This is a genomic window from Streptomyces sp. CNX435, from assembly GCF_059570575.1.
The window spans coordinates 57,672-107,291 of the sequence record NZ_JCANTA010000026.1; the positions used below are offsets into that span (position 1 = coordinate 57,672).

Here is a 49,620-nt window from a genome sequence, read left to right on the forward strand (position 1 = left end):
CGTTGTCCGCCAGCGTCTCGATCTGCAGCCGGTGCAGGCCGCGTACGACGAAGCCGTAGTGGCAGAGCGCGGCCACAACGTCGGTACCGTAGCCCTTGCCGCGGGCGGACGGCATCAGGCCGAGCCCGATGTGCGCGGACCGGGCGTGATTGTCGATGCCCCACAGCGTCGCGGTACCGACGAGCGCACCGCCGTCCAGCTCCACGATGGAGAACGGGACGAGCGACTCCTTCTTGTCGTCCACCAGCAGCGGGTTGTCCTTCGAGTCGGCCGCGATCGGCCGCCAGGGCTTGACCTGGGCCCGCGAGCCGGCGACGACGTCGTCGTACATCTCGGCCTGCAGGACGGGGATGTCGTCTGCGTGCCGGGCTCTGAGCCCGATCTTTGTGCCTCGTAGCATGCCTGCTTCCTAACCGGCCGGGCCTGCTTGCCGCAAACGGATTGACCGGAGACGCCGTGCACGTTCGGGGATACATCGGCGAAATCCGCCCGGCCGGAGGCCGGCTTCGCGACCCTCGGAACATGTCCATCGGATAGCCGGCGAGAGGGCCCGGACCGCCCGGCCCTCGGCCCCCGGCCCTCCGGCGCCGGCTCACGCGATGAGGAGGCGCAGGCCCAGTTCCGCCGCGTCGAGGGCGACCAGGTCGCGGTTGCGCTCCGCCCAGCGGCCCGAGGCGAGGTCGTCGCGGAGGCCGGCCACCGCCCGCCGCTCGGCCTCGGGCCCCACCCTGGTCCACACCGACACCGCGCGGCGCACCCGCTCCTCCAGGTACGCCTCGGGCCGGCGCCAGTAGGCTTCGAAGAAGCCGTCGGCGCAGTCCCACGGGACGAGCACCGGCTCCGCGCGGCCCCCGATCGCGCGGGTCAGGTCGGCCAGCGAGGGCCAGTCGACGAGGAGGTCGGCGAACTCCGGCAGGTAGTCGCGGGTGAGCCAGAACCGCTCCCGCCGGCCGGGGTCGCCGGCGTCGTACGTGAACACCACCACGCGGCGCGCCACGCGCCGCATCTCGCGCAGCCCGGCGACCGGGTCCGGCCAGTGGTGCACGGTGCTCACCGCCATCGCGGCGTCGAAGGACCCGTCCGCGAACGGCAGGCTCTCCGCGCCGGCCGCCACGCAGCGCGCCGCGCCCGCGGGGCGCTGCGCCCGCATGACCGCCGACGGCTCCACCGCCGTGACGTCGCGGTCGGGGGGTTCGTACGAGCCGGTGCCGGCGCCGACGTTCAGCACCGTACGGGCGTCCCCGAGCGCGTCCCACATCCGCGCGGCGATCCGCGGCTCGGTGCGCCGCGTCGCCGGGTAGGCGGAGCCGATGGCCTCGTACAACTGCGGTCCGAACACCTTGAGTTGCTCCTCCGACGTCGTGCTGATCCCCATCGCCCGCGCCTGCAGTTCCCTGTCGATGGCCGTCACCATGGCGGCGGTGCGGTCGCGCTGCTCCCGCAGCAGCCCGCGCAGCCGCCGCAGGTGCGCGACGGCGTCGGTGGCCGGGTCGTCGACCAGGTCCGCGATCTCGCGCAGCCCGAAGCCCAGCCGCCGGTAGCCGAGCACCTCCCGCAGCCGTTCCACGTCGGCCGGCGCGTACGCCCGGTAGCCGGCCGCGGTCCGCGCGGACGGCCGGACGAGGCCGATCTCGTCGTAGTGGTGCAGCGTGCGGACGCTCACCCCGGCCAGCTCGGCCACGCGCCCCACGGTCAGACGTTCCGCCACACCCACGACCATGCGGCATCACGCCACGTGAGGGTCAAGCGCCCGGCTCCCGGTGCCGCGCGCGGAAGGTGCGGCGGTACGCCGCCGGGGGCACGCCCACGGTGCGCTGGAAGTGGCGGCGCAGCGTCGTGGCGGTGCCCATGCCGGTGGCCGCCGCGATGGCGTCGACGCTCCGGTCGGTGGTCTCCAGCAGCTCCTGGGCGCGGCGGATCCGCTGGGTGAGCAGCCACTGCAGCGGGGTGGCGCCGGTCGCCGTGCGGAAGTGGCGGGTCAGGTTGCGTGAGCTCATGCGCGCCCGGCGGGCCAGGTCCTCGACCGTCAGCGGCCGGTCGATGCGCTCCAGCACCCAGGGGAACAGCGCGGCGAGCGGCCGGTCGTCGGTGGCGGGCACCGGCGCGGCGACGAACTGGGCCTGGCCGCCGTCCCGGTGCGGCGGCACGACGAGGCGGCGGGCGACGGCGTTGGCGACCGCCGAGCCGTGGTCGCGGCGTACGAGATGCAGGCACAGGTCGAGCGCGGCGGCCTTCCCGGCGGAGGTAAGCACGCTGCCGTTGTCCACGTAGAGCACGTCCGGGTCGACCGCCACCTGCGGGTGGCGGGCGGCGAGGACCCCGGTGTGCGCCCAGTGCGTCGTCGCGCGCCGGCCGTCCAGCAGGCCGGCGGCGGCCAGCACGAACGCGCCGGTGCAGAGGGAGGCCACCCGGGCGCCGGCCTCGTGGGCCGCGCGCACCGCGGCGACCAGGTCGGCCGGCGGCGCCGCGTCGACGTCCGCCCAGCCCGGGACGATCACGGTGCCGGCGCGCCGGAGCCGGTCAAGACCGTGGTCGGGCTCCAGCCGGAACCGGCCGAACCGCACGGCCCGCGATCCGCAGACGGAGACGTCGTACCAGGGGCCGGTCACCTCGTCGGGCGGGGAGCCGAGGGCCTCGTACGCCACGGACAGCTCGAAGTGCAGCATCCCGTCGGTGACGGCGAGCGCGACGGTGTGGTTCATGTCCGAAATTGTACGGGCGTTGTCGTTCCAGACGCTCGCGGCGGGGTGCCCGGCCCGCCAGGATGTCCCCATGGAAAAGGAATCGGGCCAGGTCGTGGCGGTGTTCGGAGCGTACGGGCACACCGGGCGCTTCGTCGTGGAAGAACTGCGGGACCGCGGGTACGTCCCGCTGCTCACCGGCCGGGACGCCGGCAGGCTGGCGGCGCTGGCGTCGGCGACCGGCCTTCAGGCCCGCCCGGCGACCGTCTACGACCCGGCCGCGCTCGACGCCGCCCTCGCCGGTGTCGCGGCGGTGATCAACACCGCCGGGCCCTTCGCCACGACCGCCGCGCCGGTGATCGAGGCGGCGCTGCGCGCCGGGATCCCGTACGTGGACGTGGCGGCCGAGATCGAGGCGAACGCCGACACGTTCGCCCACTTCGCCGACCGCGCCCGCGCCGCCGACGCGCTGGTCGTCCCCGCGATGGCCTTCTTCGGCGGCCTCGGCGACCTGCTGACCACCGCGGCGATGGGCGACGACTGGACGGCGGCCGACGAGGTGCACGTCGCGTACGGGCTGAGCAACTGGCACCCCACCGCGGGCACGCGCGCCGCGGGCGAGGTCTCCGGGGCCCGGCGGGGCGGCCGGCGCGTCCGCTACGCGCGCGGGCGGCTGGAGTACCACGACGCGGAACTCCCCGTCCTCGACTGGCCGTTCCCCGCCCCGCTGGGTACGCGGCCGGTCGTCGGCGAGTTCACGACGGCCGACGTCGTGACCGTCCCCAGCCACCTGGCCGTCCCGGAGATGCGTACCTACATGGCCGCCGAGGCGGCCCGGGACCTGTCGTCGCCGGACACCCCGGCGCCGACCGCGGCCGACGAGCGCGGGCGCTCCGCGCAGACGTTCCTCGTCGACGTCGTCGTACGTTCCCAAGGCGCGGAACGCCGCGCCACGGCCGCGGGCCGGGACATCTACGCGGTCACCGCCCCGCTGGCGGTGGAGGCGGCGCACCGCATCCTCACCGGCCGGGCCCGGACGACCGGCGTCGCCTCCGCCGGCGCGGCCTTCGACGCCCCCGCCTTCCTCCGCGCGCTGTCCGCCCACCTCACGCTCGATCTGCACCCGCCGCGGCCGTGACGGCGTGCAGGCGCGCGAGGTCGTGGGCAGGTTCCTCGACGAGGTGCCCGCGGCGGGGCTTCCGCCCGCAGCGGACCCGGCGCACCGAGGGCATTAGTCAAACGTATTGACAAACTTCTCCGGGCATTTCTACGTTGGGATGACGCGTGCCCGACTCCGTCCCCTCCACCACCACTCCGAACGCCGCGCTGCGTCGCGCGGCGCCGATGGGAGCGTGCATTCACCTTGGCTACCGAGTCCCGGCGGGCCCTCGTCGTCCGCGGCGGCTGGGACGGGCATCATCCCGTGACGATCAGCGACCGCTTCGTCCCGCTCCTGAAGGAACACGGCTACACCGTCGAGACCCACGAGGACCTCGCGGTGTACGACGACACCGAGTTGCTGGCCGCCGCCGACCTGGTCGTGCAGTGCTGGACGATGGGCACCCTCAGCCGCGAGCGGAGCGCCAACCTCGCCGCGGCGGTGCGCGCCGGCACGGGCCTGGCGGGCTGGCACGGCGGCATCGTCGACGCCTTCTCCGACCACGGCTACCAGCTGCTGACCGGCGGCTTGTTCGTGATGCACCCGCCCGGCTACCACGACCACGGCTACCGCCTCGTACCCGAGCGCGCCGGCCACCCCGTGATCGCCGGCCTCGACGACTTCACCGTCCACTCCGAGCAGTACTGGGTGCTCACCGACCCGCACATCGACGTGCTGGCCACCACCACCTTCCCGCCGGACGAAATCCACGACGAGCCCGTGACCGTGCCCGCCGTATGGACCAGGACCTGGGGCCGGGGGCGCGTCTTCGTATCGACGATCGGGCACAAGCCCGACGACTTCGACGTGCCGGAGGTCCGGACGCTGACCGAGAGGGGACTGCTGTGGGCGAGCCGCCCGAGCCCGGCCGGCCGTTGAACGTCGGCATCGTGGGCGCGGGAAAGATCAGCGGCGCCTATCTCGACACGCTGGCCGGGCTGATGACGCTGCGGCCGACCGCCGTCACCGACCTCGACCGCGGCCGGGCCGAGGCGGTCGCCGCGCGCTGCGCGGGCGCGGTGGCCGTGGCGGACACCGTCGCCGACCTGGTCGCCCGGGACGACGTGGACGCGGTGCTCAACCTCACCGTCCCGGCGGCGCACGCCGAGGTCGCCCTCGCGGCGCTGCGCGCGGGCAAGCACGTGTACGGCGAGAAGCCGCTGGCCGCGAACCGCACGGAGGCCCGCGCCGTGCTGGCGGCGGCCCGCGAGACCGGGCTGCGGGTCGGCTGCGCGCCCGACACCGTCCTCGGTACGGGCACCCAGACCGCGCGCAAGGCGGTCGACGACGGCCTCGTCGGACGCCCGGTCGCGGCGACGGCGTTCATGACGACCGCCGGCCACGAAGCCTGGCACCCCGACCCCGAGTTCTACTACCGGCCCGGCGGCGGCCCGCTCCTCGACATGGGCCCGTACTACCTGTCCGCGCTCGTCCACCTGCTGGGTCCGGTGACCCGGGTCGCCGGCGCCGCCGTCCGGCCGCGCGCCGAGCGCACCGTCGGCAGCGGACCGCGGGCCGGGCAGACCTTCCCCGTCGAGGTGGACACCCACGTCACCGGCGTGCTGGAGCACGCCGGCGGCGCGCTGTCCACGCTGGTCATGAGCTTCGACGTGAAGGCCGCGCGGCTGCCGCGCATCGAGGTGCACGGCACCGCCGCGTCGCTGTCCGTGCCCGACCCCAACACCTTCGACGGGCCCGTCGAGCTGAACCGCGGCGACGGCTGGGAGCACCTGCCCGCCGCGGCCGGCTACCCGGCCGCGGGGCGCGGTACCGGCCTCGCCGACCTGTACGAAGCCCTGTCGGCCGGGCGCCCGCACCGCGCCTCGGCCGAACTCGCCGCCCACGTCCTGGACATCATGCTCACGCTCCTGGACGCGGCGGCCGAGGGCCGGTCCCTGGCCGTGTCCAGCACCTGCGAGCGGCCCGCCCCGGTCGTCCGCTGACACCCCCTTCGTAGGAGTCCCTCATGCACGATGACCGGAACCTGGTCGAAGGCCGCCTGGAGCGCGTCCTGCGGGAACGCATCCGGCCCGCCGTCCACCCCGTCTCCACCCCCCTGACCGTGGAGATCTGGTCCGCTCCCGGCGAACCCGTCCCCGTCGCCGACGGACTGGCGGCACCGACCCGACCCATCGCCCCCGGCACCCCGTGGGGCACGCCGTGGGGGACGAGCTGGTTCAAGGTCACCGGCGAGGTCCCGGCCGGGTGGGCGGGACGGACCGTGGAGGCCGTCCTCGACCTCGGCTTCACCCCGCGCACCCCCGGCTTCCAGTGCGAGGGCCTCGTCTACGAGCCCGACGGCACCCCGGTCAAGGGGCTCCACCCGCGCAACGACCACGTCCGCGTCGGCGCCCCGGCGGCCGGCGGCGAGCGGGTCCACTGGCACGTCGAGGCCGCGTCCAACCCCGATCTGGAGGCCGACGGCGTCCCGTTCCAGCCGACGCCGCTGGGCGACCCGGCGACCGCGGGCGACGCGCCCCTGTACGTGCTGGGCGAGATGCGTCTCGCCGTCTTCGACGAGACGGTGTGGGACCTGGTGATGGACCTGGAGGTCCTCGGCGAGCTCATGGCGGAGCTGCCCGTCGACGGCGCCCGCCGGTGGGAGATCTTGCGCGCGCTCGGCCGCGCGCTGGACGCCGTGGACCTCCAGGACGTGAACGGCACCGCGCAGGCCGCCCGCGCCGAACTGGCGGGCGTGCTCGCCTCGCCCGCCGCCCCCGCGGCGCACCGCGTCAGCGCGGTCGGCCACGCCCACATCGACTCGGCGTGGCTGTGGCCGCTGCGCGAGACGGTCCGCAAGGTCGCCCGTACCGCCGCCAACATGACCCGGCTCCTCGACGACGAGCCCGACTTCGTCTTCGCCATGTCCCAGGCCCAGCAGTTCGCGTGGATCAAGGAGCACCGGCCCGAGGTGTACGCGCGGGTCACGAAGGCGGTGGCGGACGGCCGGTTCGTACCGGCGGGCGGGATGTGGGTGGAGTCCGACACCAACATGCCCGGCTCCGAGGCGATGGCCCGGCAGTTCGTGCACGGCAAGCGGTTCTTCCTCGACGAGTTCGGCGTCGAGAGCGACGAGGTGTGGCTGCCGGACACGTTCGGCTTCGCGGCCGGACTGCCGCAGATCATCAAGGCGGCCGGCGCCCGCCGGCTGCTCACCCAGAAGATCTCCTGGAGCCGGACCAACTCCTTCCCGCACCACACCTTCGACTGGGAGGGCATCGACGGCACCCGGATCTTCACGCACTTCCCGCCGATCGACACGTACAACTGCGAGATGACGGGGGCGCAGCTCGCGCACGCCGCCCGCAACTTCAAGGAGAAGGGCGCGGCCCGGCACTCCCTCGCGCCGACCGGCTACGGCGACGGCGGCGGCGGCACCACGCGCGAGATGGTCGCCAAGGCCGCCCGGATGCGCAGCCTCGAAGGCGCGCCCGAGGTGCGGTGGGAGACCCCCGCCGACTTCTTCGCCAAGGCCGCTGCCGAATACCCCGACCCGCCGGTGTGGGTCGGCGAGCTGTACCTCGAACTGCACCGCGCCACCCTCACCAGCCAGGCGCAGACCAAGCGCGGCAACCGGCGCAGCGAGTCGCTGCTGACGGAGGCCGAGCTGTGGGCGGCCACGGCGGCGGTACGCGCCGGGTTCCCGTACCCGTACGAGGACCTGGACCGGATCTGGAAGACGGTGCTGCTGCACCAGTTCCACGACATCCTGCCCGGCTCCTCCATCGCCTGGGTGCACCGCGAGGCGCGGGCGACCTACGCGCGGGTGGCCGGGGAGCTGGAGGACATCATCGGCGCCGCCCAGCGCGCGCTCGCCGGCGGCGCGGCCGGCGGGGGCGAGCTGGTGTTCAACGCGGCTCCGCACGCCCGCGGCGGCGTCCCGGCCGGCGGCGCCGCGGCGCGCGCCGGCACGGCCGGCTCCGTCGTCTCCGTTCTCCCCGTCGCGCTGGACGGCGGCGGCTACGCCCTGGACAACGGCCTGCTGCGCGTCGAGATCGACCCGCGCGGCCTGGTGGTGTCCGCGTACGACCGCGTCGCCGACCGCGAGGCGATCGCCCCCGGCCAGACCGCCAACCTGCTGCAGCTGCACCCGGACTTCCCCAACCAGTGGGACGCCTGGGACGTCGACGCCTTCTACCGCAACACCGGCAGCGACCTCACCGCCGTCGCCGAACTGGGCGCCGAGGGCACGGCGGTGCGCATCGTGCGCACCTTCGGCGACTCCCGGGTCACCCAGCTGCTGACCGTCCCGGCGGACGTCCGGCGACTCGACATCGACACCGAAGTGGACTGGCACGAGCGGGAGAAGTTCCTGAAGCTGGCCTTCCCGCTGGACGTCAAGGCCGACCGGTACGCCTCCGAGACCCAGTTCGGCCACGTCTACCGGCCCACCCACCAGAACACCAGCTGGGAGTGGGCCAAGTTCGAGGCGTGCAACCACCGCTTCGTCCACCTCGACGAACCCGGCTGGGGCGTCGCCGTCGTCAACGACGCGACGTACGGGCACGACGTGACGCGCACCGTCCGCACCGGCGCGCAGGCCGGCACGACCACGACCGTACGCGCATCCCTGCTGCGCGCGCCCCGCTTCCCGGACCCGGAGACCGACCAGGGCGTGCACAGGTTCCACCACGCGCTCGTACCGGGCGCGACGATCGGCGACGCGGTGCGCGAGGGCTACCGGGCCAACCAGCCGGAACGCACGGTCACCGGCAGCACCGCCCGGGTCGCCCCGCTGGTCAGCGTGGACGACGACGCCGTCGTCGTCAGCGCCGTCAAGCTGGCCGACGACCGCAGCGGGGACCTCGTCGTACGCCTCTACGAAGCAAACGGCGGCCGGGCCCGGGCGACGGTCCGGATCGACGGCCACGCCACCGGGCGGGCCGCGTGCGTGGACCTGCTGGAGCGCCCCCTGGCGGGATCGGAGCCGGAGCCGCTCGTCCGGGCGGACGGGGCCGTCGTGCTCGCGCTGCGGCCGTTCCAGATGGTCACCCTGCGCGTGCCGCGGGCCTGACGCACCGCGGGTAGGGGTGGGTCCCCCGCGCCCGCGGCATACGATGGCCGCGAGGCCGGGGGAGGCACGGTGACGACGGGGAACACGACGGCGCACGCGGCGGCGCACGCGGCGGCGAACACGGCGGCGCACGCGGAGAAGCCGGCGATCCGGCGCGGCACGAACCTGCCGCGCATGGCGGACTTCAACGAGAGCGTGGTCCTGGACGCCATCCGCCGGCACGCGGACGGCCTGAGCCGGGTGGAGCTGGCCCGGGCCACCGGGCTGTCGGCGCAGACCGTTTCGAACATCACGCGCCGGCTGCTTGACCAGGGCGTCGCGCGGGAGGCCGGGAAGCTGAACACCGGCAGCGGAAAGCCGCGCACGCTGCTGCAGATCGTGCCGACCTCCCGCTACGCCCTGGGTGTCCACCTCGACCCGGCCGTGATCACCACGGTCCTGGTGGACCTGCTCGGCACCGTCGTGGCCCAGCAGAGCCGCCGGACCCCGAGCGGCGGCGACACGGACCGGATCGCCGCCGACATGGCGGCCTCGGTGTCCGCCCTGGTCGCCGGGTCGGAGATAGCCGACGACCGGGTCCTGGGGCTGGGCATCGCCGCACCGGGCCCCATCGACGCCGCCGCCGGCTGGGTGGTGGACCCGCCGGAGCTGCCGGGCTGGGGCCGCTACCCGCTGCGCGACCGGCTGAGCGAGGCGACCGGCTTTCCGGCGCTGCTGGACAAGGACGTGACGGCTGCGGTGGTCGCCGAGCGCTGGGCCGGCACCGCCACCGACAGCCGCAACCTGCTCTTCTTCTACCTCGGCACCGGCTCGGGCATGGGCCTGGTGGTCGAGGACACGGTGCTGCGCGGCGCCTCCGGCAACGCGGGCGAGGTCGGCGGGCTGGGCGCCGGCTCCTCGGTTCGTACGCTGGTCGACGAGGCGATCGCGCTGGGCGTGCTGGGCCCGGAGTACGCGGACTTGGACCCCGCCGACGCCCGCCGCGGCATGGAGCGGCTGGCCGGCCTCGCCGACACGGGAGACCGGCGGGCGGCCGGCATCATCGACCGCCTGGCGGTCCGCATCGGCCGCGGCGTCTGCGCGACGGCCACGCTCCTGGACGCCGACACCGTCGTCTTCGGCGGCCCGCTCTGGCAGCTGCTGAGCGCCCGGCTCCTCGCCACGATCGAGCCCATCGTGGCGAGCAGCCCGTTCGTACGCGCCACCCACGGGACGACGGTGTCGTCCACCACGCTGGGCGAGAACGTGGCGGCGATCGGCGCGGCCTCCCTGGTGCTCGACAGCACCCTGTCCGCCCAGCCGAGAACCCTGCTGCTCGGCTGAACACCCCGTCGGCAGAGCGGGGCACGTCGTCGTCGACCGGGACCTGACGGTGACCGCCCGGTTCGAGGCGACTCCCACCTGACGGGGAGCGAACGACCGCGTGGCGTACGTGCGATGGGCCGGTACGCCCTGCTTGCCGCGCCGTATCGGCGCGAGGGCGCTCCCCGCTATGGCAGACGACGCAGCCGGCACCGACACCGGCACAGGCAACCCGGTCGACCCGACCCGGCCGCATTCGGCCCGGATCTGGAACTATCTGCTGGGCTGGAACTCCCGCTAAATGCAGTCTTGTCACTGATCACGGGGCAGAAAAGAGGGCATGCAGGGGGGCGCGCATCATGGCGGCGAAGACCGGGGAGTCGGGGAAGGGTTGTTGTTCGCCGATCTTCTCGTAGCCCCACCGTTCGTACACGGCCTGGACCTTGCCGCCGCCGGCTGTCGGGTTGACCAGCAGAGTGACGCGCTGCTCGGTGCGGGGGGCGAGGAGGTATTCGTGGAGGGTGCGCGCGGTGCCGGTGCCACGCCAGGGCTTGCGGACGACGATCTCGTTGAGGGCGAGGGTGCGGTGGCCGTCCTCGGTGGTGTAGCCGTCGGGCAGTGGGGTGGTCATGGCCGTCCACCACCGGGTGCTCGGGGCGAGGGGGACGCAGTACGCGAAGCCGACCGGGGTTTCGTCTTCGTAGCCGATGGCCGCCTCCCAGCCGGGGGCTGTTGAGTGGCCCGAGAGGCGTTCGTTGAAGCGTTCGCGGGAGTAGAACGGTCCGGTCAGACCGAGGTCGCCGGCCCGGACTTCGATGTGGATGTCGCAGATCGTCTGGCGTACGTCCTCGATTCGACTCTGGCCATAGCGCTGGAATTCGACGGTCACAGGCTTGTGCTCTTTTCTGTTCCGGAGCCTTGGGCTTCGAGCCACTGGCGGGTCTCGGCGGCGCGGGGTGCCATCGTGGTCAGCCGTTTACCGAAGGCGTCCAGTAGGGGTGGTCAGGGCCAGCAGTTCCAGTTCGGCCTGGTCGTAGAAAGCTATCCACGGTGGTCGGTGGGCATCGGGGTCAGCGGGGTCCAAGGCGTGCTGCGCGTGGTCCATTGAGCGGCGGGCGGCGAGGGTGTTGCCATCGTCGGCATGGTGGACTGCGGTGCGGGCGTGGGCGAGTGAGGCGTACAGCGGGTCGCGGCGGGTGATGGGGGTGTTGCGGGCGGCGTCGTCCGCGGCGAGGGCGTCTGTGCTGCGGCCGAGCTGGCGGTACAGGGCTCCGGCGTGGCCCCAGACGCGGAACTGCACTGCCGGATCGGCGGACAGCCCGGCGAGGGTCACGGCGTTGTTCAGGTGCTGCGTGGCCTCGTCCAGGCGTCGGCCGTCGATGGCGGCCCACATGGCGGACGAGGTGAAGGCGGCGGCCAGGGAGTACAGCTCGCCGCGTACCCGCTGGCTGGCGATGCTGTTCCGCTGCAGGTCCAGGGTCTGGGCGGCCAGGCGGACGGCCCGAGCCTCCACGGCCTCGGTGCCTCCATGACGGTTGTCCGAGGCCACAAGATCTGCGAGTTTGGCGGTGAGACGGTCCACGTCCGAGCTTCCGATGCGCGGTATGGGGCCGGTCGCAGTTGCCACGGGCACGGCCGCTGTGCCGGCGCTGGCGGTGATGAAGGTACGTCGCCGCACAGGATCCTCCGGTGGTGCTGGGTGGGTGCCTTTCCCTCGCCGGACGAATCCCAGGTCCTCGGGTGACTTCCCTGTCACTGTTTCCAATGCGACGCGCTGCTTGGCCTGTGGCCAGGCGACTTCGCCGCTCAGCCAGCGGCGCACGCTGCGGTCGGTCAGCGTTCCCCGGCCGCCGGATAGCTGGCCGATGGCGTCGTTGACCTCCTCGGCGAACTCGGTCTCGGTCATGCCGGTTTCGGTGAGGTATGTGGCTAGGGCCGTGTTCAGAGCCATGTCTTCACGCTAGGACCCGGCATCGGGCCGGAATGGTAAAGAGAGTGTCAAATCGTCCGGCGCTGCGCGCGCTGCCGCGGGGTGCTTCGGCCTGTTCGTGGCCGTCTCTGCCCAGTTGTCTAGGTGTAGCCAGGCCCTCACGCACAGGAGCGGGAGCGGAAGTATCGCCCACAGGCGACGTCATCAGTTCAGCCCGTGCGTGACGGGCGCTGGCACACCTCGTACCGAACCGCAGAGGCGGAGACGACAATGAGCACTGTGCATCGTGAAGTTGCAGGTCGTGGGCCTGGCGTGTGCTGTCTTCGGCGTGCTTGTGCTGGTTGCGAGCGGTTGTCTGGGGTGTAGATCGTCTGGCAGTGTGGGTGTGCGGTTTTCCGCCCGCTGTCGCGGGTGCTGCTCCTACGCTGCGGCGCGTGATGGATCCCGAGGTGCTGGAGCGGATCGCCGCGCGGCGTGCGGAGCTGGACGGACTTGAAGAGCAGCTGGTCAAGCAGCTGTCGGAGGTGCGGGCCGAGCGGGACGAGTTCGCCGTGGCCGAGCGGGTGTGGCAGCGGATAAGCGAGCAGCTTGCCGACTGCTCCCACGATGACGCCCCCGCCGGACGACGCGAGCACAGCCGGGTTGCCGGATTCCGTCAAGGTTTCGTCAGACGTCGACCCAGATACCCCCGCGATGCTTCACCGCGGATCCCCCCACAAACAACCGACCGTTCATGGAGAAGCATCATGCGCATAAGACGTGCACTCGCGCTCTTCGCCGCAGCGGGCGCGCTGCTGGCAGGCGCCGTCGTCCCGGCGGCGGCCTCCGGCAGCGACGACTCCGCCGCCCGGCAGCAGCAGGACGGCACCGCCGAGCCGCTCGCCTTCTGGTGGCCGCAGAACTCGTACCCGCCGCTGGAGACCAACGTCGGCAAGAAGGTGTCCAAGCCCGACATCGACGCGTCCAACTGCTGGGCGCTCCCCTATAAGGCCACCGCCTGCTACAAGTCCCACGGGGACTACATCTACGTCTCCGACATGAAGTCCGACGGCAGGTCGGCCATCGCCGCCTTCGAGGACATGACGAGTGAGAACGTCATGTACCGCCAAGGCGTCTGCCGCAACCCGTACGGCAAGGGCACCTGGGTGCGGTGCAACTACGAGTTCCGCGAGAGCCACTGGGGCATCTGGATCTCGGCCGGCACCAGCAACGGGTGGGCGATCACGGACCTGTTCTCGGAGTTCATGTGGACCAAACCCTGAGAAGGGGTGCCGTGCCGCCCGGCCGGTGGGGGGTTGCTCCGCTGGGGTACGGGGCCGGGCGGGTGCGGTTGCGCCGGGTCCCCCCCAGCCGACGCGGGGAACTGCCCTACGCGGCTTTGAGCTCGGCGACTCGCTGCGCCTTCGCGGCGAGTTGCTTCACTGCCCGTGCCTTCGCATGCGGGCGAAGCCTCCGCCGCATGGTGGCGAAGTGCTCGTCCCCGCGGGCGGTGGACAACTGCGCGTAGCTCCCCAGGAACTTGCTCCAGCTGTCGCAAGCACGCCGAAGACAGCACACGCCAGGCCCACGACCTGCAACTTCACGATGCACAGTGCCCAGCGGGTTCGGTTGCGAGCCCGCTGGGGGGCCTTCATGAGAAGAAGCCGGGCATCCAGGCGGCAACGAGCCCCCATCGCACTGCTGCCGGAGGCGTGGGACGCCCGTACGGCGCTTGGCGGGCGGCTCACACGGCCGGTGGTGACTTCTCGACAAAGCGTCGGGTCCGGAGCGGCGCCCTGTCCGCACACCTCGAGACAGGGGATCGGCCCGTACGAGCCGGTGGATCAGCTCGTCCGCGGTCTGGCCCGGCCTGCTGAACAACACCCGCACCGCACCCGCACCGGCACGAGTACCGCCGGCGGGGCCGGTGCCGGTGAGGACGCACGGGGTCATGCCACCCGAGCCAGGGTGACGCTCAGGCCCGAGCCGCGGGCTCGCGCAGCGTTCGCAGCGCGCCGGACCAGGCGAGCAGCCCGTCCAGCATCTCGTGCAGCGCCGACTCGTGCTGCTCGCCGGGGCGGATGACGCGTGGGGCGTCGGGGTCGGTCGGGTCGCTGGGCTCGAAGTCGTCGAAGACCGACAGCGCCACCTGGCCGCGCACCGTGGCGACCTTGACCTCGACCATCACCTGCCGCAACTGCTCTACGGAGCGGACACCGCCCGCGGTGCCGTAGCCGACGAAGCCGGCCGCCTTGTCGTTCCACTCGGCGAAGAGGTAGTCGATCGCGTTCTTCAGGGAACCGGGGATGCCGTGGTTGTACTCGCCGGTCACGAAGACGAATCCGTCGTACGAGCCGATACGCCCCGCCCAGCGCCTGGTGTGCTCGTGGCGGTACTGGCCGAAGACGGCGGCCACGGGCTCGTCCAGGACCGGCAGTCCGAAGTCCGCGATGTCCACGACCTCGTACTTCGCCCGGCCGTCGAGGGTGGAGGAGTGGCGGCCGGCGGCCTCCTCGACCCAGCGGGCGACCGCGGGCGCCCGGCGGCCCGGGCGGGTGGTGCCGACGATGATGCCGATCTTGATCATTGGAGAATCCTCCTGTGATGTGCTGACACACCTTGCCGGTGTCGTCTCGTAAGGTACAACGATGATGGCAATAGGTAAAACGATGACTGTAATCAGCGGCCTGAGGAGGACGGTATGACAGGGCTCGCCGAGAAGCGCCGGGCCGTGCTGGAGGGCGCCCTCCGCGTCTTCGCGCGGGACGGCTACACCCGTGCCCGGATCGACGTGATCTCTGCCCGGGCCGGGGTGTCGACGCGGACGATCTACAACCACTTCCAGGACAAGGCGGAGCTGTTCCGGAGCGTGATCCAGGAGAGCGCCGCGCGGGCCGCGGAGGCACAGATCGCGATCATCGACCGCCACCTGCGCAAGGTCACCGACCTGGAGGCCGACCTGGTCGACCTCGGCCGCGACCTGGTCGCGATGGGCGTCGAGGAACCCTTCGCCGACCACTTCGGCCTGGTCCGGCAGATCAACGCCGAGATCGAGCACATTCCGCCGGCCGCGATCGAGGCGTGGCAGGCCACGGGGCCGATGCGGGTGCTGGACGTACTCGCCTCGCACCTGGCCCGGCTGGGCGAGCGGGGTCTGCTACGGACCGACGACCCGCGGCGGACAGCCACCCACCTCATGCTGCTGATCTCGGTGTACAACCCGTCGATGCCGAGCGCCGTGCCGTCCGAGGAGAGCACCGAGTCGATGGTGACCGCGGGGGTGCGGGCGTTCCTGTACGGCTACGCCGCCCGGTGACGAGCCGACGACGCGCGGGGCGGCTGCGGGGCGCCGCATCGGGGCTTCGTCCTCCACGAGCCGCCGGACGCGGACGCCTCGCTGTCCGGCGCAGCCCGCGGGTTCAGCGGTCCGCCGCCGGCAGGCCCAGTTCTTTCGCGGAGACGAAGCGTGAGCCCGCGGCGTCCAGCCCGGTGCCGGAGCCCGGGAGCAGCCACAGGCCGCGCAGCTCGCGCCCGCGCTGTGTCTGGGCGACCACGTCCATGCGGCCGTCGCCGTCCACGTCGAGCAGCGGGGGGCGGGACTCGAAGCGGACGCGGGAGTAGGGCCGGGGAGAAGCGCCCTGGACGCCGGGGGTGTCCAGGCCGACGGACTGGGGGCGGGTCGCGGACGTGGCGCGGGCGACGTCGGGGACGAGGTGGACCAGGCCCTGCTGCACGTCGGCGTAGGGGGAGGAGACGACGAGGTCGGGCCTGCCGTCGCCGGTGACGTCGCCGACCGCGCGCCCTTCCGCGTCGCCGCCCTCGACGCCCGTGATGACCTCGGCCGGCGGTGTCCGGTGGCCGGGGTCCTGGTTCACGGACATGGTCAGCGTCCGCTCGGCCCCGTCCATGGCGATGCTGAGGAGTTCGTCGTCGCCGTCCCCGTCGGCGTCGCCCGGCACCCCTTCGAACCCCTCGTCATTTTTCGCGTTCCGAGCCAGGGAGAGCCCCCGTGGCCCGCCGCGGAAGTGGTGTACGGCCACGAGGTCCGTGAGGCCGTCGCCCTCTCCTTCGGGGTCGGTCCACCGGAACCACACCGTCAGCTCATCACGCCCGTCGCCGTCGTAGTCGCCCGCCACCGCCTTGTACGGAGCGGAGTCCGCCGAACGCCTCTCGTCCAGTTGCTGCGTGCGGGCGGGCTTCCCGTCGCGGTTGAACGGCCCGTACGAGACGGTGCCCCCGGACGGTGTACCGCCGCGGTCGTACTCGGCGAGGCGGTACACGTCCGCGGTGCCGTCGCCGTCGAAGTCACCGACACGGCCTTCTTCCCAGCCGGCCCTCTCCGTGCCCTGTACGACGGCTGTGCCGGTGGCGAGCCGTGCCGGTCCGGTCACGCCGTGCGGGCCGCCCCACAGCGCGTACTGCTGCCCGGTCTCCAACGTGACCAGCAGGTCGGTGAAGCCGTTCCCGTCGAGGTCGCCGCGCGCGAACTGCGCCCACGGCACGCCGGTGACCTCCTGCCCGGCCGACTCGGCCCGCAGCGTGTTCCGGGTACGCGGGTCGAGCCCGCGCGCGGAGCCGTACACGACGGCGATCCGGTCCGCGCCGACGGCGACCGCGGCGTCGTCGTAGCCGTCGCCGTTGAGGTCGCCGGGACGCGGCTGCCGTGCCGGCTTACCGGCAGCAGGCCGTGTCCCCTGTCCGGCCATGACGAGTTTCCCGGCCGCCTTTCCGGCCGCTTCACCGGCCGCAGCCTTCGACGAAGACTCCGCCGCACCGGAACGGTCGCCCCCGCCGCTGCAGGAGGCGAGTAACAGCGAAACCGCGACGGCCGCGCCGACCCCGCGGGTCCCAGGTTTCCGTGAACGCATCGGCCGATGATAAGCAATCGCCTTGTCCCGAGTCGGCACGACGTGTTCACAACTGTCTGCGACGGGGCCGACTGCACGAACAGCCGTCCGGCGCCGTGTCACGATGTGGCCGGGACGGTCCAGGTGATGTTGTCCTCGGTCTCGTACCAGGAGTTTCCCGGGCCCCGGTACCAGTTGACCTCGGCGGGATCGCTCGCTTCGGAGACCAGGAGGGTTTCGCACCGGGTTTCCACCTCCCTCGCGTCCAGACGCTCGATCATGCCGGACTTGTCCGAGGGGCAGGCGCCTCCGATGTCGAACGGGACGGCGGACAGCACGGTTTGGGCCTGCTGCCCGCTCGCGTCGAGCAGCGTGACGTTCGAGCCCGCGTACGTGTATTCCAGCGGGTCGCCGTCGACGTGCTCGACGCTGAGGCGGACGAACGCCGGCCGGAGGCCCTTGACGTCGGCTGGCTCGAAATACCCCTGCAGGTCGGAGTGTTGGCCCGTGGTCACGCTGTCGACGGTGACCCGGATCGTGGCGGTCGCCGCCCGCTCACCCTCGTCGCCCTCCTCCCGCCAGGTGAGGGGTTCGCTCTCCTCGCCGACGGTGTAAGTGAGGCGTTCGGCCGGCTCGGACGGGCGCGCGGAGGCGGGGTCCCCGGAAGCCGAATCAGCCGGCGACTTGCGGGGCGCCTGGGTGGCGTGCCCCCGGTCGTCGTCCCCGCCGTCGCCGGAGCCGCAGCCGGACAGCAGGCCCGCGAGAGCCGCCGCAGCCGCCCACGAAAATGCCTTTCGCACTCTCGTCCCTCCCGTTGAGATATCACGCTGTATGCCGTCGACCATTTTGCATGTACTTGTGATTCATGGTCCGTGGAGACGGCACGCCGGCCGGGTCCGTCAAGGTTTACGCACAGGTTTCGTCAAGGTCCGGCGAGGCATCATGCCTCGTGACCGCCGGGAGATTTCGGATCGCCGCAGAACGCGACGAATTCCCGGCCGTCATGCGAACGGGCGCGGAGGCGAGCGCCGAGAACTTCGCCGAGAACGTTCAGGGAGATCATGGCAAGCGCCGAGCCCTACGCCGCCCTGTCCGCGGCATCCCGGTTGGCCCCGTCGGCCGTTTTCGCGACGCTGGGGGTCCGGTTCCGGAAGGACATCCTGACGCTGGCCCGCAGCGGCGATCCGATGCCGCCGCGGCTGGTGGAGCAGGCCATCGACGCGTGCGACGACGAACTACTGGCGGCCATCGCCGGCGGGCGCTGGCGGTACCCCCTCCATCCGGCCCGCCATCGGGCCCGCCGCCGGCTCGCCACCCTCGGCGACCCCCGGCTCGCCGTGTCGCTTTACGCCCTCGACCCCGACAGCAAGCCCTACGACAGCAGTTGCTTCCGCGAGTCGCTGCGGGAGCTGCGCGCCGATGTGCTGGCGGCGGCGGCGCGGACCCCGGACGACCCGGGCTGGCGGGAGCCGGGCGGGCTGGTGCCCACGCTGCTGGACAGCACCGATGTGCTCGCCCTCCACCCGGCGGTGGACGGCCCGTTCCCCGAGGTCGGCCGCCACGCCCGCGATCTGCTCCGGCGCATGCCGCCCCGGAAGCAGGTGGAGCTACTCCGCCGGTTCGAGGCGGGCGGCGGCCGGGAGCACCTTGCCGAGTGCATGGCACGGGCCGAGCTTCACCCCACGGTGGCGGCCATCGCCTGGCGCGCGGTGACCCACTCGCACCCGAACGGTGTCCTGCACAAGAAGTGGCGCCACGAGCTGGATCGGGCAGAGCGAGCGTCTCAGCCGGACGGCAGGGTGGACTGGGAGGAGGTGCTCGCCCGGCATCGGAAAGAGCCCCTCGACAACGAGGAGATCCGCAAGCTGTGGCTGCTCCCCGGCTGCCCCGACGAACTGGTGGCCGCCGCCTACCGCCGGCCGGACTTCGCCCTCACCGATGACAAGCTGCGGCCGGTCCCCCGCAAGGGGCTGCTGAACGACCGCTGGGAGCACCGGAGCACCGAAGGCGAGCTGCGCAGGGTCATAGAAGTGGGGCCGGCCGGGGAGTGGTTCCCGCCGGAGTGGCCGCTGACGGTGGCACGGCCCGCCGTCCGCGTCCTTTCCGCCTTCTGCCTCCCGTACCAGAAGGAGCTGTCGCCGACGGCCCCGGGCACGGCGCTGTCCGGGCTTGCCGCGCGGCTCGGGTCCGAGGTGCCTGCCTGGCAGGCGTTGATCAGCCTGCTGCCGGAGTTCTCCGGATCGGTCGCCGAACTCGTGGCGGAGGCCGTCGCCCAGGCGCCGCGGCACGCCGGGGAGGACACGCCGCTGTCGCGGCGCCGCACATGGGACGCGTACACGACGGACCGCGCGCTCATGCTGCTGCTGCACCACGCCACGGAGGACGTGCAGTGCGCGGTGCTGCCGCACATGCACGACGAGATCGTGCAGATGATGCTGGTGTTCGCCGGCGGGGTGTCCACGGAGGTGCGCGACCACGTCATGGGGCTGCGCGGCCCGAGGACATTGACGGACATGGGAGTGCGGGTCGTCCTCGACGACGCGATGCAGTCGTACGTGCTGGGTCTCGGCGATTCCGAGGTCAACGCGGGACTCTACGTTCACACGCTCTCGGACGCGCATCGGCGTGCGCTGATGGCCGGCCGGCCGCCGGGCGCCGGCGGCACGGAGCCACTGCCGTTGAGCGGCGAGCTGGTCGACACCGTGGTCGCGCGACTCAAGCTTGAGTACGCCGACGAGAACCGCAGTCTGCTGATGCCGGCGATCGAGTCGGGTCACCCCCAGCTGGTGCGGGAGCTGCTGGGGCGGGTCAAGCTGCACACGCCCGCCGCCCAGCTCCGCCTGGTGCTGCGGCTGTGGGAGCGGGCCGGGCCGGGGGAGGTGCGTGCGTTGCTGGACGAGAGAGAGTTCCCCGGGCGGCGTGGCCGGTCGCATCCCCTGTCGGCGAGTGTCCGCAAGTCGGCGGAGCGGGCGTGGGCGGACGGTTCGGCCGAGGACGGGCTGGCCCTGCTGCGTACGCGGGCGGACGAGGCATGGTCGCCGCCGGGCCGGGCGGCGTACCTGCGCGCCGCCGGGCGCCGGTCGGAGAAGGGCGCGGCGGAGGGGGTGAAGCGTCTGACGGAGGAGACGGGCGAACCGGTGCCGTGGGCGGCGCTGCTGGCCGCGCACGGCGAGCAGCCGCTGCCCGATCCGCTGCTGGTCGTGCTGGGCGAGACCGACGGATGCCCCGCGGAACTGCGCGGGGTGGTCCTGCACGAGGCCCGGCCCGCCCCGCGGGTCGTCCGGTGTCTGATGTCGCCGGAGCGTACGGAGGTGTGCCGCGAGGCGCGTGCGCTGGTCGCCCGCCGGCTGGGGGACGACGTGGAGGCGTGGGCGGTGGCCATGCTGCTGCTGGAGGACTTCGAGGGCACCGTCCCCGAACTGCTGGCCACGGCCCGGGCGGTCGTCGGCTGAGCGCGACGGCGCGAGTTCACCCGGGCGCGGCCGTCGACCGGATCCGCTCCCGCAGCGCGCGGAGCGCGGAGCGCTGACCCCTGACCGCGGACTGCTGACCGCTTACCACTTACCGCACCCGGCGCAGGACCAGGCGCACGGTTCCGTCCCGTTCGGTGATCTCCTCGGCGAGGTGGAAGCCCTCTTCGGCGAGCCGGGCCGTGGTGGCGTGGTAGGCGTGGCGCGCGGTGAGTCTGCCCAGCCAGGCCGTGTCGTGTGTGCGGCGGTCGTAGTCGCTGATCACGGCGCTGAAGCGGCCGTCCTCCCGGTGGAGGAAACCGATGTCGTTCGACAGCCGGCCGATGTGCTTACGCCGGACGATCACGTGTGCCGTGTTCTGTCGCCGGTCGCCGCGGTAGCCGTGCAGCGGCTGAGCGGTGTCGTGCACCTCGACCTCGCGGTACCCGACGTCCGCGAGGGCGGCGCACAGCGCGTCGGTGTCGGTCAATGCCGTGTTGAGCACGCTGAAATGAGACATGCGACGACTCCGTCACTTCTGGAATTCACCGGGTTCGTGGGGCTCGTACGGTTCGAGCGGGTCGAGAGGAACGACGAACCGGCTTTCCGCCTCCCTCGTCTCGGCAAAGGACGCCGACTGCGCCCGGCCCTCCCGCAACCAGGCGCGCAACGCGCCGATCGTCTCGCGCTGCGACACCGACAACGGCACCTGCCGGGCGAGCGCGGTGAGAATGTCGCCGGTGGTGAATTCGCGACCCTCGTTGAAACCCACGTACATGGCGTCCACGACGGCCTGCTCGATTTCCGCGCCCACGTAGCCTTCCGAACTGCGGGCCAGCGCCGCGACGTCGAAGTCCGCCGGCAGCCTTCTGCGTTTACGCAGGTGCACCTCGACGATTTCCGCACGTTCGTCGGCGATCGGCAGGTCGAGGAAGAAGATCTCGTCGAAGCGGCCCTTGCGCAGGACCTCGGGCGGCAGACTGGCGACGTCGTTGGCGGTGCCGACGACGAAACACGGCGCGGTCTTCTCCTGCATCCAGGTCAGGATGGTGCCGAACACCCTGGTACTGGTGCCGGAATCGCCGCCGCCGTGCGCGAGCGCCTTCTCCATCTCGTCGATCCACACCACGCACGGCGCGACCGTCTCCGCGAGCCGCAACGCCCGGCGGGTGCGTTCCTCGGCCTCCCCGACCAGCGAACCGAAGAGCGCACCGACATCCAGCCGCAGCAGCGGAAGCCGCCACAGCCCGCCGATCATCTTGGCGGTGAGGCTCTTGCCGGTGCCCGGAATCCCGATCAGCGCGATGCCCTTGGGCGCGGGCAGACCGTAGTCGCGGGCCTCCTGGGTGAACGCCCGCTCCCGCAGCCGCAGCCACTTCTTGAGCACGTCCAGCCCGCCCACGTCGTCGGGGGTCTCGTGCACCGGATAGAACTCCAGCGCCTCGCTCTCCCTGATGACGTCCTTCTTCTCCTGCACGACGGCCTCGATGTGCCGGTCGTCGAGCGCGTTGTCCCGGACGATCGCCTTGGCGTACGCGCGGCGTGCCTGCGCGGCCGTCATACCGAGCGCCGCCTGCCCGAGCTTCTCCCGGCCGGCCGGGGTGAGGTCGACCTTCACGCCCGGTGTCGCCGTCAGCCCGCCCAGCACCTCGTCCAGCTGCCCGCGGTCCGGCAGCGGCAGCCCGATCACCACGGCCTCGTCCCGCAGTTCCTCGGGCACCGTGCGGTTCGGCGAGATGACGATGACCGACTTGCGGGTGAACTTCAGCCGCTGCACCGCGCTGCGCAGCTTGCGTTTCACCTGCGGATTGGTCCAGCAGTCGTGGAAGTCCTTGAGTACGAAGACAGCCCCGTCCTCGGCCTTTTCCACCTGCTCGATCACCGAAATCGGGTCGCGCGCGGTGGGCAGGGCCCCGCCCTGGCCGTGCAGCGCCTCGAATCCCTCGGCGAGATCCCACGCGAAGCATCGGCGGCGCCCGCGTTCGCACACGGCGCGAACCGCCTCCAACGCCCGTTCCTCCTCCACCGTCACGGCCACGATCAGGGTGTACCGCGCGCGCAGGTACAGGTCGAGGTCGATCTGGAAACCCACCGAATACCCCCAAGCCCCTTTGCTGACCAGCCTCATGAACGTAGCCGACCGGACGTTCCCCGGTCGATCTCGATGTCGCTGCCGCCGGGCGCGCCGGGCGCGGCGTCGCCCAGCTCGACGTCGTGCCGCCGGCGCCACCGCACCAGCCCGGCGACGAGCCGCGCCCAGGCGCGTTCCCGGTCGTCGGTCACGGCCTCCGGCAGGTCGTACGTGTCGGTGCCGAGCGCGCCGGCCGGCGTCCGGGTCGCCGCCCACACCGCCGGATGCGTGAGGCGCCACAGCAGCGCGGCGCTGCCCTCACTACTGATGTTCCGGTGCGCGCCGGTGGCGAGCCGGGTGCCGTCGGGGGAGAACGCCAGGTCGGTGATGATCCCGAGTCCGGTGTGGCCGGTCAGGGTGCCGGCGGGCTCCCCCGAGGGCAGCCGCCACAGCCGTACGGTCATATCGCTGCCCCCACTGGCCAGCAACGTCCCGTCGGGCCGCACCGCGACGCGCGACACCCACGACTTGTCCTTGTGCCCGGTCAGCACGCCCGCGGGCGCTCCCGACGGCAGCTGCCACAGCCGCACCGCGCCCTCACCCCCGGCGCTGACGAGCAGCTTGCCGTCCGGGGTCACCGCCAGGTCCATCACGCTGGAGCGCTCGGCCTCGATGACGCCGGCCGGCTCACCGGAGGGCAGCCGCCACAGCCGAATGGTGCCGTCCCTGCCCCCGCTGGCCAGCAACTCGCCGTCCGGTGTCGTCGCGAGGCAGTGCACCGCGCCCTTGTGCCCGGTCAAGAGACCCGCGGGCTCGCCGGCGGACAGGTTCCACAGCCGCACGGCCGGCCTGCGCCGCCCGAGGGTCGCCGCGAGCCCTCCACCCACCGGTGACACGGCGATCCGGTGCAGCCGCTCGGGGGACGGCAGGAGCTCCGGTTCCCGCCACGGTGGTCGCCACACGAGGAGGCCCTCACCACCTGCGCCGACCAGGAACCGGCCGTCCGGCGTGGCAGCCAGGTCGACGGCACCTTCCGGGAGACCGGGTACCCCGGTCTGCAGGCGGGTGAGGTGCTGCCGCTCCGCCCGGCGGATCTCCCACTCCGTCGTGCCGGCGAGCGCCACCAGATCGGTGGCCGGTACGGCCAGCACGTCGTTGATTCCGCTGATGTCGCTGCGGATGGCCGAGAAGCCGGTCCCGGGTTCCTCGTCCATCCGGTACGTACGGAGGTCACCGCCGGCGTTGCCGACGACCAGCATCGAGCCGTCCGCGGTGAACGTCAGGCTCACGCTCCCGTGGCCGCTGCCGCCCAGCCGGCAGGTCGGCTCGGGGCTGAGCAGCCCCGCGGACAGCTCGTCGGAGCAGGCGTCGGTCAGCGTGGTCAGCTCGTCGAATCCGGCGGCATCCGGGCCGTCGGGCGGTCGCCATCCCCGCCGGCCCAGCTCGCGGAGGATGCGCGCCCCCCAGACCGGCGGGGCGTGCTGTACGAGCCGCCACAGCTCGTCCAGACGTCCGGTGGCGATCAGGATGCCGATCGCGGCGTCCCACTCCGCCTCCGACACGTCGGCCGTGCCGGGACCGGGCCGTGCGGGGGCGATCGCCCGTACCCATTCGATCCGTCCGGACTCGCGGGCGCGCGCGGCCAGCCGGGCACGCAGCGGGCCGTCGGCGACGGCCCGCACCGCCGCCAGCATCGTGCCGTCGAAGTCGAGTTCGGCGTAGGCGTCGAAGTCGCCGGCCAGGAACAGCAGGGTCGCGCGGCGGGCGGGGTCGGAGTGCCGGTGGCCGGCCTCGTCGATCAGCGCGGTCAGCCGCGGGTCGCCGTACGTCAGCGGCGCCTCGCACAGCGCGTCGATCGCGGCCTGGTCGGTGAGCCCGCGCAGACCGCGCTCGGCGATCTCCGCGAGCTGCCCGTCCGCGCCCTGCAGCAGCACCCGGACCAGCGTGCGGGCGGCTTGCGGAGTGCCCGCTTCGGCGAGCCGTTGCGCCTCGCGCCGGCGACGGCGTGCCCCGAACAGCCCTCGGCCGTCGATCAGGTCGTCGCTCATCCGTCGCTCACCTCGATGTCGGTCGTGCCCAGGATCCGGCCGGGGTCGGCGACCTCCACAGCCGGGTGTCGCCGTCGTCGCCGCCGGTGGCGACCAGCGCGGTGCCCGCGATCGACACGACCGCGCGATCCGGGCTGCCGCCGTACGCCGCCGCCAGCGCCCGTACGGCCGCCGGCGTGCGCAGCGCCGCCAGTCGGTGCGCCGCGCGGCGGCGCCGCCGGGCGCCGAACAGCGCCCCGCGGGCGTCCACTTCGGCGGCCAGCCGGGCGGTCTCGTCGTCCTCGACGCGGCTCACTCCCGAAGCTCGATGTCGGTCGCGGCGGCTGCTGTCGAACCGTCACCGATCTCCACGTCGTGCCGGTGACGGCGCCAGGCCATCCTTGCCATGAGATCCACCCAGGGCTGCCCGGCAACGCCCGCGGACGCCCGCAGTTGCTCGACCATGGCGGGTCCGAGCCGGCCTGCCGGGATGCGCGCCTGCGACAGGACCGCGGGCTGCCACAGCCGGAGCGAACCGGCGTTGCTCGCGGCGACCGCGTATCCGCCGGGTGTAACGGTGAGCGAGGTGACCTCCGACCCGAGTCCTTCCGGCGCGTCGGCGGGCTCCCCGGAAGGCAGCCACCACGCCCGCAGGCGGCCGTTGCGGCTGCCGCTGATCAGGAAGCGGCTGTCCGCCGTGACCGTGAGGCGAACGACCTCGTCCTCGTGGTCGATATCCCAGGAGACCGGGCGCTTGTGGACCTCCAGCACGCCCGCAGGCTCACCGGACGGCAACCGCCACAGGCGCACCGTCCCTTCGCTGCCCGCAGTGGCCAACAGGCTGCCGTCCGGGGTGATCGTCAGACTCATGAGGTTGCCCGCATGAGCGGTGAACGAGCTTGCGACCTCGCCAGAGGGCAGATGCCACAGCGCCATCTCGCCGTTCCCCCGGGGCGGCCACGGCTCCTGCAGTCTGCCTGCCAGCAAGCTGCCATCCGGCGCGAGCGCCACCGGGCCGTAGCCGAATATCCGCTCCCGCAGGCGGCCGGACGGCATCTCCCACAGTTGGACATTCCCTCTTCCCAGGCCGGCCGCGAGTTCCCGGCCGGGGGTGGCCACGACGCCGGCCATGGAGCCGAGGAAATCCTCCGCGGTACGGACCTTGCGCAGCCCCGGCCACTCCCACACGATCGGCTTGCCTTCGTAGCTCATGGAGAACAGCCTTGTGCCGTCCGGCGAGAGCAGGAGGTTCGCCCGCGTTTCGTGCGCTCGCGCCAGCTCCGCGCCGTCCCGCAGCCGCCAGGAAGTCATCGCGGCCGAACCGGTCGCGACGAGAGCACCTTCGCCGATGACGATCGACGTGACGGTGCCGGGGCTCGCGTAGATCCGGTGGAGCCGCCGCACCTCGGGCAGCGACCACACCGTGATCACTCCGCTGTCGTCGCCGGCGGCGAGCACCTCGCCGTCGTCGGAGACGGCGAGGGCACGAACCGCACGGGCTCCTCCGGGATCGAGTAGCAGACGGTCCACCGGATACCGGTCGCACCGTTCGGCGAGCCCGATGAGCGCTTCGCAGTCGGCCCGCTCCGCCGCCGGCTGCGGGAGCCATCCGGACGAGCCGAGGTCCCGCAGGAGCCGTACCGCCCAAAGTGGGGGTGCAGCCAGGGCCAGCCGCCACACGTCCGCCCACCGCCCGGCGCCGACGAGCGTGGCGCGCGAGGTGTTCCACTCGTCGTCGGACAGCGCCGCGAGCCGCTCGTCGGAGCGGTCGAGCGTCACCGCGCGCACCCAGTCCAGCCGACCGGTCCGCCGCGCCACCGCGGCCAGCCGGGCGCGCAGATCCGGTTCCGCCGCCTCGTGCGCGGCACGCAGCAGGCGCCCGTCGAAGTCCACTTGTCCGTAGGCATCCAGCTGTTCGGTGAGGAACAGGAGCACGGCGCGGCGACCGGGGTCCTTCGGCGCGAACCCGCCGGCGACCGCCGCATCGAGCGCTGCCGCGCTTCCGCCGTCGATGGCCGCCGCACACACGTGCTCGCGGGCCTCCTGGGTGCCCAGCCCGGCCAGCGCGGCGGCGGCCCGGGCGCGTAGCTGCGGGTCGCGGTCGCCGTCGGCGATGCCGACCATCGACTGCACGGTCGGCTCGTCGCCGCCCAGCACGTCCGGGCGGCCGACCCGGAGCGCGGTGCGCACCCGTACATGCGGTGGATGTGAGGCGATCCAGCCGTTCCGCTCCACCAGCCGGTCGAGTTCATCGCTGCGCCGATAGCTCCAGACCTGGCACACCGCGTCGATCGCGCCCTGGTCGTCCAGCCGCGCCAGCGCCCGCCGCGCGACCTCGCGCCCGCCGCGGTCGTAACCTCTGGCCAGTTCCTCGGCCAGGGCGCGCACGGCGTCCGGCGTCCCCGCCCTGGCCAGTCGCCTCGCCGCGCGCCGTGGCGAGATCAGCAGCGACTCGCCGGATCTGAGGAAGCGGGCCAGCCGTTCGACCTTCTCGTCGCGCATCGCCGCTCACCACCCCGTGGGCGGGTCGATGCCGGTCAGCGTCACCCTGCCGTCGGGTCGCACGATGACCTCGGCCTCGGGCACGGCGTCGAGATCGGCGCGGGTGTAGCGATCCGAGAACAACTGGACGGACTTATCGGACGATCCGCGCAGTCCGGTGGCGACCCGCAGCTCCTGCCGGTACCGCCCGGCCAGCAGCACGTCGACGCAGCGGCGCAGCTCGTCGAGTTCGCGCATCCGCTGTACCTCGGGCCAGTCGTAGCCGGTGAACAGGATCGTCGACAGGCTCGTCCCGCTACGTATCCGCCGCAGCAGTTCCAGCACGGCGCCGCGCTGCTGCAACGGCTCGCCGCCGGTGATCGTGACGCCCTCGACCCGGTCCGCGAGCCCGGCCACGCGCCCGTACAGCTCGGCCACTTCGACCTCCTCGCCCGCCCGGTCGTGGGTCTCTGGGTTGAAGCACCCCGGGCAGCCCAGGGTGCAGCCCTGCACCCAGATGACGGCCCGCGTGCCCGGTCCGTTGGCGACGCTGAACGGTTCGAACCCGTGCATCCGCAGCCGCGCGGGCACGGTCACGTCTGCGGTCCGCGCCGGAGGTGGTCCGGCACCTGCTCGTCGGTCACCGCGTAGGCGTCCGCCGTGAGTTCGCGGGTGACGACCTCGCCGCCGAGCGCCTCCTCCAGCGCGGCCGTCAGGTCGAGGCAGCCGCGGCCGGGGACGCCGTGGACCTCGATCCGTGTCGTGCCGTCCGGCGCTATCGCCACCTCGATCTCCTGGAACTCCACGGTGTTCTCCTTACCCCGCAGGTCAGGTCAGTTTCACCACCGGGAAGTCCCGGTGTGTCAGCCGTCCGCTCACGAGATCGTAGGCCGTCAGCAGCAGCCGCTTGTTGCCGTCGATGCCGAACTCGACCCGGAACCGGGCCTGCCCCGCCGTCGCGGCGGGATCGGCGCGCAGGAAGGTCGGGCTGTGCTCGTTGAGCCAGAACCGGTGGCGCTCCTCGTCGGCCGGGACCGTACGCACCCGCCACGCTCCGGACGGGTCGCACACCAACTCGGTGTTCTCGCCGCCGCCGCGGTGCCGGCTCAGCTCGTAGATCGCGATACCCAGCTCGGTCTGTCCGTCGTGGGTGGCGTTCACGGTCATGGTATGCACCGGCTCGGTGCTCGGGTAGGCGGTGCCCGCGGTGACGCAGGTGCGGTATTCGTAGCGCCCGGCCTGCCGGTCGAACCAGCGGACCGCGTAGTCGTGCTGGATGTGGTCGTAGAAGTCGGTGCCGGCGGCGAACGCCGCCGCCCCGCGCGCGACCGCGTCCAGGGGGCGCTCGGAGAGCACCCGGTCCCGCCCGAAGATCCGCTCCAGCGTCCGCCGTACCGAGGGGATCAGGCTGCTTCCCCCGACCATCAGCACGGCCGCCAGGTCGTCCTCGTCGTAGCCCCGGTTCGACGCGTCCCGTACCGCTCTGCGGACCACGCGGTCGATGCGGGAGAACAGCTCCCGGCGGTCCAGCAGTTCCTCGAACGACACGAGCCGCCGATCGCCCCGCGCGGCGCCGTCCCGGACCAGTTCGAGGCCGAGCGCCGCGCCGGTGTCCGGGTCCAGCACGCTGATCTCGGCGTGCTCCCGCGCGGACAGTGTCTCCTTTGCGCGCTCGCACTCCACCAGCAGCGCGCGGCTGAGGCGCCGTACGTCGTCGTCGCTGTCGTGACGGTCGTTGCGCGCCAGCAGCTCCTCGAAGATCCACTGGTCGACGGTGGCGCCGCCCAGCTCGTCGCCGGCCTTGCCGAGCACCCGGCACGTGCGCCCGGTCGCCGCGCGCTCCTCCTCGTCCTGCACCCGGACCACGGCGGCCTGCACCGTGCCGCCGCCGAAGTCGAACATCAGGTAGACGTGCCCAGGCTGGATGTGCGCGCCGTAGCCCAGTGCCGCCGCGGACGGCTCGTCGATCAACCGGTAGCGGCTCAGGCCCGCGGCCTCGGCGACCTCGCCCAGCCAGTTCTCGTAGTGCTCGAAGGACTCCACCGGCGCGGTCAGCGCGACCTCCTCGCCCTCGGCTCCCGTCTCGACCGCGGCGAACGCCAGCACCGCGGAGAGGAAGTCGCGGCCGGCTTCGGCGGGGGAGACCTGCCGCCCGTTCGCCGCCATCGTCAGGGGGCTGCGGTTGCCGACGTAGCGCTTCATCCACCGGAACGTGCCGGCGGCGTGGTAGAGGTTCCGGGCCAGCACCTGTTCGCCGAGGAGCCGCCGCCGGTCTCCGGTGTAGTGGATCAGGGACGGCACCACGGGCACCCGGTCACCACCCTGCCCGAACGACCGCCCGTAGTCGGTCAGGCGCACGGCCGATCCCTGACCGGCCGCCTCGTCCCAGAGCGCGACCACGGTGTTGCTGGTGCCGAAGTCGACCCCCAGGCGGCCCGCCATCAGGACTCCCGGTCCGCGGCGACCGGTTCGACCCCGGCCCGGCGCAGGACGCGGTCCCCGTAGCACAGGCCGACCACCCGGATCCGTACGAGCGTCCCCGCCTCCGGTGTGCTGCTCATGCTCAGGGGGTCGTGCCGGTCCGGATCGAACGCGACTTCCTCGCCGAGCGTGCCGAAGGCGTCCACACCGGCCGCGCGCAACGCCCGCAGCAACCGCGCACCGACCGCGACCACGTCGTCCGTACGCACCTGCACGCTGCCGCTGTCGTGCAGCTGAGCCTGCGTCGCCAGCTGGACCAGCGCGGCTCCCATGGCCTCCACCAGCTGCTCGACGCGAGCATGCCCCTCGCGCGCCGCCTCGTCCTCCGACGAGCCCCGGGCCCGGTCCAGGTCAGCTCGCAGCCGCCGCACCGCCCCCTCGCGCTCGGCCAGCGCCAGCCGGCACTCCTGGAGCTCCCGCTCCAACTCCAGCTCCCGGCCGGCCCCGTGTCGCCCGGCCCGCCACCGTCGGCGGAGTTCTCCCCACACGCGACAGAACATACAGAACGCGCCCCGGCGGGAACAGACAGCGCCCGGCCGGCCCTTCACCCGCTGGTCGCCGGAGGTGTCAGTGCATTCAGGTGGTCAGACGCAGCAGCAATGCCGTGGGGGTCCGGGGGAGGGTGACCGTCAGCTCGCCCGGGGCGGTGGACCAGGTCGCGGTGCCGGGCGGTGTCGTCGGGTACAGGATGTCCACGCGGGCGGCGAGGCCCTGGAGATGGGGCAGGGGCAGGGTGGTCCCGGCGGGCTCGCCTTCGCGGTGCCACACCGTGACGTACGTGGTGTGGCCGGCCCGCATGCCGAGGGCGAGCCAGGGGTCGGTCCAGCCGGGGAGGCCCAGGGGCCAGAAGGGAACAGCCTGCGGCAGGTCGTGGCGGATCCGTTGGTAGACCTTCATCGCGTCGCGGACGAGGCCGAGTTGGGTGTCGGACATGCGGTCGAGGTGTCCGGAGAGGTGGATCCGGCCCAGCAGGGCGCCGGTCAGGAGGAAGGCGTTCTGGTCGGTGGTGAACTCGGGCTGCGCGTACGCCCAGACCGCCGCCTGCTCGGGCGGCACCGCCGTCGGGGCGGCGGCGGCGATCGGGGGGTAGCGGTGGTAGTCCTGCTGGTCGCTGGTGGACTGCACCTGTGCGACGCGCAGCATCGCGCCGTCCATGCGCATGCCGCCGGAGGCGCAGTTCTCGACGACGAGGTCGGGGTACCGGTCGAGGACGGAGCCGAGCCAGTCCAGGTAGGCGCGGGCGTGTCCGAGCAGGCCGTCGCCGGGGCTGTCGGCGCCGTTGCCGTCGGTGCCGTGCGGCACGCTGATGTTGTAGTCGAGCTTCAGGTAGCCGATGCCCCATGCGCCGACGATCCGGTCGACGGTCTCGTTCAGGTGCCCCACGGCCGCGGGGTGGCGCAGGTCGAGATGGTGGCGGCCGTGTTCGCGGATGCGTACGCCGTCGCGGCGGAAGAACGCCTCCGCGGGGAGCTTGCCGGCGAGCGGGCTGCGTATGCCGACGACCTCGGGCTCCAGCCACAGGCCCGGCACCATGTCGTGGTGGCGGATGCGGTCGAACACCTCGTGGATGCCGCGCGGGCCGGGGAAGCGGCTGGTGGCGGGCTCCCAGGCACCGACGCTGTCCCACCAGCCGGCTTTCGCGTCGTCGTACCAGCCGGAGTCGACGACGAAGTACTCCGCGCCGGCCCGGGCGGCGGCGTCGACGAGGGGCAGCAGCTTGGCCGTCGTCGGGTCACCGGACAGGGTGTTCATGTAGTCGTTGAAGACGACGGGAAGCGCGTGGTGGTCGCGGTGCGGGCGGCGTATGCGCCGGCGGTACGCGGTCAGCGCGGCGAGGGTGCCGTCGAAACCGTCGTCGGTGACGGCCAGCGCCGCGGGCTCGGTGCGGAAGCGCGCGCCGGGCGGCAGGCGCCGGCGCCACTGGTGCTCGGTGTCGGTCGGGCCGTGCAGCGCCAGGTACGTGCCCTCCTCGCGCTCGCCGCACTCCCAGCTCCAGCCCGCGGCCGTCTCGATCTGCCACATCCAGCAGCGCCCGCCTGTGCGCCGCGTGAGGGCACCCATCGGGAGGTGGCCGTCCGTGGTCCAGCTGCCGCGGCTGCTGAAGCCGATGCGTCCGCGGCTGTCGTGCTCGTGGGCGGCGCGATGCAGGTCGGGGAGGTGCTCGCGCAGGGGGCGGCGGCGCCAGCGGCACTCGGCCAGCCAGTCGTTGTCCGCCCCGTGCAGGTCGAGGTCGTCGGGCGCGGGAAGCCCGCCGAGGGTGAGGGAGGACACGGCGAGCAGCGTGACCGGCTCCATCCCCTCGTTGGTGACGTGGACCTGCGCGCGTACGACGGGCTGCCCTTCGAAGGAGTCGAGGAGCAGTTCGGCGGCGAGGCCGCTGTCGTCGTCGGTGAGGCGGATGCGCAGGCGGTGCCGGTCGTCGTCGCGGTCGGTGTCGTAGCCGCTCAGCCGTAGCCGGGCGCCGATGGCGGTGTCGATGGAGCGGCGCCCGGACCAGGTGCTGCCGTGCCCGAGTGCCAGCACCTCGATGACCGGGGTCGCCTGCGGCAGGGGGAGGCGCGGGCTGTCCGGGGGGCCGAAGCGTACGGTCCGCAGGGAACCGTCGGCTGCCGGGGCGAACTCGACGGTCAGGGCGGAGTGGCCCCAGCGGATGCGCTCGTCGGCATCCGTCGCAGCGATACCGGACAATGCTTGCCTCCTGATGAATTGGCCGTTTCGGTTCTCTTGACGACCCCCGTGTGACCGGTCACAATCCTGCCGTGAATGTGACCGGTCACACAAGGAGTCAGGGCGGCCCGCGGTCGGTGAGCATCCGCGACGTCGCCGTGACGGCCGGGGTGTCGTACCAGACCGTCTCCCGGGTCATCAACAACCACCCCAGCGTGCGGGCGAGCACCCGGGAGCGGGTCGAGGCGGTCATCGCGGAACTCGGCTTCCGGCGCAGCGCCACCGCGCACGCGCTGGCCAGCGGCCGGTCCCGGTCGGTCACGGTGCTCACCGCGAACACCACGCACTACGGGTACGCGGCCGTCCTGCAGGGCGTCGAAGAAGCCGCGCGGGCCGCGTCGTTCTCCGTCGGCATCAGCGTGCTGGAGTCCGAGGACCCGCACGTGGTGCGGGAGGCCCTGATCCGGGTCACCGACGCCGGCGGCGGGCTGATCGTGATCGCGTACGACCGGGCCGGCGTCCGGGCCCTGGGGCTGGCGCCCGCCGACGTGCCCCTGGTGGCCGCCGTGGAGACGCCCGCCGAGCCGCCCGCCGAAGGCAGCCCGTGGGTGTGGACCGACGACCGCGCGGCGGCCCGCGAGGCCACGGAGCACCTGCTGGGACTCGGCCACCGCACCGTGCACTACCTGGCGATCCCCTCCAGCACGCACAGCGAGGGCGATTCACAGCGCGCGGCCGGGTGGCGGGAGGCGCTCACCGCCGCGGGGGTGCCCGCCCCGGACGCCGTCGGATGCGGCTGGACCCCGGCCGACGGCTACGCGGCGGGCCGAACGCTGGCCGAGGATCCGAACGTGACGGCGGTGCTGTGCGGGAATGACGACCTGGCACTCGGCATGCTCCGCGCCCTGCGTGAGGCGGGGCGCGACGTCCCGGGCGAGGTGAGCGTCGCCGGCTTCGACGACGCGCCGCACGCCGCGTTCCTCGCGCCGTCGCTGACCACCGTACGACTGGACTTCACCGGCGTCGGGCGCGCCTGCTTCTCCCTCCTGCACGGCCTGGTCGAGCAGGGCGACCCCGTCGCACCGCACCCCCTGGACACACCGCGGCTGATCGTCCGGGAGAGCACCGGCCCGGCGACCCGCCGCCCCGAGAACTGAATCAAGCCCGGCTCCGCCGACCCCGACCCCCCACTCTCCGGTACAGCGCCATACGCAGGCCCCGGCCAACCGCACCCGCGGCGATCCGCCCGCGTCGCACCGCCGCTCGGCCGTTCCGTACCCACCCGCAGCCTTCCGGAGTCCCCGATGCCAAGGACCACTTGCTGGACAGCCCTCCTCTGCGCCTCCGCCCTCGCTCTGACCGCGTGCAGTGACAGCACCGCGGGCACCTCGCCCGAAGGTGCGGGTGAGCGGTCGCGGGTCGACCCGACCGCCCGCCTGGACGGCGTCGAACTCACCTTCTGGACCGCGCAGAACACCGCGACCGCCGCCGACGAGGTGATCGAGGCGTTCGAGAAGAAGACGGGCGCCGAGGTGCACACCGAGGCCATCCCCGACCTGTACGAGCAGAACGTGCCCACGCGGCTGGCCAGCGGCGACAAGCCCGACCTGATGTTCTGGCAGCCCAGCATCAGCACCCTGCCGTTCGTCCACCCGGAGCGGAACCTGCTGCCGCTGGACGGCGAGCCGTGGGAGCGGCGGCTGGGCCCGATCGAGAAGTCCCTCGGCGTCATCGACGGCACCCGCTACGCGGCGATCGTCACCAGCCCCGCGATGCTCGGCGTCTACTACAACAAGGCCGTCTTCGCCGAGGCCGGGCTCACCGAAGAGGATCACCCCACCAGCTACGACGAGTTGCTCCAGGTCGCCCGCACCATCGAGGAGCGCACCGACGCGGACGCGTTCTACGAAGTCGGCGGCGACAAGTGGCCGCTGCAGTGGCAGGTTCAGGTCCAGCTCACCGACCAGCCGGACAGCTGGTGGGAGGGCCTGAACCGCAACGAGGAGTCCTGGACCGACCCGGCCGTCGTCGACGCCGTCAAGCGCTACAAGGAGGACCTGCTCGACTCCGGCCTGGCCCAGGAGGACTACAAGACCGGCACCTTCACCGGCCAGGGCGAGGCCGTCTGGGACGGCTCCTCCGCCATGGCCCTGAACGTCACCTCCTACCAGTCCCAACTGCAGGCCCAGCACAGCACGAAGGAGATCGACGAGAACATCGGCTGGTTCCCCGTCGCCAACTCCGACGCCCGCGGCCTGTACTCGCCGGACCAGACCAACGGTGTCGTCGCCCTGAAGACGGGTGACGAGAAGCGGCAGGACGCGGCCCGGCAGTTCCTCGCCTTCTGGCTGGGGCCGGGCTACGAGGACTACATCGCGGCCCGGCAGATCCCTTCCGTCCGGCCGGACGTGCCCCAACCCGACGGGCTGCCGCAGACGGCCGCCGACCAGGTCGAAGCGCTGCCCGACGCCTACGGCGTGTTCCAGGCCCGCGCCATCGTCGCCCCCGAGCTGCACGTCGCCCTCGCCGACATGATCTTCGGGGAGCGTACGCCGCAGGAGGTCGCCGAGTTCGTGCAGGACCAGTTCTCCGAAATCGCCCAGTCCCAGGGCGCCGAGGGTTTCTGACCCACCAGGACGCGTAGAGAGGACTTCACCGTGGCGCACACCGCCACCGGCCGGGCCGCTACCGCGCGGAAGGCCGGGCCCGGGTCGCGACCGGCTCCCGGGCGGGCCACCCGCGGCGGGAGCCGACGCCCCGGGCGGGTCTCCGCCGCCGCCGTCCACCACCCCTGGTGGTTCGCCCTCCCGGCCGTCATCGTCTTCGGCGGGTTCTTCCTGCTGCCGAACCTGCTCAACTTCTGGTATCCCTTCACCGACTGGTCCGCCCACCACAGCGAGATCCGCTTCCTCGGCCTGGACAACTTCCGCCGCGTGGTCGACGACGGCACCCTGTGGCGGGCCATCCGCATCACGCTCGTGTACGCGGTCCTCGCCGCGTTCTTCCAGAATCTCTTCGGGCTGGTGCTGGCGCTGCTGCTGGAGCGGGACACCCGCTTCAACCGCCTCTTCCGGGCCCTGTTCTTCCTGCCCGTGCTCATCTCCGCGCTCGGCGTCGGCTACCTCTTCCAGGCGCTGCTGAACACCGACGGCGCCGTCAACGAGGCGCTGGGCACGTCCGTCCCCTGGCTCGGCGACACGACCTGGACCATCGTTCTCGTCTCCGCCATCCACGGCTGGAAGTGGATGGGCCTGGCCATGCTCATCTACCTCGCCGGGCTCAAGGGCATTCCCACCGAGATCACCGAGGCCGCACGCGCCGACGGCGCCGGACCGTGGCGGATGTTCCGGTCGGTGCGCTTCCCGATGCTCGCGCCCGCCGTCACCTTCAACGTCACCACCTCGCTGCTGGGCTCGATGAACACCTTCGACATCGTCCAGGCCACCACGGCCGGCGGCCCCGCATCCAGCACCGAAGTGATGAACATCTACATGTTCCGCGTCTTCGGCCAGGGCCTGTACGCCCAGGCGTCGGCGATGAGCCTGGTGCTGTTCCTCATCGTCATCGCCATGGCCGTCCCCCTCATCACGGGGCTGCGACGGCGGGAGGCCATGCTGTGACCGCATACGGCCCACTGTGGCGCCGGCTGCGCCCGGCCATCGTGATCCTGCTGGCCCTCGTCGCCATCGGCGTGCCGCTCTGGCTGGTGCTGGCGACCTCGGCCAAGCCGCAGCGCGAAGCCGTCCGGCCCAACCTCGACCCGCCCGGCGACTGGCAGCCGGCCGCCAACTACGCGGACGCGTATCACGAGGGCGAGATGCTGCGCGGGTTCCTCAACAGTCTGCTCGTCATCGTCCCGGCCGTCGTCCTGGTGCTCGTCCTCGGCGCCGCGGCGGCCTGGGTCTTCGCCCGCCGCCGCGGCAAGCTCGTCGCCGCGGCGTACGCCGTGTGCATCAGCGGCCTGCTGCTGCCGCCGGCGATCATCACGATCGTCCTGGAGCTGCGCCAGCTCGGCCTGGCCGGCACCCGGCCCGGGATGATCGCCGTCTACACGGCGATGTACCTGTCCACGTCGATCTTCTTCATGACCGGGTTCATCCGCGCCATCCCGTACGAGCTGGAGGAAGCCGCCCGCATGGACGGCGCCCGGCCGCTGAAGATCTTCCTGCGCATCATCCTCCCCCTGCTCCGCCCCGTCATCGCCACCGCAACGATCATGGTGATGCTCTACGCCTGGAGCGACATCTTCTACGCCTTCTTCATCCTCGGCGGCGGCGACGACGCCACGCTGCCGATCAACCTCTACCAGGTCGCCAGCGCGCAGCTCTACCTCAACAACTGGCACCTGATCTTCGCCTACATCGCCCTGATGAGCCTGCCGATGATCGCCGTCTTCGTCGTCGCGCAGCGGAGCATCGTCTCCGGCATCACCGGCGGAGCCGTCAAGTAGGCGCGGAAACGCTCGACCGCACCGCACCGCACCGGGACGAATCGCTGTCGGACACAACAGGAGACCCCCATGAGAAGACCGTTGCACAGACGGGCCGCGGCCGTCACGGCAGCCGTGGTCACGGCGGCCGTGACGGCCGCGGCGACGCTGGTGGCGCCGGGCGCCGCCGGGGCGGCCCAAGCCGAGGTGCTGGGCGTCGACTTCGCCCGGACGACGGGGGAGTTCCGCGGCGGCGCGAGCGGCACGCTCTACGGCTTCGGGGACGACGGTTCCCCCACGCAGGCCGTCATCAACGGCGCGCACATCACCAACTCGTCGCAGAAGCCGCCCGGGGGCCTGCAGCACCCGTCGGGAGACGCACTGCGCATCGAGGACGGGTTCTTCGACAAGCACGGCCGGGAGCTGGCGGTCTACCTCCAGGACTTCTACCCGGACTGGCCGTACCACGCGGCCGAGCGCCCCGAGGACACCCGCACCTATGACCAGTCCGACGGCTCCTGGACCGAGGGCGGCAACGGCACCTGGGACTACCTGGAGGTGGTGCGCCACGTCGTGACCCGGATCGCCACCGAGACCGATCACCCCGAGAAGTACCTCCTCATCCCCTTCAACGAGCCGGACTACATCTGGTATCAGGACTGGTCCGCCATGAAGGACCGGTTCACGGCGGACTGGACCACGGTCTACGAGCTCGTCCACGAGATCTACGACCGGGAACTCGGCGGCGAGGTCGATCCGCGCATCGGCGGCCCCGGCCACTCCCGCTGGCACGGCTCCGCCGAGCCGGACCCCAACCGGCGCGAACGGGACATCCTCGCGTACACCGCCGCCCACGACGTCCGCCCGGACGTCTACGTCTGGCACGAGCTGGGCGGCTCCGACCCCGACCTCTTCCGCCGGCACATGCGCGAGTTCCGCACGCTGGAGGACGAGCACTACGGCACCGGCTCCGAACTCCCCGTCACCATCAGCGAGTGGGGCGTACTGCAGGACATGAGCGTGCCCGGCAGCATCGTCCGCTGGTTCGCGGCGTTCGAGGAGGAGAAGGCCGACGCGCAGACCGCCTACTGGAACTACGCCGGGAACTTCTCCGACAACATGGCCCGCGCCAACGGCGCCAACGGCGGCTGGTGGATGTTCAAGCTCTACGGAGACCTCGCCGGCTCGGACACCGTACAGGTGACGCCGCCGAACCCGGACCAGCCCAAGTCGCTGCGCGGCATCGGCGCCGTCGACGAGCAGAACAAGAAGGCCACCCTGCTCTACGGCGGCACGGACGCCGACGTGACGCTCGACGCCGGTGGGCTGAGCCCGGCCGTCTTCGGCGCCAGCGTGGACGTCGAGGTCCGCGAGATCGCGCTCACCGGCGCCGAGGGCATCCAGGGCACCCCGCGCGTGGTGCGGGCGGACGACGGGGTGCAACTCGCCGAGGACGGCACCCTGCCGGACCTCACCGTCCCCACCCGCGACGAGGACGCCGCCTACCAGGTCGTCATCACCCCCGACCAGCAGCGGGACGTCGAGCAGTCCACGGCGGCCCAGCCGTGGACCACCGAAGTCGAGGCGGAGGACACCCAGCTGGCCGACGCCTCCGTACGGGACGCGGCCGACCAGGCGTTCCAGGCGTCCGGCGACACGGACGTGGCGTCTTTCAACCGGACCGGGTCGCGCTCCGACTTCGCGGTCGACGTGCCGAGGGACGGGACGTACCGCCTCCAGGTGATCGGTTCCGCACCGGCACCCGGCCGCCACGCCCTCTTCGTCGACGACCGGTTCAGCACGACGGTGCAGTACGCCGCCGACCTGTCCGAGCGGGACAAGTGGAACTACCGCGGGAGCGCCGAGGCGGAGGTCGAACTGCCCGCCGGCCGGCACACGCTGTCGCTGCGCGCCAGCCGGGACGGCACCACGGCGCTGCCCAACAGCGACATCACCCTGGACAAGTACGTCCTCACCGACGTCACCGACGGCGAGCCGACCGCCTACCCGGCGAGCACGATGCGCCTCCAGGGCGGTGCCCTCATGGACTACGACGACCCGGCCACGGCCGGGAGCGCGCACATCGCCGGCGACGGACAGCGCGCCGAGACGTACGTGACCGCATGGGAGTCCGGCTACCACGACGTCACCGTCGACTTCTCCAGCTCCGGGGCCACGTCCGGCGCCCTGCGCGTCAACGGCGTCGAGGCCGGCTCCTTCGCGGCCACGGATGCCGGCACCTGGAGGTCGACGGTGCAGGTGCACCTCGCCGAGGGTGTCAACGAACTGGAGATCAGCTCCGGCGGTGGCATCGACCTCGCCACGGTCACCGCCACCCGGAACGAGCAGGCGGACGCCGCCGCCGTCACCGTCGAAGCCGAGGACGCGGTCCTCCACGGGGCGGCCACCGTCACGACACTGCCGGAGGAGTCCGGCACCAACGCCTCCGGCGGCGCGTACGTCGGCCAGCTCGGCAACGACACCGCCAACACGCTGGAGATCGAACGCCGGCCGGGCTTCGACAAGCCGGGCGCGTACACCGCCGTCGTCCGCTACGCGAACGCCGAACTCCTAGGCGACCACCCTTACAACCCGCAGGTCGTCGACCGCCGCCTGCAGATCTCCGAAACCGGCGCGGACGGCAACCCGGCCACCGGCATGTTCCGCTACAACCACCACTGGCACAGCTTCTGGGAGCGCTCGATCAGCGTCACCCTGACGACCACCGACGGCCCGCTCACCCTGGGCAACGACGAGCCGGGCGCCTGGGCGCCGGACATCGACTCGGTCACCATCGCACCGGTCACCACGGGTGACTTCCGCACGACCCCACAAGGGTCCTGAGCACACACCGATCCCCCCCCACATCTCCAAGGAGTCCTTTCATGGCTCAGTCAAGGCGCACATTCCTCACCGCCGCCGCCGCGGCCGGAGCAGGCGCGGCGTTCTTCGGGTCACGGGCCGCCGCCGCGGTCGCGGACGGGCCGAAGGCGCAGAGCACGCTCCAGATCGACGTGAGCACGCCCCTGCGCCCCGTCAGCCAGGTCGGCAGCGGGATGCTCTACGGCCTGGCGCTTCCCGACCGCCCGCCGCTGGACCTGCTCCTGCCCCTGAAGCTCAACACCCTTCGCCAGCCGCCGCCCAACCACGAGCACTTCCCCAACGGCGAGACCCAGCACGTCGGCGACCCCCTGGACATCGGGCCCAACGCCGTGGCGGCCGGCGCGGACATGACCATGGACATGGCCGACCACTTCGACGGCTTCCCCTACTACTGGACGAACTGGGACGACTGGCTGGGCCGCGTGGACCGGATGATCGCCGACCTCCAGGCCCGCCCCGACATCACCAACGTCACCGCATGGGAGATCTGGAACGAGCCGGACTACACCTGGTCGGACGCCGCCGGAGACTTCAACGAGGGCTGGGCCCGCACCCACGAACGCATCCGCGCCAGCGACCCGGACACCGACATCATGGGCCCCAGCATCACCCACTGGAACCGCACTATGATGCGGGACTTCCTCACCGCCGCCATGGCCTCGGGCACCGTGCCGGAGGTGGTCTCCTGGCACGAACTCTCCGGCTGGCAGGGCGTCGACACCCACATCCGCGACTACCGCGCGCTGGAGCAGGAGCTGGGCATCGGCCCGCTGCCCATCTCCCTCAACGAGTACGCAAGCCGCGACGAGATCGACGTACCCAGCACCGTCAACCACTACATCGCCCAGTTCGAACGCGAAGGCGTGCGCGACGCCGAGCGCGCGTTCTGGTACGAGGCAGGCACGCTCAACGGCCTGCTGCACCAGAACCAGCCGACCGCCTCGTACTGGATGTACCAGTGGTACGCCGAGCAGAGCGGCGACATCGTCCAGGTCACACCGACCCAGTACAACGACGCCGTCGCCGCCTACGACGCGGAGACGCGGCAGGTCAGCATCGTCTTCGGCGGTGAGGCGGGCGACAACAGCGTCCGGGTCGACGGACTGGCCGATTTCGGCTCCTCCGTGACCGCCACCCTGGAGTACACGCCCGGATCGGGACGCACGACGGTCGTCCAGGCGCCGACCGAGGTGTTCACCGAGACCTACGCCGTGACGGACGGAGGCGTCACCATCCCCATCGCCGGCGAGGATCACCTCGGCGCCTACCGCCTCCTCGTCGCCCCCGCCTGACCGGCCTCTCGGCCGCCGCCGACCCGGCGGCGGCGGCCCCGGGCAGGCTGTGGCGCGCTCGCCCTCTTGACCGCTCCGGTGGGCCCTTCTACCGTTTGGCCGGTTTGCCGACCGTCGTTCGGTATGTCGAGCGATGCTACGTCGTCGAGAGGACCCGACGTGAAGTCCGTCCGCGCCCGTTCCCGCGTCTGGATACCGTGCCTCCTGGCCCTCTCGGCGGTCCAGGTGGCGATGCCCGGAGCCGCCGCCGACGCGCCGCCTCCCCGGCCCTTCGGCCTCACCCTCGACGAGCGACTGGACAGGGCCGCCGACACGCTCACCGTCTGGGACGCCGACGATGTCCGCGGCAACCTCACCCTGCCGAACCGGGGCCCCCACGGCGCCCGCGTCTCCTGGACGTCCACCGACCCCTCGACCGTCTCCCCGACCGGCGAGGTGCACCGCCCCGCCCACGGCGAGCGCCCCTCCCCGGTGACCCTCACGGCCACCGTCGGACTCGCGGACCGCCGGACCGAGCGGCGCTTCGAGCTGACGGTGCGCCCGCTGCCGGAGAAGCGACCGATGAAGGGCTACTTCTTCCCCTACTTCGCCGGGGAGCAGTACGCCGACGGCGAGCAGATCTTCTTCGCCGCCAGCCGCGGCAACGACCCGCTGCACTGGGACGACCTGAACGGCGGCCGGTCGGTCCTGACCTCCTCCCTGGGCGAGAAGGGCGTACGCGACCCGTTCGTCATCCGCTCCCCGGAGGGCGACAAGTTCTACCTCCTCGCCACCGACCTCAAGATTCACGACGGGCAGGGCTGGGACCACGCGACGCGGCACGGCAGCAAGTACATCGAGGTCTGGGAGTCCACCGACCTGGTGCACTGGTCCGAGCAGCGCCACGTCCGGGTCTCCGCCGACACCGCCGGCATGACCTGGGCACCCGAGGCCACGTACGACGAACGACTCGGCGCCTACGTCGTCTACTGGGCGTCGAACCTCTACCGCGCCGACGACCCCGACCACCAGGAAACCGTCAACACCCGCCTGATGTACGCCACCACCCGCGACTTCCGTACGTTCTCCAAGCCCCGCGTCTGGAAGGACACCGGCGCCAACTCCATCGACGCCACCGTCATCCGCGACGGACGGCACTACTACCGCTTCAGCACGGATGACGGCGTCATCGGCTCCTGCACCGCCGACATCGTCCTCGAACGCTCCCCGTCCCTCACCGCGGTCGACCTCCCCCAGACCGAACCCCGGAACTGGGAGTTGGTGGACGACTGCCTCAGAACCGACTTCGGCATGGGCTGGCTGGAGGGCCCGACAGCCTTCAAGTCGAACACCGAGGACCGCTGGTACGCCTTCATGGACGAGTCCTCCGGCCGCGGATACACCCCCTTCACCACCCGTGAACTGGACGATCCGGACTGGAGCATCCCCGACGACTACGACATGCCCGCCCGGCCCCGCCACGGCACGGTCCTGCCGGTCACCAAGGCCGAACTGAACCGCATCCGAGCCGCGTTCCCGCCCGCCCCCTGACGGGCACGCGCGCCCCCGCGGTCGCGGACCCGACGCGGCGGGTCCTCGTTGCGGAATCGGCGCCATGAGGACGGTTCGACTGCTTCGGGGGGAAACCACACAGCAGCCGCCGGTCGGCCCGCGGGGACGCTACCGTCAACTACTGTGCCGGGCAGGGGAAGGGGCGGCGATGAACACCGAGCAGCGCACCGTGGCCGGGGTACGGGAGGCCGTGCAGCAGGGGCGCCGGCTGAAGTACCTCTTCTTCTGGGGACACCGTCCCCGGCGCGAAGGCGTGGTGGACGCGGCCTGCCTCAGCCAGTGGTGGCCGGCGGCGTTCGAGGTGGACGGCATCGACTATCCCACCGCGGAGCACTGGATGATGGCCGCCAAGGCGCGGCTGTTCGGCGACGACGCGGCGGCGGAGCGCATCGTCGCGGCCCGCCATCCGGGGGAGGCCAAGGCCGAGGGCCGGAAGGTGCGGGGGTTCGACGAGGCGGTGTGGGAGGCACACCGATACGACCTCGTCGTACGGGGCAACGCGGCCAAGTTCGGCCAGCACGAAGATCTCGGCGCGTATCTCCGCGGCACCGGTGACCGGGTGCTGGTGGAGGCGAGCCCGGTGGACCGTGTCTGGGGCATCGGCATGGCGGCGACCGACGACCACGTCGAGGATCCGGAGACGTGGCGAGGGCTGAACCTGCTCGGCTTCGCGCTGATGGACGTACGCGCCCGGTGACGTCGCCACGCGGAGGCGGCGGCGAGCGGCGGACACGACCGGTGCGGCGGTGCTCTCCGGTTCGCAGTACGTTGAGCAGTGGCACGTACTCCCTGCGATCACCGAGGACGGTCCCGGGCCATGGCAGACCACGCAGACGACGCAGCCGACACCGGCGTTGGCAGCCGGATCGACCCGACTCGGCCGCATTCGGCCCGGATCTGGAACTATCTGCTGGGCGGCAAGGACCACTACGAATCGGACCGAGAAGCCGCTGAGAGAGTCAGGTCGGTCTTCCCCGGGATGGTCGACGTCACGCGCCACTCCCGGCAGTTCATCCGCCGCACGGTCGGCCACCTGGCGGGCGAGGCGGGTATCCGCCAGTTCCTGGACATCGGCACCGGGCTGCCCACCGCCGACAACACCCATGAGATCGCCCAGCGGATCGCCCCGGAGTCGCGGATCGTCTACGTCGACAACGACCCGCTGGTACTGGCCCACGCCCGCGCGTTGCTCACGTCCACGCCCGAAGGCAAGTGCCAGTACATCCACGCCGACGCGCGCGATCCCGACCGCATCCTCAACGAGGCGGCGAAAACGCTGGACTTCTCCCGGCCGGTCGGGCTGATGCTGATGGGAATCCTCGGGCTCATGGAGGACTACGACGAGACGCGGTCGATCGTGCGGCGGCTGATGGCCGCTCTACCTCGCGGCAGCTATCTGGGGCTCAACGACGGGACCACCACCGACGCCGCCTACGTCGAGGCCCTGCGCCGCCACAATCCCAAGGCGGCGACTCCGTACACGGCACGCACCCCGGAGCAGATCGCCGGCTACTTCGAGGGCTTGGAACTGCTGGAGCCGGGCGTGGTCTCCTGCCCCCGGTGGCGTACCGAGAGCACCCCGCGGGAGGTGCCCCCGGACGTAGCCGTGTACGGCGGCGTGGCCCATAAGTCCTGAGGACGGTGCGTCCCGAGTGGGCATGAGGGGCGGCCGGTGAAGCCGCGTGGGGTGGTCACCGTACTGAGTGCGGCAGGCGATGGAGTGAGGCGACTCACCAGGATCTGCGCCACTCCGCGCCGTCGACCTGGCTGTGCTCCGGGGATCGGTGCCGCGGGCGGGGACACGATCTTCAGAACTTGATGACGGTGGCGTGTGCCGCAGAGTGCGCGCGAGAGCCGACTTGTCGATGAGGTAGCGCTCTTCACACCGCGGCGGTCCCCCCTGGCCGCTTGAGAGTGCCGTCCGCGTGCCGTGGCCCGGTCTTGGCCCGGATCTCCGCGAACATGTCCTCGAACTCGCCGTCATCGATGGCTTCGAACAGCTCGCGGCGCAGGCGCAGCTTCGCGCCTCCTTCCATGGCCGCACGCACGGCCGCAGCCTTGGTCTTGGTGCCGTACAGGCGCACGGCCTGCTCGACAATGTCGTCGTCCAGATCAATCACTGTTCTCGCCATGGGGAATCCTCCCTTGCCGCCAAACTTCAAGCGATATCAGAAACATCACTCAAATGACATCACCTCGCGCCGTGCCCCGCGCCCTCGCGCCGGCCACGCCGGGCCTGGACGGGGCCCCGAGTAGCGCCTTCAGCGCTGACAGCGGGCGGTCGCATGGGCAAGCAAGCCAGGCTCACATATCTCGGTGCGAAGTCTGCCGCGTGGCAGTACGTCCATGCCTCGGTCGCGTGCCCAGGCGTGTACCTCGGCCACGGCTGGGGCTGGTGCTTCAAGCCGTGGCTGTCGGGACGTCGGGACGGGTACGCCCGGTGGTATGTACGGCAGGTTCTCCGGCGTCGCGGTGGCGAGAGCCGAGGGGTGAGACCCCTCGGCTACTCGGCAGTGACGTTCCGGTGGCAAAGCCGCAGCTCACCGCGACGCCGGACGTACTTGATCCTCAAGTGGCACGAGAGCGCCCCCTGCGGGCCAGCCTGACCGATTTCCACTCCTCTCGACGCAGGCGTCGGGCGAGGTCGAGGAGCTGGAGGAAAACAGCGCGTGGCACACTGGTCATGGAGCTGGAAGAAGAGGTCAGGTTTATGGTCACTGAGCGGCCTTGCGGCAGATGTATCGGAACGGCCGCGCAGCACAATTTGTGCTGACTGATCAGCGAATGCTCCCACCGTGAAACTGTGATAGGGACGCCGTAATGCCCGCTCGCGCCCGCGGCATTGACTCCAGCGTGCTCGAGATCCCATACCGCGCCGTCGATGATGCAGATGATCACAGCGCTTGCCGCGTCCTCGGCATCGGACTTGGTGGCGCCCTGCCGTATGCCCATGGGAACCATCATCGGGGAATACCGGGTGAAGAATTCCATGATCTCGCGGTCGCCGTCACTCATCGTGTCCTCCTCACACGCCAACCACGGTCGCGGGCGTCCGCCCGCGCACGGCAGTCGCGCGAGCGGTGAGGGAGCCGACCGCGCTGGTGGAAGTCGCCGTGACGGACCGTGCGGTAGAACTCGAGGACGATCAGTAGCGTCGACAGAGCCAGGCCCCCCGCCTCGAGGATTGCAGACACCATTGTCTCTCCGATTCGTCAAGTGCTCGAAGCCAGCAGTTCACTTGCCCAAGAGACCCGGATGCACCCTTGAGGCGTGCAAGCGCCGCTGACGACGCGCGGTGCGCGATCACCCAGGCGATGGTCCGAGACGTTCGGGGCCGCCCCAGCGATCAGCTACTTCGGCGCGCGCTGGAGGGCCCGGCGTTCGTAACCCCCCGCCCCGAACCGCGCAACATGCCGAGTGACGTCCGCCTGGCACTTCGCTGGGCGACCGGCGCCTCGCGGCTGCTGGACGATCTGCTCGATCCGGCCGTGATGCGGTCCGTTCTGGCCGCACGGCGCCTCAAGCCGATCCGCGGGTCGTCGCGAACCCGGCCCAGGCACGTGCCCCGCTGAGTGCGTTCTCCTACGTCGGCAGCCATGGGCGAGCCCGCGGGCGGATCGAGGGCTGGTACAACCCACCGGCTGCACAGCAGCCTTGGTCACCGCAGTCCCGCCGAGCACGAAGCCGCCCTGGCGACCTGACTGACACAACCACCATGTCCGTCAAACCGGAGCAAGATCACGGTGGCGCTCAGTGCGTGGGGGACGGGGCGCCACGGAAGGTGCGTCGGTAGGCGAGCGGGGAGACGCCGATCGCGGCATGCAGGTGTTCTCGCAGCGATGTGCCGCCGGCGAAGCCGACGTGGCCGGCGATCTCGTCCACCGGTAGATCCGTGGTTTCCAGTAGGTGTCGTGCCCGGTCGACGCGTTGCTGGATCAGCCAACGCCCCGGGCTCATGCCCACCTCTTCGGTGAAGCGGCGGGCGAAGGTGCGCAGGCTCATGTGGGAGTGCTCGGCGAGGTCCGTCAGAGCCATCGGCTCGTGGAGGTTCTCCAGGGCCCACTGGCGGGCGGTGGCCGTTCCGCTGGCCGTCGCCTCGGGCACCGGGTGCTGGATGTACTGTGCCTGCCCTCCCTCGCGCCACGGGGGCGTGACGCACATGCGGGCCACCTGGTTGGCGACTTCACTGCCGTGGTCCTTGCGGATGAGGTGCAGGCAGACATCGAGCCCGGAGGCGGCACCGGCCGAGGTCAGCACATCTCCGTCGTCGATGAAAAGGACGTCGGGGTCCAGTGCGACCTGTGGGAAGAATGCGCGGAAGAGGTCTGCGGCCATCCAGTGGGTGGTGGCCGGCCGACCGTCGAGGAGCCCGGCGGCGGCGAGGACGAAGGCGCCGGTGCAGATGGATACGAGGCGGGCGCCTGGGGCCGCGGACGCGAGCGCCTGGATCACGGCCCGCGGCACTTCCCGGGGCGTGGCGGTGGGGAGGAAGGGCGGGATGACGACGGTGTCGGCGGTGCGCAGCACCTCCGGGCCGTGCTCGACGGTGATCGAGAAGTCGGCGTTGGCGCGCACCGGGTGGCCGTCGACGCTGCAGGTGAGGACCTCGTAGCGGCCGTCCGCGGCCCCGAAGGCCCGACTGGGAATGCCCAGTTCAAAGGGGTACACGCCGTCGATAGCCAGAACGACGACTCGGTGAATAGGCGCCATGGCATGATCCCGTCGGGATTTGGTCTTCGTGCCATGGTACCGGTATGCGCGGCGTCACCTAGCGGTGGGGCACCGTCACCGGTTATGCCGAGAGTGGCCCGCCTCGGCTACCAGAAGGCCGTCGCCGTCCAGGTTCTCAGCGCGGCGAGCGTTGGTGCGGCCGGCGCGATGAATCGACGACGTACGCCATGGCGTGATCCCGTTGAAAGTTGGCATTCATGCCGTGGCGCCTTGTAGCGGCAGGCAGCGACGCTGGGCGCATGACGAACCCCGAAGCCGCCACGATGCGCGCCATCCGCCAGGACACCCACGGTCCCCCCGAGGTGCTCAAGGAAGTCGAACTTCCGCGGCCCGCGCCGGGCCCGAGCCAGGTCCTGGTCGCCGTCCGCGCGGCCGGCGTCAATCCGACCGACTGGTGGAACCGCGCCCGGGCCATGACCGTCGACCGCCTGCCACTCGTCCTTGGCTGGGACGTCTCCGGGGTCGTCGAGGCCGTCGGCATCGGCGTCACCCTGTTCAAGCCGGGTGACGAGGTCTTCGGCATGCTGCCCTACCCCCACGGGGTCGGCTCCCACGCCGAGTACGTGACCGCCCCCGCCCGCGCCTTCGCACACAAGCCCGCCGGCATCGACCACGTCCAGGCCGGTGCCCTGCCGCTCGCCGCCCTGACCGCCTACCAGGCACTCGTCGACACCGCCGATGTCCAGCCCGGGCAGCGGGTCCTGATCCACGCGGCGGCCGGCGGCGTCGGCCATCTCGCCGTCCAGATCGCCAAGTCTCGCGGCGCGTACGTCATCGGCACCGCCAGCGCAGCCAAGCACGACTTCCTACGTTCCCTGGGAGCGGACGAGGCCATCGACTACCGCACGGTCGACTTCGCCGAGGCCGCCAAGGACATCGACGTGGTCCTCGACTCGATCTCGTTGGACGCCGCCGCCCGCGCCCGCTCCCTCGCCGTGCTGCGCCCGGGCGGCACCCTCGTCTCGATCCTTCCGGTAGCGTCCGTCGACCCCGACGAGCTGGCCGACATCGCCGAGCGGGGCATCCGCTTCGAGACCCTCCTCGTCGAGGCCGACCGCGCCGGCATGCAAGCCATCGCCGACCTCGTCGAGACCGGCGCCCTGCGCGCCCACATCGAGGCCGCCCTCCCGCTCGCCGAGGCCGCCAAGGCCCACGCACTCGGCGAGACCGGCCGCACCACCGGCAAGATCGTGCTGACCGTGGAGGGGACAGGGAGGACGCAGGCCGTCCAAGCCCTCCGGACCGTCTTCGACGGCGGCGACACGTCCGTCATCGACCGCCACATACGGCCGGACTACATCCAGCACAACCCGCTCGCCCCCGACGGCCCCGAGGCCATGAAGGCGTTCGGCGCCACCATGCGCCAGCAGTTCCCGGACGCCACGTACGACATTAAGCGGGTCCTGTCCGAGGGCGACCTGGTGCTCCTGCACTCCCACGGCGTCCTGGTCCCCGGCACCCCCGGGATGGCTGTCTTCGACATCTTCCGCTTCCAGGACGGGAAGATCGCCGAGCACTGGGACATCCTCCAGGAGGTGCCGGCGACCACGGCCAACGGCAACGACATGTTCGCCACCCTCAGCCGGCCGCAGACCGAGGCGCCAGGAGAGCGGTGGTTCACCGCGTACAACAAGAAGCTCGTCACCGCCTTCGTCGACCAGCTCATGGTCCGCAAGGACCTGGCCGCCATCGACACCTACGTGGGCCCCGAGTACCACCAGCACAACCCGAGCTTCCCCGACGGCGTGGCAGGTATGAAGGCCGGGCTGGGCGCGTACTTCGAGCAGTTCCCGCAGCTGAGCGCGGCGCCGAAGCGGATCATCGCCGAGGGCGACCTGGTGGCCGTCCACAGCCACTGCGTCGATACACCGGGCGAGCGCGGCCGGGCGGTCATCGACCTCTTCCGGGTCAGGGGCGGAAAGATCGTCGAGCACTGGGACGCCATGCAGGACGTGCCGGAGACCTCCGCCAACGACAACACGATGTTCTGACGGCCTTCGGGTCGGAGCGTCGCGCTCGTATCGCCGGACGTGACCCCTTGCCATCGACCGACGATCCCCCTTATGTTCGTACGAACATAAGGCATACGATCGTAATTCAAAATGAAGGAGTCCGTGATGGCGACAACGCGGCAGGTGGCGCTCGTGACAGGTGCCTCGTCGGGAATCGGGAAGGAGACGGCCCACGCCCTCGTCGCGGCGGGTTTCGAGGTGATCGGGACCGGTCGCAAGACCTCCGGGCTCACCCCGCCCGCAGGCGTGACGTACCTCGATCTCGACGTGGGCAGTGACGACTCGGCCACCGCCGCCGTCGGAGAGGTGATCGAACGGTTCGGACGCATCGACGTCCTGGTCAACAACGCGGGCATCGGCTCGGCGGGCGCCGTCGAGGAGAACTCCGTCACCCAGGCCCAGAGCGTCCTGAACATCAACGTCCTCGGTGTCATCCGTATGACGAAGGCCGTCCTGCCGCACATGCGCGCCCAGAGTGGCGGACGCGTCATCAACATCTCGTCCGTCCTCGGAATCGCCCCCCAGCCCTTCATGGCCCTCTACGTCGCCTCGAAACACGCCGTCGAGGGCTACTCCGAGTCGCTGGACCACGAGGTCCGCGAACACGGCATCCGGGTCCTCCTCGTCCAGCCCG

At 71.8% G+C, this 49,620-nt stretch carries 39 protein-coding genes and 2 pseudogenes (1 of these 41 cut by a window edge); 20 read left to right on the forward strand and 21 right to left on the reverse strand.

Annotated features, from left to right (window positions below):
• The 3 genes from T328_RS30725 to T328_RS30735 form a co-directional block, all read right to left on the reverse strand.
• Positions 1–400, reverse strand: partial view of a GNAT family N-acetyltransferase gene (locus T328_RS30725; protein ID WP_496499497.1) — the 5' portion only. It extends 140 nt beyond the left edge of the window; only the first 400 of its 540 coding nucleotides appear in the window; the start codon lies at positions 398–400; its stop codon lies beyond the left edge, outside the window.
• 192 nt (positions 401–592) lie between these two features.
• Positions 593–1,720: a MerR family transcriptional regulator gene (locus tag T328_RS30730; protein WP_496499498.1), complete on the reverse strand. Its 1,128-nt coding sequence runs from the start codon at positions 1,718–1,720 to the stop codon at positions 593–595.
• Between the two features lie 22 nt (positions 1,721–1,742).
• Positions 1,743–2,702 carry a helix-turn-helix domain-containing protein gene (locus T328_RS30735; protein WP_496499499.1) on the reverse strand — a complete coding sequence of 320 codons (960 nt, stop codon included), beginning with the start codon at positions 2,700–2,702 and terminating at the stop codon, positions 1,743–1,745.
• Positions 2,703–2,772: 70 nt separating this feature from the next.
• Here T328_RS30735 and T328_RS30740 point away from each other — a divergent pair, with 70 nt between their 5' ends.
• From T328_RS30740 to T328_RS30760, 5 genes are all read left to right on the forward strand, one after another.
• The gene (locus tag T328_RS30740) at positions 2,773–3,819 is read left to right on the forward strand and encodes a saccharopine dehydrogenase NADP-binding domain-containing protein (RefSeq protein ID WP_496499500.1); all 1,047 of its coding nucleotides are present in this window, start codon (positions 2,773–2,775) and stop codon (positions 3,817–3,819) included.
• 225 nt (positions 3,820–4,044) lie between these two features.
• Positions 4,045–4,719 carry a ThuA domain-containing protein gene (locus tag T328_RS30745; protein WP_496499501.1) on the forward strand — a complete coding sequence of 225 codons (675 nt, stop codon included), beginning with the start codon at positions 4,045–4,047 and terminating at the stop codon, positions 4,717–4,719.
• Positions 4,686–5,783, forward strand: coding sequence for a Gfo/Idh/MocA family protein (locus T328_RS30750; protein WP_496499502.1), 1,098 nt, complete (start codon positions 4,686–4,688; stop codon positions 5,781–5,783). The genes T328_RS30745 and T328_RS30750 overlap by 34 nt, the downstream gene beginning before the upstream one ends.
• A 23-nt stretch (positions 5,784–5,806) precedes the next feature.
• On the forward strand, positions 5,807–8,854 hold the full coding sequence (locus tag T328_RS30755) for an alpha-mannosidase (protein WP_496499503.1): 3,048 nt from the start codon (positions 5,807–5,809) through the stop codon (positions 8,852–8,854).
• A 174-nt stretch (positions 8,855–9,028) separates the two neighbouring features.
• The gene (locus T328_RS30760) at positions 9,029–10,177 is read left to right on the forward strand and encodes an ROK family protein (protein ID WP_496499535.1); all 1,149 of its coding nucleotides are present in this window, start codon (positions 9,029–9,031) and stop codon (positions 10,175–10,177) included.
• Positions 10,178–10,475: 298 nt separating this feature from the next.
• Here the strand turns inward: T328_RS30760 and T328_RS30765 are convergent, their stop codons facing one another.
• Together T328_RS30765 and T328_RS30770 are read right to left on the reverse strand one after the other, a co-directional pair.
• The gene (locus tag T328_RS30765) at positions 10,476–11,045 is read right to left on the reverse strand and encodes an N-acetyltransferase (RefSeq protein ID WP_496499504.1); all 570 of its coding nucleotides are present in this window, start codon (positions 11,043–11,045) and stop codon (positions 10,476–10,478) included.
• 87 nt (positions 11,046–11,132) lie between these two features.
• Entirely contained in the window at positions 11,133–12,107 is a 975-nt protein-coding gene (locus T328_RS30770; protein ID WP_496499505.1) for an NsdA family TPR-like regulatory protein, read from the reverse strand.
• Between the two features lie 413 nt (positions 12,108–12,520).
• Between T328_RS30770 and T328_RS30775 the strand changes: the two genes are divergently transcribed.
• Entirely contained in the window at positions 12,521–13,348 is an 828-nt protein-coding gene (locus tag T328_RS30775; RefSeq protein ID WP_496499506.1) for a hypothetical protein, read from the forward strand.
• A gap of 692 nt (positions 13,349–14,040) precedes the next feature.
• On the opposite strand, the gene T328_RS30780 is transcribed toward T328_RS30775, so the two are convergent.
• Positions 14,041–14,652 (reverse strand): NAD(P)H-dependent oxidoreductase, encoded by a 612-nt coding sequence (locus T328_RS30780; protein ID WP_496499507.1) that lies wholly within the window; start codon positions 14,650–14,652, stop codon positions 14,041–14,043.
• Between the two features lie 114 nt (positions 14,653–14,766).
• Between T328_RS30780 and T328_RS30785 the strand changes: the two genes are divergently transcribed.
• Positions 14,767–15,381, forward strand: a complete 615-nt coding sequence (locus tag T328_RS30785; RefSeq protein WP_496499508.1) for a TetR/AcrR family transcriptional regulator — start codon at positions 14,767–14,769, stop codon at positions 15,379–15,381.
• Positions 15,382–15,484: 103 nt separating this feature from the next.
• On the opposite strand, the gene T328_RS30790 is transcribed toward T328_RS30785, so the two are convergent.
• Together T328_RS30790 and T328_RS30795 are read right to left on the reverse strand one after the other, a co-directional pair.
• A complete protein-coding gene (locus tag T328_RS30790; RefSeq protein WP_496499509.1) occupies positions 15,485–16,771 on the reverse strand; it encodes an FG-GAP and VCBS repeat-containing protein in 1,287 nt (428 codons plus the stop codon).
• Between the two features lie 260 nt (positions 16,772–17,031).
• Positions 17,032–17,712, reverse strand: a complete 681-nt coding sequence (locus tag T328_RS30795) for a hypothetical protein (protein WP_496499510.1) — start codon at positions 17,710–17,712, stop codon at positions 17,032–17,034.
• Between the two features lie 261 nt (positions 17,713–17,973).
• On the opposite strand from T328_RS30795, the gene T328_RS30800 reads away from it, so the two are divergent.
• On the forward strand, positions 17,974–20,364 hold the full coding sequence (locus T328_RS30800; RefSeq protein WP_496499511.1) for a hypothetical protein: 2,391 nt from the start codon (positions 17,974–17,976) through the stop codon (positions 20,362–20,364).
• A gap of 109 nt (positions 20,365–20,473) precedes the next feature.
• Here the strand turns inward: T328_RS30800 and T328_RS30805 are convergent, their stop codons facing one another.
• The 10 genes from T328_RS30805 to T328_RS30850 all read right to left on the reverse strand — a co-directional run bounded on the left by T328_RS30805 (position 20,474) and on the right by T328_RS30850 (position 32,109).
• Positions 20,474–20,881, reverse strand: coding sequence for a DUF1257 domain-containing protein (locus tag T328_RS30805; RefSeq protein WP_496499512.1), 408 nt, complete (start codon positions 20,879–20,881; stop codon positions 20,474–20,476).
• A 12-nt stretch (positions 20,882–20,893) separates the two neighbouring features.
• Positions 20,894–22,489 (reverse strand): Ycf46 family AAA ATPase, encoded by a 1,596-nt coding sequence (locus T328_RS30810; RefSeq protein WP_496499513.1) that lies wholly within the window; start codon positions 22,487–22,489, stop codon positions 20,894–20,896.
• Positions 22,486–24,480: a WD40 repeat domain-containing protein gene (locus T328_RS30815; protein ID WP_496499514.1), complete on the reverse strand. Its 1,995-nt coding sequence runs from the start codon at positions 24,478–24,480 to the stop codon at positions 22,486–22,488. Before T328_RS30815 ends, T328_RS30810 begins: the two co-directional genes overlap by 4 nt.
• 7 nt (positions 24,481–24,487) lie before the next feature.
• Positions 24,488–24,775 (reverse strand): hypothetical protein, encoded by a 288-nt coding sequence (locus tag T328_RS30820; RefSeq protein WP_496499515.1) that lies wholly within the window; start codon positions 24,773–24,775, stop codon positions 24,488–24,490.
• Complete coding sequence (locus tag T328_RS30825; protein WP_496499516.1) at positions 24,772–26,961, reverse strand: WD40 repeat domain-containing protein; 2,190 nt, start codon at positions 26,959–26,961, stop codon at positions 24,772–24,774. Before T328_RS30825 ends, T328_RS30820 begins: the two co-directional genes overlap by 4 nt.
• 6 nt (positions 26,962–26,967) lie before the next feature.
• Entirely contained in the window at positions 26,968–27,537 is a 570-nt protein-coding gene (locus T328_RS30830) for a 4Fe-4S single cluster domain-containing protein (RefSeq protein ID WP_496499517.1), read from the reverse strand.
• Positions 27,534–27,746 (reverse strand): DUF2997 domain-containing protein, encoded by a 213-nt coding sequence (locus tag T328_RS30835; protein ID WP_496499518.1) that lies wholly within the window; start codon positions 27,744–27,746, stop codon positions 27,534–27,536. The genes T328_RS30830 and T328_RS30835 overlap by 4 nt, the downstream gene beginning before the upstream one ends.
• A gap of 22 nt (positions 27,747–27,768) precedes the next feature.
• Positions 27,769–29,382 carry an Hsp70 family protein gene (locus tag T328_RS30840; RefSeq protein WP_496499519.1) on the reverse strand — a complete coding sequence of 538 codons (1,614 nt, stop codon included), beginning with the start codon at positions 29,380–29,382 and terminating at the stop codon, positions 27,769–27,771.
• Positions 29,382–29,909 carry a nucleotide exchange factor GrpE gene (gene grpE / locus T328_RS30845; RefSeq protein ID WP_496499520.1) on the reverse strand — a complete coding sequence of 176 codons (528 nt, stop codon included), beginning with the start codon at positions 29,907–29,909 and terminating at the stop codon, positions 29,382–29,384. Before grpE ends, T328_RS30840 begins: the two co-directional genes overlap by 1 nt.
• Before the next feature lie 88 nt (positions 29,910–29,997).
• Positions 29,998–32,109, reverse strand: coding sequence for a glycoside hydrolase family 36 protein (locus T328_RS30850; RefSeq protein WP_496499521.1), 2,112 nt, complete (start codon positions 32,107–32,109; stop codon positions 29,998–30,000).
• A gap of 50 nt (positions 32,110–32,159) precedes the next feature.
• On the opposite strand from T328_RS30850, the gene T328_RS30855 reads away from it, so the two are divergent.
• From T328_RS30855 to T328_RS30895, 9 genes are all read left to right on the forward strand, one after another.
• Complete coding sequence (locus T328_RS30855; protein WP_496499522.1) at positions 32,160–33,245, forward strand: LacI family DNA-binding transcriptional regulator; 1,086 nt, start codon at positions 32,160–32,162, stop codon at positions 33,243–33,245.
• A 147-nt stretch (positions 33,246–33,392) separates the two neighbouring features.
• A complete protein-coding gene (locus T328_RS30860; RefSeq protein WP_496499523.1) occupies positions 33,393–34,715 on the forward strand; it encodes an ABC transporter substrate-binding protein in 1,323 nt (440 codons plus the stop codon).
• A gap of 30 nt (positions 34,716–34,745) precedes the next feature.
• Entirely contained in the window at positions 34,746–35,708 is a 963-nt protein-coding gene (locus T328_RS30865; RefSeq protein ID WP_496499524.1) for a carbohydrate ABC transporter permease, read from the forward strand.
• A complete protein-coding gene (locus T328_RS30870) occupies positions 35,705–36,538 on the forward strand; it encodes a carbohydrate ABC transporter permease (RefSeq protein WP_496499525.1) in 834 nt (277 codons plus the stop codon). The genes T328_RS30865 and T328_RS30870 overlap by 4 nt, the downstream gene beginning before the upstream one ends.
• A gap of 69 nt (positions 36,539–36,607) precedes the next feature.
• On the forward strand, positions 36,608–39,361 hold the full coding sequence (locus tag T328_RS30875; protein WP_496499526.1) for a hypothetical protein: 2,754 nt from the start codon (positions 36,608–36,610) through the stop codon (positions 39,359–39,361).
• Positions 39,362–39,402: 41 nt separating this feature from the next.
• Complete coding sequence (locus tag T328_RS30880; protein ID WP_496499527.1) at positions 39,403–40,692, forward strand: RICIN domain-containing protein; 1,290 nt, start codon at positions 39,403–39,405, stop codon at positions 40,690–40,692.
• Between the two features lie 159 nt (positions 40,693–40,851).
• Entirely contained in the window at positions 40,852–42,222 is a 1,371-nt protein-coding gene (locus T328_RS30885) for an immunoglobulin-like domain-containing protein (RefSeq protein WP_496499528.1), read from the forward strand.
• Positions 42,223–42,391: 169 nt separating this feature from the next.
• Positions 42,392–42,940: a riboflavin biosynthesis intermediates N-glycosidase gene (gene ybiA / locus T328_RS30890; protein WP_496499529.1), complete on the forward strand. Its 549-nt coding sequence runs from the start codon at positions 42,392–42,394 to the stop codon at positions 42,938–42,940.
• Positions 42,941–43,060: 120 nt separating this feature from the next.
• Entirely contained in the window at positions 43,061–43,879 is an 819-nt protein-coding gene (locus T328_RS30895; protein ID WP_496499530.1) for an SAM-dependent methyltransferase, read from the forward strand.
• Between the two features lie 244 nt (positions 43,880–44,123).
• Here T328_RS30895 and T328_RS30900 read toward each other — a convergent pair whose 3' ends face one another.
• The 3 genes from T328_RS30900 to T328_RS30910 form a co-directional block, all read right to left on the reverse strand.
• Complete coding sequence (locus T328_RS30900; RefSeq protein ID WP_496499531.1) at positions 44,124–44,375, reverse strand: type II toxin-antitoxin system VapB family antitoxin; 252 nt, start codon at positions 44,373–44,375, stop codon at positions 44,124–44,126.
• Positions 44,376–44,811: 436 nt separating this feature from the next.
• Positions 44,812–45,258: a hypothetical protein gene (locus tag T328_RS30905; RefSeq protein ID WP_496499532.1), complete on the reverse strand. Its 447-nt coding sequence runs from the start codon at positions 45,256–45,258 to the stop codon at positions 44,812–44,814.
• A gap of 735 nt (positions 45,259–45,993) precedes the next feature.
• Complete coding sequence (locus T328_RS30910; protein WP_496499533.1) at positions 45,994–46,953, reverse strand: GlxA family transcriptional regulator; 960 nt, start codon at positions 46,951–46,953, stop codon at positions 45,994–45,996.
• Between the two features lie 284 nt (positions 46,954–47,237).
• Between T328_RS30910 and T328_RS30915 the strand changes: the two are divergent.
• The 3 genes and pseudogenes from T328_RS30915 to T328_RS30925 form a co-directional block, all read left to right on the forward strand.
• Positions 47,238–48,179 (forward strand): annotated as a pseudogene (locus T328_RS30915) (NADP-dependent oxidoreductase); the annotation flags it as partial.
• 27 nt (positions 48,180–48,206) lie between these two features.
• Positions 48,207–48,965 (forward strand): annotated as a pseudogene (locus T328_RS30920) (nuclear transport factor 2 family protein); the annotation flags it as partial.
• Positions 48,966–49,091: 126 nt separating this feature from the next.
• A partial coding sequence (locus tag T328_RS30925) for an SDR family NAD(P)-dependent oxidoreductase (RefSeq protein ID WP_496499534.1) occupies positions 49,092–49,620 on the forward strand: 529 nt, incomplete at its 3' end.

Bases quoted from the DNA above. Each gene is read 5' to 3' on its own strand.
- T328_RS30780 (WP_496499507.1), bottom strand. From the start codon at position 14,652: ATGATCAAGATCGGCATCATCGTCGGCACCACCCGCCCGGGCCGCCGG.
- T328_RS30840 (WP_496499519.1), bottom strand. From the start codon at position 29,382: ATGGCGGGCCGCCTGGGGGTCGACTTCGGCACCAGCAACACCGTGGTC.
- T328_RS30895 (WP_496499530.1), top strand. From the start codon at position 43,061: ATGGCAGACCACGCAGACGACGCAGCCGACACCGGCGTTGGCAGCCGG.
- T328_RS30755 (WP_496499503.1), top strand. From the start codon at position 5,807: ATGCACGATGACCGGAACCTGGTCGAAGGCCGCCTGGAGCGCGTCCTG.
- T328_RS30910 (WP_496499533.1), bottom strand. From the start codon at position 46,953: ATGGCGCCTATTCACCGAGTCGTCGTTCTGGCTATCGACGGCGTGTAC.
- T328_RS30900 (WP_496499531.1), bottom strand. From the start codon at position 44,375: ATGGCGAGAACAGTGATTGATCTGGACGACGACATTGTCGAGCAGGCC.
- ybiA (WP_496499529.1), top strand. From the start codon at position 42,392: ATGAACACCGAGCAGCGCACCGTGGCCGGGGTACGGGAGGCCGTGCAG.
- T328_RS30860 (WP_496499523.1), top strand. From the start codon at position 33,393: ATGCCAAGGACCACTTGCTGGACAGCCCTCCTCTGCGCCTCCGCCCTC.
- T328_RS30825 (WP_496499516.1), bottom strand. From the start codon at position 26,961: ATGCGCGACGAGAAGGTCGAACGGCTGGCCCGCTTCCTCAGATCCGGC.
- T328_RS30905 (WP_496499532.1), bottom strand. From the start codon at position 45,258: ATGAGTGACGGCGACCGCGAGATCATGGAATTCTTCACCCGGTATTCC.
- T328_RS30800 (WP_496499511.1), top strand. From the start codon at position 17,974: ATGGCAAGCGCCGAGCCCTACGCCGCCCTGTCCGCGGCATCCCGGTTG.
- T328_RS30875 (WP_496499526.1), top strand. From the start codon at position 36,608: ATGAGAAGACCGTTGCACAGACGGGCCGCGGCCGTCACGGCAGCCGTG.
- T328_RS30880 (WP_496499527.1), top strand. From the start codon at position 39,403: ATGGCTCAGTCAAGGCGCACATTCCTCACCGCCGCCGCCGCGGCCGGA.
- T328_RS30735 (WP_496499499.1), bottom strand. From the start codon at position 2,702: ATGAACCACACCGTCGCGCTCGCCGTCACCGACGGGATGCTGCACTTC.
- T328_RS30810 (WP_496499513.1), bottom strand. From the start codon at position 22,489: ATGAGGCTGGTCAGCAAAGGGGCTTGGGGGTATTCGGTGGGTTTCCAG.
- T328_RS30815 (WP_496499514.1), bottom strand. From the start codon at position 24,480: ATGAGCGACGACCTGATCGACGGCCGAGGGCTGTTCGGGGCACGCCGT.
- T328_RS30760 (WP_496499535.1), top strand. From the start codon at position 9,029: ATGGCGGACTTCAACGAGAGCGTGGTCCTGGACGCCATCCGCCGGCAC.
- T328_RS30790 (WP_496499509.1), bottom strand. From the start codon at position 16,771: ATGGCCGGACAGGGGACACGGCCTGCTGCCGGTAAGCCGGCACGGCAG.
- T328_RS30785 (WP_496499508.1), top strand. From the start codon at position 14,767: ATGACAGGGCTCGCCGAGAAGCGCCGGGCCGTGCTGGAGGGCGCCCTC.
- T328_RS30805 (WP_496499512.1), bottom strand. From the start codon at position 20,881: ATGTCTCATTTCAGCGTGCTCAACACGGCATTGACCGACACCGACGCG.
- T328_RS30730 (WP_496499498.1), bottom strand. From the start codon at position 1,720: ATGGTCGTGGGTGTGGCGGAACGTCTGACCGTGGGGCGCGTGGCCGAG.
- T328_RS30740 (WP_496499500.1), top strand. From the start codon at position 2,773: ATGGAAAAGGAATCGGGCCAGGTCGTGGCGGTGTTCGGAGCGTACGGG.
- T328_RS30770 (WP_496499505.1), bottom strand. From the start codon at position 12,107: ATGGCTCTGAACACGGCCCTAGCCACATACCTCACCGAAACCGGCATG.